Origin of the sequence: Allobranchiibius sp. CTAmp26, assembly GCF_017565405.1 — a bacterium.
Classification (GTDB): Bacteria; Actinomycetota; Actinomycetes; order Actinomycetales; family Dermatophilaceae; genus Allobranchiibius.
This window is the reverse complement of sequence record NZ_JAGEKR010000014.1, coordinates 1-57,241: the sequence shown is the minus strand read 5'-3', so window position 1 is coordinate 57,241 and position 57,241 is coordinate 1. Positions and strand designations below refer to the sequence as shown.

At 66.6% G+C, this 57,241-nt stretch carries 57 protein-coding genes and 3 tRNA genes; 43 read left to right on the top strand and 17 right to left on the bottom strand.

Features of this window, described 5'->3' with window-relative positions; genetic code table 11:
- The first annotated feature begins 117 nt into the window (after positions 1–117).
- The 3 genes from J4030_RS10475 to J4030_RS10465 all read left to right on the top strand — a co-directional run bounded on the left by J4030_RS10475 (position 118) and on the right by J4030_RS10465 (position 1,811).
- A tRNA-Gly gene (locus tag J4030_RS10475) sits at positions 118–193 on the top strand.
- A gap of 11 nt (positions 194–204) precedes the next feature.
- Positions 205–276 (top strand) — tRNA-Val (locus J4030_RS10470).
- A 476-nt stretch (positions 277–752) separates the two neighbouring features.
- Positions 753–1,811, top strand: a complete 1,059-nt coding sequence (locus tag J4030_RS10465) for a hypothetical protein (protein WP_208049173.1) — start codon at positions 753–755, stop codon at positions 1,809–1,811.
- A gap of 335 nt (positions 1,812–2,146) precedes the next feature.
- On the opposite strand, the gene J4030_RS10460 is transcribed toward J4030_RS10465, so the two are convergent.
- Positions 2,147–3,043 carry a S1C family serine protease gene (locus J4030_RS10460; RefSeq protein WP_208049172.1) on the bottom strand — a complete coding sequence of 299 codons (897 nt, stop codon included), beginning with the start codon at positions 3,041–3,043 and terminating at the stop codon, positions 2,147–2,149.
- A 693-nt stretch (positions 3,044–3,736) separates the two neighbouring features.
- On the opposite strand from J4030_RS10460, the gene J4030_RS18515 reads away from it, so the two are divergent.
- Together J4030_RS18515 and J4030_RS10450 are read left to right on the top strand one after the other, a co-directional pair.
- Entirely contained in the window at positions 3,737–4,228 is a 492-nt protein-coding gene (locus tag J4030_RS18515; RefSeq protein WP_208049171.1) for an I78 family peptidase inhibitor, read from the top strand.
- Positions 4,229–4,431: 203 nt separating this feature from the next.
- Complete coding sequence (locus tag J4030_RS10450; protein ID WP_307864653.1) at positions 4,432–5,136, top strand: nuclease-related domain-containing protein; 705 nt, start codon at positions 4,432–4,434, stop codon at positions 5,134–5,136.
- A 107-nt stretch (positions 5,137–5,243) separates the two neighbouring features.
- Here J4030_RS10450 and J4030_RS10445 read toward each other — a convergent pair whose 3' ends face one another.
- The 3 genes from J4030_RS10445 to J4030_RS10435 form a co-directional block, all read right to left on the bottom strand.
- Entirely contained in the window at positions 5,244–5,582 is a 339-nt protein-coding gene (locus tag J4030_RS10445) for an antibiotic biosynthesis monooxygenase (protein WP_208049170.1), read from the bottom strand.
- Between the two features lie 210 nt (positions 5,583–5,792).
- Positions 5,793–6,599 (bottom strand): SDR family NAD(P)-dependent oxidoreductase, encoded by an 807-nt coding sequence (locus J4030_RS10440; RefSeq protein WP_208049169.1) that lies wholly within the window; start codon positions 6,597–6,599, stop codon positions 5,793–5,795.
- Positions 6,600–6,654: 55 nt separating this feature from the next.
- Positions 6,655–7,545, bottom strand: a complete 891-nt coding sequence (locus J4030_RS10435) for a MurR/RpiR family transcriptional regulator (protein WP_208049168.1) — start codon at positions 7,543–7,545, stop codon at positions 6,655–6,657.
- A 227-nt stretch (positions 7,546–7,772) separates the two neighbouring features.
- Here J4030_RS10435 and J4030_RS10430 point away from each other — a divergent pair, with 227 nt between their 5' ends.
- The 12 genes from J4030_RS10430 (at position 7,773) to J4030_RS10375 (ending at position 19,096) form a co-directional block, all read left to right on the top strand.
- The gene (locus J4030_RS10430; protein WP_208049167.1) at positions 7,773–9,347 is read left to right on the top strand and encodes an ABC transporter substrate-binding protein; all 1,575 of its coding nucleotides are present in this window, start codon (positions 7,773–7,775) and stop codon (positions 9,345–9,347) included.
- Positions 9,348–9,387: 40 nt separating this feature from the next.
- The gene (locus tag J4030_RS10425; protein ID WP_208049166.1) at positions 9,388–10,347 is read left to right on the top strand and encodes an ABC transporter permease; all 960 of its coding nucleotides are present in this window, start codon (positions 9,388–9,390) and stop codon (positions 10,345–10,347) included.
- Positions 10,344–11,222 (top strand): ABC transporter permease, encoded by an 879-nt coding sequence (locus J4030_RS10420; protein ID WP_208049165.1) that lies wholly within the window; start codon positions 10,344–10,346, stop codon positions 11,220–11,222. Before J4030_RS10425 ends, J4030_RS10420 begins: the two co-directional genes overlap by 4 nt.
- Entirely contained in the window at positions 11,222–12,226 is a 1,005-nt protein-coding gene (locus tag J4030_RS10415) for an ABC transporter ATP-binding protein (RefSeq protein WP_208049164.1), read from the top strand. Before J4030_RS10420 ends, J4030_RS10415 begins: the two co-directional genes overlap by 1 nt.
- Entirely contained in the window at positions 12,223–13,221 is a 999-nt protein-coding gene (locus tag J4030_RS10410) for an ABC transporter ATP-binding protein (RefSeq protein WP_208049163.1), read from the top strand. Before J4030_RS10415 ends, J4030_RS10410 begins: the two co-directional genes overlap by 4 nt.
- Positions 13,218–14,051: a M55 family metallopeptidase gene (locus tag J4030_RS10405; protein WP_208049162.1), complete on the top strand. Its 834-nt coding sequence runs from the start codon at positions 13,218–13,220 to the stop codon at positions 14,049–14,051. Before J4030_RS10410 ends, J4030_RS10405 begins: the two co-directional genes overlap by 4 nt.
- 64 nt (positions 14,052–14,115) lie before the next feature.
- The gene (locus J4030_RS10400) at positions 14,116–14,997 is read left to right on the top strand and encodes an isoaspartyl peptidase/L-asparaginase family protein (RefSeq protein WP_208049161.1); all 882 of its coding nucleotides are present in this window, start codon (positions 14,116–14,118) and stop codon (positions 14,995–14,997) included.
- A 51-nt stretch (positions 14,998–15,048) separates the two neighbouring features.
- On the top strand, positions 15,049–15,747 hold the full coding sequence (locus J4030_RS10395) for an SDR family NAD(P)-dependent oxidoreductase (protein ID WP_208049160.1): 699 nt from the start codon (positions 15,049–15,051) through the stop codon (positions 15,745–15,747).
- Between the two features lie 87 nt (positions 15,748–15,834).
- Positions 15,835–16,710 carry an alpha/beta fold hydrolase gene (locus J4030_RS10390; protein WP_208049159.1) on the top strand — a complete coding sequence of 292 codons (876 nt, stop codon included), beginning with the start codon at positions 15,835–15,837 and terminating at the stop codon, positions 16,708–16,710.
- Between the two features lie 126 nt (positions 16,711–16,836).
- Positions 16,837–17,418, top strand: coding sequence for a dihydrofolate reductase family protein (locus J4030_RS10385; RefSeq protein WP_208049158.1), 582 nt, complete (start codon positions 16,837–16,839; stop codon positions 17,416–17,418).
- A gap of 153 nt (positions 17,419–17,571) precedes the next feature.
- Positions 17,572–18,267, top strand: a complete 696-nt coding sequence (locus J4030_RS10380; RefSeq protein WP_307864652.1) for an alpha/beta hydrolase — start codon at positions 17,572–17,574, stop codon at positions 18,265–18,267.
- A 115-nt stretch (positions 18,268–18,382) separates the two neighbouring features.
- On the top strand, positions 18,383–19,096 hold the full coding sequence (locus tag J4030_RS10375) for a haloacid dehalogenase type II (RefSeq protein ID WP_307864651.1): 714 nt from the start codon (positions 18,383–18,385) through the stop codon (positions 19,094–19,096).
- A gap of 26 nt (positions 19,097–19,122) precedes the next feature.
- Here the strand turns inward: J4030_RS10375 and J4030_RS10370 are convergent, their stop codons facing one another.
- Positions 19,123–19,440 carry a hypothetical protein gene (locus J4030_RS10370; RefSeq protein WP_307864650.1) on the bottom strand — a complete coding sequence of 106 codons (318 nt, stop codon included), beginning with the start codon at positions 19,438–19,440 and terminating at the stop codon, positions 19,123–19,125.
- Positions 19,441–19,672: 232 nt separating this feature from the next.
- On the bottom strand, positions 19,673–20,419 hold the full coding sequence (locus tag J4030_RS10365) for a hypothetical protein (RefSeq protein WP_208049157.1): 747 nt from the start codon (positions 20,417–20,419) through the stop codon (positions 19,673–19,675).
- A gap of 299 nt (positions 20,420–20,718) precedes the next feature.
- Between J4030_RS10365 and J4030_RS10360 the strand changes: the two genes are divergently transcribed.
- The 7 genes from J4030_RS10360 (at position 20,719) to J4030_RS10330 (ending at position 26,252) form a co-directional block, all read left to right on the top strand.
- Complete coding sequence (locus J4030_RS10360) at positions 20,719–21,003, top strand: hypothetical protein (protein ID WP_208049156.1); 285 nt, start codon at positions 20,719–20,721, stop codon at positions 21,001–21,003.
- 102 nt (positions 21,004–21,105) lie between these two features.
- Positions 21,106–22,575, top strand: a complete 1,470-nt coding sequence (locus J4030_RS10355) for a DUF4331 domain-containing protein (RefSeq protein ID WP_208049155.1) — start codon at positions 21,106–21,108, stop codon at positions 22,573–22,575.
- Between the two features lie 31 nt (positions 22,576–22,606).
- Positions 22,607–23,026, top strand: a complete 420-nt coding sequence (locus J4030_RS10350; protein ID WP_208049154.1) for a hypothetical protein — start codon at positions 22,607–22,609, stop codon at positions 23,024–23,026.
- Between the two features lie 471 nt (positions 23,027–23,497).
- Positions 23,498–23,677 (top strand): BBE domain-containing protein, encoded by a 180-nt coding sequence (locus tag J4030_RS17960; protein WP_208049153.1) that lies wholly within the window; start codon positions 23,498–23,500, stop codon positions 23,675–23,677.
- 214 nt (positions 23,678–23,891) lie between these two features.
- A complete protein-coding gene (locus J4030_RS10340) occupies positions 23,892–24,941 on the top strand; it encodes an anthranilate synthase component I family protein (RefSeq protein WP_208049152.1) in 1,050 nt (349 codons plus the stop codon).
- Positions 24,938–25,774, top strand: coding sequence for an aminotransferase class IV (locus J4030_RS10335; RefSeq protein WP_208049151.1), 837 nt, complete (start codon positions 24,938–24,940; stop codon positions 25,772–25,774). Before J4030_RS10340 ends, J4030_RS10335 begins: the two co-directional genes overlap by 4 nt.
- A gap of 31 nt (positions 25,775–25,805) precedes the next feature.
- Positions 25,806–26,252, top strand: coding sequence for a TIGR02611 family protein (locus tag J4030_RS10330; RefSeq protein WP_208049150.1), 447 nt, complete (start codon positions 25,806–25,808; stop codon positions 26,250–26,252).
- Positions 26,253–26,296: 44 nt separating this feature from the next.
- Here the strand turns inward: J4030_RS10330 and J4030_RS10325 are convergent, their stop codons facing one another.
- Complete coding sequence (locus tag J4030_RS10325) at positions 26,297–27,157, bottom strand: aldo/keto reductase (RefSeq protein ID WP_307864649.1); 861 nt, start codon at positions 27,155–27,157, stop codon at positions 26,297–26,299.
- Between the two features lie 150 nt (positions 27,158–27,307).
- Between J4030_RS10325 and J4030_RS10320 the strand changes: the two genes are divergently transcribed.
- The 7 genes from J4030_RS10320 (at position 27,308) to J4030_RS10290 (ending at position 35,081) form a co-directional block, all read left to right on the top strand.
- A tRNA-Val gene (locus tag J4030_RS10320) sits at positions 27,308–27,384 on the top strand.
- A gap of 531 nt (positions 27,385–27,915) precedes the next feature.
- Positions 27,916–29,382 (top strand): ABC transporter substrate-binding protein, encoded by a 1,467-nt coding sequence (locus tag J4030_RS10315; protein WP_243763170.1) that lies wholly within the window; start codon positions 27,916–27,918, stop codon positions 29,380–29,382.
- 9 nt (positions 29,383–29,391) lie between these two features.
- Positions 29,392–30,348 carry an ABC transporter permease gene (locus J4030_RS10310; protein WP_208049147.1) on the top strand — a complete coding sequence of 319 codons (957 nt, stop codon included), beginning with the start codon at positions 29,392–29,394 and terminating at the stop codon, positions 30,346–30,348.
- On the top strand, positions 30,345–31,229 hold the full coding sequence (locus J4030_RS10305; RefSeq protein WP_208049146.1) for an ABC transporter permease: 885 nt from the start codon (positions 30,345–30,347) through the stop codon (positions 31,227–31,229). The genes J4030_RS10310 and J4030_RS10305 overlap by 4 nt, the downstream gene beginning before the upstream one ends.
- Positions 31,226–32,269 (top strand): ABC transporter ATP-binding protein, encoded by a 1,044-nt coding sequence (locus J4030_RS10300; RefSeq protein WP_208049145.1) that lies wholly within the window; start codon positions 31,226–31,228, stop codon positions 32,267–32,269. Before J4030_RS10305 ends, J4030_RS10300 begins: the two co-directional genes overlap by 4 nt.
- 47 nt (positions 32,270–32,316) lie before the next feature.
- Complete coding sequence (locus J4030_RS10295; protein ID WP_243763169.1) at positions 32,317–33,294, top strand: ABC transporter ATP-binding protein; 978 nt, start codon at positions 32,317–32,319, stop codon at positions 33,292–33,294.
- Positions 33,294–35,081 carry a gamma-glutamyltransferase family protein gene (locus J4030_RS10290; protein WP_208049144.1) on the top strand — a complete coding sequence of 596 codons (1,788 nt, stop codon included), beginning with the start codon at positions 33,294–33,296 and terminating at the stop codon, positions 35,079–35,081. The genes J4030_RS10295 and J4030_RS10290 overlap by 1 nt, the downstream gene beginning before the upstream one ends.
- Here the strand turns inward: J4030_RS10290 and J4030_RS10285 are convergent.
- Complete coding sequence (locus tag J4030_RS10285; protein WP_208049143.1) at positions 35,063–35,758, bottom strand: GntR family transcriptional regulator; 696 nt, start codon at positions 35,756–35,758, stop codon at positions 35,063–35,065. The genes J4030_RS10290 and J4030_RS10285 overlap by 19 nt on opposite strands.
- A 118-nt stretch (positions 35,759–35,876) precedes the next feature.
- Here J4030_RS10285 and J4030_RS10280 point away from each other — a divergent pair, with 118 nt between their 5' ends.
- Positions 35,877–36,626 carry a YoaK family protein gene (locus J4030_RS10280; protein ID WP_208049142.1) on the top strand — a complete coding sequence of 250 codons (750 nt, stop codon included), beginning with the start codon at positions 35,877–35,879 and terminating at the stop codon, positions 36,624–36,626.
- A 19-nt stretch (positions 36,627–36,645) separates the two neighbouring features.
- Here the strand turns inward: J4030_RS10280 and J4030_RS18665 are convergent, their stop codons facing one another.
- Both J4030_RS18665 and J4030_RS10270 read right to left on the bottom strand, forming a co-directional pair.
- A complete protein-coding gene (locus J4030_RS18665; RefSeq protein ID WP_374221992.1) occupies positions 36,646–37,017 on the bottom strand; it encodes a helix-turn-helix domain-containing protein in 372 nt (123 codons plus the stop codon).
- Between the two features lie 436 nt (positions 37,018–37,453).
- Positions 37,454–38,083, bottom strand: coding sequence for a TetR/AcrR family transcriptional regulator (locus J4030_RS10270; protein WP_208049140.1), 630 nt, complete (start codon positions 38,081–38,083; stop codon positions 37,454–37,456).
- A 443-nt stretch (positions 38,084–38,526) separates the two neighbouring features.
- Between J4030_RS10270 and J4030_RS10265 the strand changes: the two genes are divergently transcribed.
- From J4030_RS10265 to J4030_RS10225, 9 genes are all read left to right on the top strand, one after another.
- Positions 38,527–38,742, top strand: a complete 216-nt coding sequence (locus J4030_RS10265) for a Flp family type IVb pilin (protein WP_208049139.1) — start codon at positions 38,527–38,529, stop codon at positions 38,740–38,742.
- 136 nt (positions 38,743–38,878) lie between these two features.
- On the top strand, positions 38,879–39,238 hold the full coding sequence (locus J4030_RS10260; protein WP_307864648.1) for a TadE/TadG family type IV pilus assembly protein: 360 nt from the start codon (positions 38,879–38,881) through the stop codon (positions 39,236–39,238).
- Positions 39,226–40,173 (top strand): pilus assembly protein TadG-related protein, encoded by a 948-nt coding sequence (locus tag J4030_RS10255; RefSeq protein WP_208049137.1) that lies wholly within the window; start codon positions 39,226–39,228, stop codon positions 40,171–40,173. Before J4030_RS10260 ends, J4030_RS10255 begins: the two co-directional genes overlap by 13 nt.
- Positions 40,174–40,361: 188 nt before the next feature.
- Positions 40,362–40,922: an RcpC/CpaB family pilus assembly protein gene (locus J4030_RS10250; protein ID WP_307864647.1), complete on the top strand. Its 561-nt coding sequence runs from the start codon at positions 40,362–40,364 to the stop codon at positions 40,920–40,922.
- Positions 40,919–42,394, top strand: a complete 1,476-nt coding sequence (locus J4030_RS10245) for an AAA family ATPase (protein ID WP_208049135.1) — start codon at positions 40,919–40,921, stop codon at positions 42,392–42,394. Before J4030_RS10250 ends, J4030_RS10245 begins: the two co-directional genes overlap by 4 nt.
- Entirely contained in the window at positions 42,391–43,917 is a 1,527-nt protein-coding gene (locus J4030_RS10240) for a CpaF family protein (RefSeq protein WP_208049134.1), read from the top strand. The genes J4030_RS10245 and J4030_RS10240 overlap by 4 nt, the downstream gene beginning before the upstream one ends.
- Positions 43,914–44,867, top strand: coding sequence for a type II secretion system F family protein (locus J4030_RS10235; protein ID WP_208049133.1), 954 nt, complete (start codon positions 43,914–43,916; stop codon positions 44,865–44,867). The genes J4030_RS10240 and J4030_RS10235 overlap by 4 nt, the downstream gene beginning before the upstream one ends.
- Positions 44,868–44,906: 39 nt before the next feature.
- Positions 44,907–45,806, top strand: coding sequence for a type II secretion system F family protein (locus J4030_RS10230; RefSeq protein WP_208049132.1), 900 nt, complete (start codon positions 44,907–44,909; stop codon positions 45,804–45,806).
- A gap of 29 nt (positions 45,807–45,835) precedes the next feature.
- The gene (locus J4030_RS10225; RefSeq protein ID WP_208049131.1) at positions 45,836–46,519 is read left to right on the top strand and encodes an A24 family peptidase; all 684 of its coding nucleotides are present in this window, start codon (positions 45,836–45,838) and stop codon (positions 46,517–46,519) included.
- A gap of 64 nt (positions 46,520–46,583) precedes the next feature.
- Here J4030_RS10225 and J4030_RS10220 read toward each other — a convergent pair whose 3' ends face one another.
- Both J4030_RS10220 and J4030_RS18270 read right to left on the bottom strand, forming a co-directional pair.
- On the bottom strand, positions 46,584–47,000 hold the full coding sequence (locus J4030_RS10220; RefSeq protein WP_208049130.1) for a CBS domain-containing protein: 417 nt from the start codon (positions 46,998–47,000) through the stop codon (positions 46,584–46,586).
- A complete protein-coding gene (locus tag J4030_RS18270; RefSeq protein ID WP_208049129.1) occupies positions 46,997–47,971 on the bottom strand; it encodes a sigma-70 family RNA polymerase sigma factor in 975 nt (324 codons plus the stop codon). Before J4030_RS18270 ends, J4030_RS10220 begins: the two co-directional genes overlap by 4 nt.
- Positions 47,972–48,446: 475 nt before the next feature.
- Between J4030_RS18270 and J4030_RS10210 the strand changes: the two genes are divergently transcribed.
- Entirely contained in the window at positions 48,447–49,169 is a 723-nt protein-coding gene (locus tag J4030_RS10210) for a GAF and ANTAR domain-containing protein (protein ID WP_208049128.1), read from the top strand.
- Positions 49,170–49,183: 14 nt separating this feature from the next.
- A complete protein-coding gene (locus J4030_RS10205; protein ID WP_208049127.1) occupies positions 49,184–49,906 on the top strand; it encodes a GAF and ANTAR domain-containing protein in 723 nt (240 codons plus the stop codon).
- A gap of 50 nt (positions 49,907–49,956) precedes the next feature.
- On the opposite strand, the gene J4030_RS10200 is transcribed toward J4030_RS10205, so the two are convergent.
- The 5 genes from J4030_RS10200 to fdh form a co-directional block, all read right to left on the bottom strand.
- Positions 49,957–50,325 (bottom strand): hypothetical protein, encoded by a 369-nt coding sequence (locus J4030_RS10200; protein ID WP_208049126.1) that lies wholly within the window; start codon positions 50,323–50,325, stop codon positions 49,957–49,959.
- A 124-nt stretch (positions 50,326–50,449) separates the two neighbouring features.
- Positions 50,450–51,076 carry a GAF and ANTAR domain-containing protein gene (locus tag J4030_RS10195; protein ID WP_208049125.1) on the bottom strand — a complete coding sequence of 209 codons (627 nt, stop codon included), beginning with the start codon at positions 51,074–51,076 and terminating at the stop codon, positions 50,450–50,452.
- Positions 51,077–51,586: 510 nt separating this feature from the next.
- Complete coding sequence (nrfD, locus tag J4030_RS10190; protein ID WP_208049124.1) at positions 51,587–52,510, bottom strand: NrfD/PsrC family molybdoenzyme membrane anchor subunit; 924 nt, start codon at positions 52,508–52,510, stop codon at positions 51,587–51,589.
- Positions 52,507–53,313, bottom strand: coding sequence for a 4Fe-4S dicluster domain-containing protein (locus J4030_RS10185; RefSeq protein ID WP_208049123.1), 807 nt, complete (start codon positions 53,311–53,313; stop codon positions 52,507–52,509). Before J4030_RS10185 ends, nrfD begins: the two co-directional genes overlap by 4 nt.
- Positions 53,310–56,573, bottom strand: coding sequence for a formate dehydrogenase (gene fdh, locus J4030_RS10180; protein ID WP_208049122.1), 3,264 nt, complete (start codon positions 56,571–56,573; stop codon positions 53,310–53,312). The genes J4030_RS10185 and fdh overlap by 4 nt, the downstream gene beginning before the upstream one ends.
- Between the last annotated feature and the right edge of the window lie 668 nt (positions 56,574–57,241).

Genomic DNA, 57,241 nt, shown 5'->3' with positions numbered 1-57,241 from the left:
GTCGCTCCGGAACGACCCGGGACGCGCCGCGCCCGGGAGCCGTTTTGGGTGCCGGGCACCACCTCGGCTACAGTTCCCCTCGTTGTTCACCCGGGCGAACGCCGGGGAGTGCAGCAGGCGGACATAGCTCAGTTGGTAGAGCGCAACCTTGCCAAGGTTGAGGTCGCCGGTTCGAGCCCGGTTGTCCGCTCCACCCATGATTTTGGGCGATTGGCGCAGCGGTAGCGCGCTTCCCTGACACGGAAGAGGTCACTGGTTCGATCCCAGTATCGCCCACGAGTACGGAACAGCCCCTGACCTGCGGAAACGCTAGGTCAGGGGCTGTGTCATTCGGGATTCGTGTCGGATACGTGTCGGATCGAGGCACCTGCGCACGGCACGCTGACCCGAAACTGCGGACATGAACCACGCCTCGTGGAGCCGCCCGCGACACATTCGCGGGCTCGGACTTTCGGCGCTCACGGAGCGTGGTGCTCCTGGTGGTTCCTGCGCAGGGCACTTACAGCGGTAGGACACATCGATGGGGTGTGCCGTTTCGCCTTCCTCGCGAGCCGCTGGACGTACGGTGGCGGCAACCGAGGAGAGGCAGATGCGCCTGCGGTTCCCCGGGATCAGTGGGGTAGATCGTCAAGGCAGAAGCGAGGCGACCGACACGCGCGGCATGTGGACGGTCCGCTGCGTCGTTCATGAGGTGAGCTGGCGACGAACAAACGACGCCACCGGTACCGACACCCTGAAGATCAGCGCGGGGGATGACGATGCTCGCTGTTGACGCCGAGCAGCTCACTCTGACGAAGCGGGGGGAGTACCTCGACCTGCTGGTTCGGCTTGACCATCCCGGCCGTGGTGGGCTCTCACTCGCCGATCGTGTAGCGGCAGCGTTGGCCGACGCGCGAGTGAGGTTTCCCGAGCCTTACATCGATCTGGACGGCCCCGTGCCGTGGTCAGAGGACGCGATGGTGCGGATCGCCTATCGCGGACCTCGTCGGGCGCGGCTGGCCGAGCTGTTGAGTCATTTTGCCCAGCATCCTGTGTGGGAGGGGATCGTCGGAGAGTTGGTGCGCGCCCCGACTCAACGATCGGGGATCGACAAACCTGAGATCACGGGTCTCACGGCGGGACTGCGCTTGGGCGATCGGGACGTCGTCCCTCCCGCTCAGTACCCACCGGCGGACACCCCGCCGGCGCTCATTGACGAGGTACTGGCATGGGTCGGGGTCGGCCACGCCAGCCGTGTTTTCATCTCGACCTGGAAGCGAGACCGTCGTATCGAGCCAGTACGCGTCCGGAGCGATCTTGAGAGGGCCCTACGGTGGACCTCCGACATCGCTGTCGTGACGTTCGAGAAGGGCACGTTCCGGCGGGTGGTGCTCAACCGTGATTGCGTGCTCGCCTCGGTGAGCTGCCAGGACGCTGAAGATCGAGCCCGCGAGCTGGAGCGCTTTGCAGATCTCTTCCCTCGGTGTCGCGCTTGGGTCACATTCGCTGCGGTGAATCCGAACAGGATGATCGTGCATCGGTGGCGAAACTTTTTCTCGGCCCTGACCAATCCACCGTATTCTCCTTACTGGGAGGATGTCCTGGACGCTCCGAAGACTCTGGTGCCAGACGTGTTCGCGCTGCAGATGCTCACCCCGGCGCATGGCCCGCTGCAGCTTGGGCCGGCCTGGCGGATGGAGACCACCGTCGACGGCTACCGGATCATCGAGGCGCGCGATCCGGAGCCCTGGCTGACGCGCCGATCGCCAGACCATGCGGTGCTCACGGCTGGGAGAGCAGAATTCGACAGCATCATCGTGAGAGGCAGCTAGCACCTCGGCGCGGCTGCCGCGGTCTGTGCCTCGGATACGGCCGCGCAGCCGACCATCGCCAGCAATCGCGCCTCAGGCTCGATTCGCACAATCAACGCGCTTTCGCGGCGGAAGGACTCAGGTTGGTTCGAGTCCGACCGGGGAGCCGACCGACGTAGCTTTTGAGCTGCAGAAGTGCAGGTCGGGGCCGTTGTGGGTCCCGGTGCATTGAGAAGCAGCTGAGTCAGGCGCGGGGCAGGTTGTCATCGACTCGAATGCAAGGACATGGCCAGCCGAGGCACGCAGGTCGCTGGCGGTCGACCCGCGCTGACGTGTCGTGGATGAGCTGGCGTTCGTCAGTTGGCAGGGCCTGCGGTCAGGACGACGGTGGCCGACTGTGCTTGTCCTTCCTGGTCGGTCCAGGTGAGTTGGATACGTTTGCCGGGTCGGTAGGTCGCCAGGGTGGATTGCAGGCTGGTGGGGCCGGTGATCTGGTGTGAGTCGATGGCGGTGATGACGTCGCCGGAAGCGAGACCGGCTGCAATGGCGCTTGTGTTGGGAAGTACTTGCTCCACCATGGCCCCGGTCGTGGAGTCGGTGGGATTGCTGGACAGTGAGATCCCCAGGAATGCTGGATAGCCCTGGTGGATGGTGCTGCTCGTGGTGCCGCTTTCGATCTGGGTCGCGATGCGCAGCGCGGATCCGATTGGGATGGCGTATCCCTTCGTCGTGCTTCCGACGGTAGTGACCTGGTCCGCTGTGTCGATCCCCACGACCCGCCCGGTCGTGTCGTAGAGCGGGCCCCCGGAATCACCGGGTTGGATGTCGGCGTCGATCTGGATCAGCCCGTGCAGCGTCTCTGCACTCGACCCGTCCTCATCGGAGGCGGTGATGGTCGCGTTCGTGGCCGTGATCTTGCCGGTGGAGGCGCTGGGTGTGCCACCGGCGCCACCGGCGTTGCCGACTCCCACCACCTGGTCTGTGGTGCCGACCGAGGCGGAATCGGTCTTCACTGTTGCGAGGCCGGATGCACCCTGCAGCTGCAGGACGGCCACGTCCTGGGTGGGGTCGGTGCCGACCACCGTGGCGGTGTAGCTGACCCCGGTGCTGACCACGGTCACTTTGATGCTGGTGGCGCCGTTGATGACGTGGTTGTTGGTCAGCACCTCTCCTGTTGAGGTCAGCACCATTCCGGTGCCTGCGCCGGACTCGTTCTGGTAGCCCAGCACGGTGTCGATATCGACGACGCCCACCTCTTCGGCTGCCGTGGCCCGCGGCAGCGTCGAGGAGTCAGCAGTGGCGGTTGGGCCATTGAGTTGACCGCGTGCTCCAGGTGCGAACCCGCGGCCACCTGCTGGCAGGCCACCGGACCCTGCACTGGTCGTGACTCTGGGAACCACTGCCGACGGTGCCGTGGGGCTCTGCTCAGCCCATACGGCGGCGCTCGCGCCCGCGCCGATGGCGATCCCCGCCGCGATCGCTGCCGCACTCAGTCGTCGTCCCCTGCGGTGCCCGGCCCGTCCGGGATCTCGCTCCATGCGGACCCATGAGGACCCGCTGGGGTGCGCGTGGTGTCGACCGTCATCGTGCGGGAGCTGAGTCATCGCAGCCTCCTTGGGGCTTATAGGCAGTGTCTCGACCTGCTGGCAGCGCGTCGGGACAACGACCATTAAGGGTCATCGACCAGCTTGGGGGGTGTGGAAAGTGAGTGCGTCCGCTGTGAGAAGGAATGGTGCGCAGTGCAGTCCTTCGATGCCCCCTGACCTGCGATCGCCCGGTAGCTGGGGATCTCGGTGCCCGCTTCATCCAGCAGGTGCTCGGGCAACATGTTGCGGCGGAGCCGGGCACTCGCGGCGGAAAGGCGCGCTCAGAGCCGTTGCGCCACTGCGGGCTTCGTCGTTCGCACATCGACTGTTCGGAGGAGCTTTTCGTTGCATACTCTGCTCGTGACGAACGCCCGCAAGTCCAAGTCGCGCGAACGAGTGAGCGGTGCCCGTGCCTGGATGAACGCGCCCACGGGGTACCCCGTCGTCTGGTCGGTCTCACTGCCCACCCGCTACGACTCCCGCGACACCCTCGCCGTCGAGTCCCTACAGGAAGCCATCGACGAAGCCGCCAGGTCTAACCAGAGTCTCGAGATCGACGCTCACCTCTACCAGTACATGGTCGACATGGACTTCGCACCGGCTGCTCCACCCAGCGGAGTGAGCATCGCCGAAGCAGGAAACGAGAGACTTGACGAACAACGCGAGGTCCATGAGCGCGCAGCAGGCTTAGTCGGCATGACCGCCCAGAGCGCGGACGACATAGCTACCCAGCGCGGCCTCTACGTGCGCGTGATCCGACCCGGCGACGCAGTGACCGCGGATTACTGTGCGACCCGCGTCAACCTGGGAATCGACGAGACCGACCACGTCCGAAGCGTCTACCTCGGATAACACCAAGCGGCGTGGCCGATCGATACGGTGGCGCGGTGCAGAGCGGAGCTGGGGAGACGCGGATGCGTCTGCGGTACGACGGGGTGTGTCGTGTCTGTGGGATCGATCTTCCCGCCAGGAGCGAGGCGATCTACGAGCGCACGATGAAGAGGGTCCGCTGCATCACTCATGACCAGAATGCCCTTGGTGCGGAAGCTCGGCCAGTGGGCGATGTGGTCGCCCCGGTGCTCGCTGAGCCGGTCCGCGCTGCGCCGCCTGCGTCGGCGTCGGGCGTCGCAGGGGCGTCGGCTCGTCGCGAGTTCGAGCGGCGTAGGGCCAAGCGTGAGGAGCGGGTCCGGGCGGATCACCCCAAGCTCGGCGGCTTCCTGCTCGCGGTGAGCGAGGCCCCTCAGTCGACGAGGGCGTGGGACGTCGGAGCGCGGGGAGAGGAGCGGCTCGGTAAGGGGTTGGACCGGCTGCGCTGCGACAGGTTGCTGCTGTTGCATGATCGAAGAATCCCCAGGAGCAGAGCGAACATCGACCACCTGGCTGTGACGGCGAGTGGCGTTTTCGTCATCGATGCCAAGAAGTACGGTGGGCGTCCTCAACTGAAGGTCGAGGGTGGCGTCCTGCGGCCTCGCGTTGAACGCCTGCTGGTCGGCTCTCGCGACTGCACGAAGCTGGTCGACGGAGTGCTCAAGCAGGTCGACGTGGTACGCAGCCTGTTGTCCGAGGACATCCCAGTCCTTGGAGTGCTCTGCTTCGTCGAGGCCGAATGGCCACTGTTCGGCGGCGCGTTCACCACCCGCGGCGTGCAGGCCCTCTGGCCGAAGAAGCTCTACCCCCAATTACAAGGCGATGGACTACTCACCGCCGACAAGATCACCGAGATCCACCGCACGCTCGCAGAGGCTCTGACCCCGGCCTGAGAGCCCACGATCCGGAACTCGGCGAGACCACGCACACTGGACGGCGAGCTGGAGCCCTCTGTGTCCAGGACACCTTGCGAAGGTGTTCCGCATGGTCGGCCCGGTCACTATCCGTTCGAAGTGGCCTTCGAGCCACCCGCCACCTCGTAGTTCCACACCTCGCTGTGGGTGGAAACGGGGCGCGGAGCATCGCCTCCCGCCCGCTCCACGGCTGAACGGTGACCGTCGGCGAACGCGGGGGAGCTCACCCAGGCTTGGAAGGATTCCTCGTCGCGCCAGCGGGTGATGACCAGCCACTGGTCTCTCTCATCGGTCGGGCGCAGCAGCTCGAAACCTTCGAAGCCGTCGGCGTTGTCGACCGCGCCAGCTCGAGCGGCGAACCGGTGAGCGAGCTCACCGCCCGAACCGGCTGGGACGGTGATGGCATTGATCTTGATGGTGGTCATGCGGCAAGACTGTCACCACGCACTGACGAGCAGGACAAGTGCTCCACACCCCGCTGACGGATAGCGATCTCAAGACCGAGTCGGTCGTCGCGTCGAAGTCTCGAGTCACTGGACGAGGTGCGCGGCCATCAAAGGAACGCGTCCGGTCTGTCAACACCGTGAGCGAGCCCGCGCCGGTTCCGTAGGCAGATCCGCCTCTGGCCATCTGCCTCAGTTACTGGCCTCGCCGTAGTTGAACGTCGTCGTGCAGCCGCCGTCGACGGTGACGATCGAACCGGTCATGAACGATGCCGAGTCGGAGGCCAGGAACACGGCGAGGTTCGCTACTTCGCGGGGCTGGGCCTGGCGGCCCAGCGGTTGCATGCTGGCGGCTTTCTCTCGGACTGCGGTCGCCGCGTCGAATTCCTCGGGTGACAACTGGGGGCCGCGGCGTCCGAGGCCCGTGTCGATGTATCCCGGACAGATGGCGTTGAACCGGAGGCCGTCGTGACCGTAGTCGACGGCCAGTTGACGGGTCAGATTGATGATCGCCGCCTTGGACGCGCAGTAGGCGGCCGCGTTCGGTGCACCGATGAGTCCGTAGGTCGACGCGGTGTTGACGACGCAGCCGCTGCCCTGCTCGAGGAAGTGGTGCAGCGCGTACTTGGTGCAGAGGAAGGTGCCCCGCAGATTGACGTCGATGACGCGGTCGAAGTCTGCCGGTTCGATCTCGTGAAGGCGCAGCTTGCCGCCACCGATGCCGGCATTGTTGACCAGGACGTCGATGGATCCGAAGCGCTCGACCGTGGCGAGGACCAACGCGTGCGCCTGATCCGCATCGGAGACGTCGGCGGCCGTGAAGGCGGCCTCGCCGCCGTTGTCCACGATCTCCTGCACGGTTCGTTCACCATCGTCGACCAGCACGTCCGACACCATCACCCGTGCCCCGGCGGCCCCGAGGGCGATCGCGATGGCCCGACCGATTCCGTTGCCTGATCCGGTGACGATCGCTGTCTTGTGCTGCAGGGTCTCGGTCATCGTGTCTCCTCGTTGCGGTCTGTTCGCGAACCCGGCCTCGTTGGTCGGCCGGTGGTCACTGACGCGGTGGGTTGGTGTTGTGGGCTCGGGTATGACCCACCGCCTGGGCCTCCCACTTGCGCATTCGACGGATGCCCTGTGAACCCACGCGGGACATCACGGACTCCACGATGGTCTCGACCAACGCGAGCAGCGCGACGAACGTGTCGAACGGCACGGCCTCGACTTCCGCAGTGAGTACGACGTCGGCGACGGCTGCGACCGGTGACATCCACCGGTCGGTGATCAGGATGACGTCGAGACCGGCTGCCTTGACCTGCTGGGCGAGTTCGAGGGCCGCCGGCTCGTAGCGGCGCAGGTCGAACAGCACGAGGACAGAACGCCTTCGGGCGTCCAGGATGAGTCCCGCGTCGTGGCGGAGGGGATCGTCGACGTACACGACGTCGCCGCGCACCTGGGAGAGCTGCAGGGCGAGGACCTGAGCGATCGAGCTGGAGAAGAAGCCGCCGGTGATCAGGACCTGTTTGGTGCAGCCGGTGATCAGGCCGATGGCCGAGTCGAGTTCGGACGGGGGCATCCGGCGCGCTGTGGCGGTGATGGCATCGGCGCGCCGTTGCATCGCTTCCGCGAACGGCGTCGGCCCATGCGGATCCTGGCTCTGGGCGATGGTGCGCTGCACCGGGCTGCTGGCCCCGGTGGAGACCTCGGAGCGCAGCGCCCGCTGCATGTCGCTGAACCCGGTGAAGCCCAGCCGCGTGGCGAGACGGACGACCGTGGGTGCGCTCACCCCGGCCTCCGCGGCGAGGCTGTGGCTGGTGCCGAGTCCACACGCCGGGTAGTCAGCGAGGAGCTGTCGGGCGACGCGTCGTTCGGCGTCGCTCAGTCCGTCCATCATCTGGTGCACCCGTGCGTCGACCGTGGACGACGCGGGGGTATCGACGGGCATCCAAGAGCCTCCAACTGACGATCCAGGACGGGACGGGTCGCGACTGCGCGTAACAGATGTAACCAGACCACACCGAATCAGAGTGCAAGACACATCTGTAATAACGTTTGCATAACGACCTGTCCACCCTCCTGGTCCCGGACCAGCGGCGTCCCTACGTTCGACACAACGACCCGCGGAGCGCTGGCACCGCGGGTCCCAGGTCGTCCGACATCGAGGAGTAGGCCATGAAACGCAAAGTTCTGAGTCTGACCACAGTGGGTGCGCTCGCGGTCGGCAGCGTTGCGCTGAGTGCATGTTCGGGCGGCGCCGCGGGCGGTGCCTCCGGGGCCCAGACCGACGGAGGCACTCCCGTCAAGGGCGGGAACCTGGTCGTCGCGCGTGCCCAGGACGCCAAGTCCATGAACAACATCCTGACCTTCGACAACACCTCGATCTTCACCTTCGAGCAGATGCTGCAGCCGCTCTTCACCGTCACCGCCGACGGGAAGGGGACGACTCCTCTGCTGGCGAAGGGCTACACGATCTCCGCCGACAAGATGACCTACACGATCAATCTCAAGCCGGGCATCAAGTTCTCCTCCGGCACCGAGATGACATCGGCCGACGTGAAGTTCTCCATCGACCAGGACACCAAGTACGCGTCCACCGGTTGGGGTTACATCAACGGCGCCATCAAGCAGGTGTCGGCACCCAGCAAGTACGTCGTCGTCGTCAAGCTGAAGCACCCCTGGGCGCCCCTGATCGCCGACCTCGCGCTGTTCTCCAACGCGGTCGTGCCGAACAACTACGGCGGCAAGACGATGGACGCGTTCTACCAGGCACCCGTCGGAACAGGACCGTTCAAGTGGGGGGAGTGGAAGCGCGGGCAGTACCTGAAGCTCGTCGCGAACCCCAACTACTGGCAGACCGGATACCCCCACCTGCAGTCGGTGACGTTCAACGTGGTGCCGGACTCCAACACCCGCAAGCTCCAGGTGCAGGGTGGGCAGGCCGATATCGATGAGTACCCGGACTGGTCGACCTTCCAGTCGGTGGGGTCGTCTGCGGTCAACGCCAAGACGTTCCCCTCGACCGAGCTGGACTACGTCGCGTTCAACGAGGCGAAGAAGCCGTTCCAGGACGTCCACGTACGCCGCGCCATCTCCGCGATGATCGATCGCCAGTCCATCGTGAAGGCGGTCCTGTTCAATCACGGGACGGCCGCGAACTCGCTGTTGATGCCCGGCGTGCCGTTCTATCAGAAGAGCACGCCCGGAATCACCAAGGATGCGGCTTTGGCGAAGAAGGAGATGTCGCTGTCCTCGGTCCCCAACGGCTTCAGTACGTCGCTGCTGATCCCGTCCGGCGACGCGTCGAAGTTGACCACCGCGCAGATCATCCAGAGCGACCTGAAGCCGTACAACATCAACGTCACCATCAAACAGCTGGATCCCACCGCGAACCACAACGCTCAGCAGAACATGCAGTACGAGATGGGTCTGTCGGCGTGGACGATGGATATCCCCGACCCTGACGAATGGACGAGCTTCGCGGTGGACCCCGCCGGCGGTGCGAAGTCGGCGTACACCAACTATTCGAGTGCGACCGCCATCAAGCTCAACCGCGAGGCGGAGCAGACGGTGGACCCGACCAAACGAGCCGCCCTCTACAACCAACTGCAGAACGTGACGGCACACGACGCCCCATTGGCGTTCCTGTACTACGCACCGTTCGCGTACGGGGTCTCCTCGAACGTCCACAAGTTCCAGGTCACCCCGCTCGGCAACTACCCGCTCGCCGACGTGTGGAAGAGCAAGTAATCCACCGCAGCGGCCGTCCGATGACAGAAGAGCTGATCTCATGTTAGGACGACTCAAATTCGTTCCCATGCGAATCCTGCAGGCGGTGCCGGTGGCGTTCGGAGTGACCGTCGTGGTCTTCCTGCTGGTGCACCTCATTCCGGGAAATCCGGCTGAATCCATTCTCGGCGCGCAGGCGACCCCGGCCAGGGTGGCGGCGCTGAGTAAGCAGATGGGTCTCGATGAGTCACTGCCGCAGCAGTATCTGCACTTCTTGAGCAACCTCGCTCACGGCAATCTCGGGCAGAGCTACACCTACCAGACCTCGGTCCTGAGTCTGGTCCTGCAGCGTGTGCCGGTGACCTTGACGCTGGTCCTGTATTCGGTGGTGCTGATGCTCATCATCAGCGTGCCGCTCTCGGCGTGGGCCGCCAGTCGCCCCGGTGGAGCCCGGGATCACGCAGTGCGGGTGGTGCCGCTGGTGGGGCTGGGCATGCCCCAGTTCTGGGTGGGGGTGATGCTCCTGCTGGTCTTCGCGGTCGGGTTCAAGTGGTTCCCCGTAGGTGGTTACGGGCAGACGTTCTCCCAACACCTCTGGTACCTGTTCCTGCCCGCGTTGACACTGGCTATCTCCGTGTCACCGGTCATCATCCGCAGCCTGCGGTCCTCGATGTTGAACGTCCTGGAAAGCGACTATGTGGCGACGGCGCGGTCGAAAGGCGCGGGCGGTTGGTCCCTCTTCTCCGGTCACGTCCTGCGGAACGCGGTGATCCCCGCCGTCAGCATCGTCGGGGTGAACGTCGGGTATCTGGTGGGCGGCACGCTCGTCATCGAGCAGGTCTTCGCCATTCCCGGACTGGGTTCGCTGCTCATCGGGTCCATCCAGGCACGCGACTTCCCGTCCGTGCAGGCTGTGGCTCTGTTCGTCGCCGTCTTCGTCGTGGTGGTGGGCGTCCTCACGGACATCGTCTACACACTCTTGGATCCACGCGTCGATCTCACGCGACGGATTGAGGTGTGAGCGCCGTCGCCACGCTGCGGCGATCGCGTCGCGGCGGGCAACCGGCCTCTCGCCGGTTGCGTCCCTGGTACAAGAACGGTTCCCTCGTCGCCGGTCTGATCATCGTCGGGATCATGGTGCTGCTGGCCGTTCTGGCCCCGCTCATCTCCCCGGACAACCCGCTTCACCAGAACCTGGACCAGGCACTGCAGGGCCCTAGCGGCACGCATTGGCTCGGGACCGACAAATTGGGTCGTGATGTGCTGTCCCGTCTTCTGTACGGCGCCCGGGTCGACCTCAAGATCGGTTTCCTCGCGGTTCTCATCCCGTTCGTGGTCGGGTCCATCCTCGGTGCCATCGCGGGCTATTACGGGGGGTGGATAGACATCATCATCATGCGGGTGGTCGATGTCTTCTACGCCTTCCCGTTGTACCTGCTCGTGATCGCCCTGGTATTCGTCTTGGGTTCTGGTGAACGCAGCATCTATCTGGCGATCGCCCTGGTGTCCTGGGTCTCCTATTGCAAGATCGTGCGCGGTGAGGTGATCGTCGCCCGCCGGCAGGAATACGTGCAGGCGGCGCGTCTCGGCGGGCTGAAGAACATGCGTGTGCTGGCTCGGCACGTCGGGCCGAACGTCGTGAGCCAGGCCATCACGTACGCCATGTCCGACATCATCATGGACATCATGGTCATCGTGACCCTGGGGTATCTCGGTCTGGGAATCACCCCGCCGACGGCTGAATGGGGATCGATGATCTCCGATGCGCAGGAATTCATCACCACCTTGTGGTGGATGGCAGTGCTGCCTGGCATAGCCGTCGTGATCACGGGTCTTGGACTGTCCCTTATCGGCGACGGCCTGGGTGACCTGTTGTCCCCGGAGCGGAGAAGGTAGTGCCAACTGACACACAGCTGAAACCGGTGCTGAGCGTGCAGCACGTCAGCCTCGGAATCCGCCGCAGTGAGGGCCACTGGGATCCGCTCGTGCGCGACGTCTCCTTCGACGTCGGTGCCGGCATGCGGTACGGCCTGGTGGGGGAGTCGGGGTCGGGCAAGTCGATGACCCTGAAGGCCATCGCCGGCTTGCTGCCGCGAGGCGTGGAGGTGATCGAGGGGCAGGCCTGGTTCGGCGACGAGGACCTGCTGACGATGTCCGCGGGTCGACGTCGGCAGATCATGGGCCCGAAACTGTCGATGATCTTCCAGGAGCCCATGACCGCTCTGAACCCGACCATGCGGGTGGGCGCGCAGATCGCCGAGGGACCGCGACGTCACCTGGGGTTGTCGAAGAAGGCGGCGATGGATCTGGCCGTGGAGATGATCGCGCGTACCGGCATCCCCGACCCCGTCCGGCGGGCCAGGGCCTACCCGCACGAGCTGTCCGGCGGCCTGCGGCAACGGGTCATGATCGCGATGGCGCTGTCGTGTCAGCCCGCGTTGGTGCTCTGCGACGAGCCCACCACCGCGCTGGACGTCACCGTCCAGGACCAGGTGCTGCGGTTGCTGACGCAGCTGTGCGAGGACATGGGCAGCGCCCTGGTGTTCGTCACCCACGACCTGGCCGTCATCAGCCAGACGTGCAGCCGGTTGAGCGTGATGTACGCCGGGCAGATCATGGAGCAGGGGAGCGTCCGCGACGTGTATCGCGCGCCCCTGCATCCCTACACCGAGGCCCTCTTCGAATCCGCCCCGGACTTCGACGATCCGGAGCGGATGCTCAAGCCCATCCCGGGACTGCCGCCGTCCTTGACCCACCCGCTCCCAGGGTGCGCTTTCGCTCCGCGCTGTCGCCACGTCGTCGAGGCGTGTACGACGAGTGCCAAGCAACTCGCCCCGGTGGCGGACAGCAGGCTCACGGCCTGCGACCGCGTCCACGAGATCTTCGAGGTCAACGCATGAGCACCATCTCGGGCGTGAACGAGGCGCTGAGCGTCGAGGACGTCACCAAGCAGTACGGCAGCCGAAGGAACATCCTGCGGGCCCTCGACGGGGTGTCCCTGGAGCTGCAGCGCGGGGAGATCGTGGGGCTGGTCGGGGAGTCCGGATCCGGTAAGTCGACGCTGGCGAAGATCATCGCGGGAGGGACAGGTCAGACCTCCGGGCGGGTGTTGTCCGACGGGCAGGAGATCGGCATACGGCGCAACGCCGGCGAGCACCGACGCATCCAGATGGTGTTCCAGGATCCCTACTCCTCCCTCAACCCTCGACTGACCGTCCGGTCGACGCTGGCGGAGGTGCTCCGGGTCCACAAGATCGTGGAGCGGGACCAGATCGACAAGGAAGTCTCCCGGCTGATGGGCCTGGTGGGTCTGGACGACAGTGCACTCGATGCGTATCCCGGCCAGTTCTCCGGTGGTCAGCGGCAGCGCATCGCGATCGCCCGGGCCCTGGCGGTGCGACCGGAGGTGCTGGTCGCCGACGAACCCGTCTCCGCTCTCGACGTGTCGGTCCAGGCCACGATCCTCGATCTGTTCCGGTCGTTGCGCTCGGAGCTCGGACTGTCCGTCCTGTTCATCGCGCACAACCTCGCGGTCGTCCAGCACCTGGTGGACCGCATCGCGGTGATGTACCTGGGCCGCATCGTCGAGGTCGCGCCGGTGCAGGCCCTGTTCGCCGCGCCGCAACACCCCTACACCCAGGCGCTGATCGCGTCCGTCCCACGGATGCGGCCTGCCGATCTGGAGCGCGCGCCGGCCATCGAGGGCGAACCGCCCAGCCCGATCCACCTGCCGCCGGGGTGCAGGTTCAACCCGCGGTGCGCCCACGCGCAGTCGTCGTGTCGGGACACCGACCCGACATTGGAGCCGGCAGGTGCGCCCGATCATCTGGCCGCATGCCTGTTCGCCGGCGCGCTGCAACCACGGTCCATCGCAGCAACGAAGGAGTCAGCATGAAGGTGTACATCTCGTTCGACTTCGAGGGCGTCGCCGGGATCGTGGACTGGGAACAGTGCCGCGAGGGCGGGGCGGCGTACGCGCTGGGCTGCGAGCTGATGCTCGGTGAGGTCAATGCGGCGATCGAGGGCGCCGTCGAGGGCGGCGCGGACGAGATCCTGGTGAACGACTCGCACTCGACCATGCGCAACCTGGATCCGAGCGCGCTCGCCCACGAGGTGATGTACGTCTCCGGTAGGCACAAGCAGCACTACATGATGCAGCAGCTGGACGACTCCTTCGACGTCATCTTCTTCGTCGGCTATCACGGGTCGATCTCCGGTGCGGCCTCGACGCTCTCGCACACCTACAACCCCGAGGTCTTCTCCGCCGCACGCGTGAACGGCATGGAAGTGGGCGAGAGCGGCATCAACGCACTGGTCGCCGACCACTACTCGGTACCGATCGGGTTGGTCACCGGTGACGACGCGACCCAGCTGCAGACGGCACCGTTCGCACGTAACGCCGTGCAGGTCGTCACGAAGTACTCCGACTCCCGGTTCAGTGCGAAGAACGTCCACCCGACCGTCTCCCGGAGGATGATCCGCGCCGGCGCCCTGGAGGCGGTGCAGCGTGCCACGTCGAGGAGTCTGGCGCGCGTGGATCTGACCCATCCCGTGCAGCTCGACCTGGACGTCCAGACCGGCGACATGGCCGAGGTCGGCAGTTGGGTCAAGGGCGCTGAGCGCATCGGCACCCGGACGATCCGCATCGAGTCGGACAACTCGTTGGCGGCCTTCGAATCGTTCGTGGCCGTCAACTACATCACTCGCCAAGCCGGCGGGCGCTGAAGGGGCGGATGGTGTGAACATCCTCTATTCACGTCAGCCTCCGGAACACGGCGAAGTTCACCCGGTGCTGCTCATCCACGGTGGGGCGGGGCCGCGCACCACCGAGCTGGCGCTGGAGGCATCCCAGGACTATCGACGTGGACTGCAAGAAGCCCTGGACGCGGGGCGCTCCGCCCTGCTGGGAGGTCGGTGCGCCCTGGATGCGGTGTGTGCAGCCGTCATGGTGTTGGAGGACAACCCACTCTTCAACGCCGGGCGGGGGGCATCGCTGACCCGGGAGGGAACGGCGGAACTGGATGCTGCCGTCATGGACGGGGAAGGGCGCGCCGGAGCCGTCGCCGTGAGCCGGTATGTCCGCAACCCGGTGCTGGCCGCCCGCGCGGTGCTCGAACGCACCGACCATGTGCTCATCGTGAGTCCTACGGCGGAGCTCGCCGCCGGATGGGATCTGCCGACGGTGGAGCCGGACTACTTCGTCACGGCACATCGGCAGCAGCAGTTGCAAGCAGTCCTGCAGCGGGAGATCGCGCCCTCGAGGTCCGGCACCGTCGGGGCCGTCGCGATCGACGCTGCGGGGGGCGTCGCGTGCGCGACCTCGACCGGCGGAATGGTCGCTCAGGCCATCGGGCGTGTCGGCGACACCGCGCTCATCGGTGCGGGTTCCTTCGCGAGTTCGAAGTCGATCGCGATCTCCTGCACCGGTGAGGGGGAGGCCTTCATCCAGGGTGTCGTCGGGCACGACATCGCCGCACGCGTCCGCTACGCAGGGGCGACCCTGGAGGAGTCCACGCGCGCCACGTACGACGAGGAGTTAGCGGCCCGCGGCGCGACGGGCGGCACCATCGCCCTGACCCCCCAAGGAGACGCGTTGATCGCCCACAACAGCAACGCGATGTTCGCCGGTCACTGGGACGCGGACGGCGACCACAGCGCGGTCTACGCCTAGAGACGTCGGACCGAATCCGCAACTGCTCGAACCACTTCGAAGGAGAGTCCCGTGGGGTCGTTCGTCGCACGCTCAGCCGTGGTGACCGGGACGGGGCAGGGGATCGGGCGAGCGATCGCCGACGCTCTGGCCGCGGCCGGTGCGCAGGTGTTCCGGGTGGACCGCGAACAGGTCGACTTGGCCGACGCATCCGCCGCGACTAAATATCTGCGCGGACTGGGCGACGTCGACGTCGTCGTGCATTCCGCCGGCGGGGTCTGCGGCCAGACCCACACTCCGATCGAGGAGGTGACCGACGAAGCGTGGGACGCCGTCGTCGACGCCAACCTGCGTACGGCGTTCAACGTCGTCCGCGCCCTGACACCCGGGATGAAACGGCGGTCCTTCGGGCGCATCGTCACGATCTCGTCCGGCGCCGGGCGCAGCGTGAGCCTGACGGGGGTCCAGGCCTACACCTCCGCCAAGGCGGGGCTGATCGGCCTCACCCGGCAGCTCGCGTGGGAACTGGGCCCCCACGGCATCACGGCCAACTGCATCGCGCCGGGCTTCGTGCTGTCGAACCCCACAACCCAGAAGCAGTGGGACAGCTATGGATCCGACGGGCAGGCTGCGCTGCTGGGCAGGATCGCGACCCGCAGGACGGGGCGGGCCGAGGACATCGCCCGTGGCGTCCTGTTCTTCGCCGATCCAGACGCCGGATGGGTCAGCGGACAGACCCTGTCGATCGACGGCGGCCACTCTCTCTTCTGACCGGCCTCGTTCCCGTCGTGAGGTCGGTCAGACCCGGACCGCAGCGAACGGGATTCCACTCATCACGACCTGATTCGAGGAGAACGAATGGACCTGCTCATCAACGGGTGTCGCCTCAACGTCGAGGATCTGGGTCCGAGGGACGCACCCGTCCTCATCGCCCATCACGGCGGGGGAGGGATCGGCTCCCTCGGCGAACCAAGGGACACCTTCGGTCCGCTGGCTGACGAATACCGTGTCATCGTCTTCGACGCACGCGGCTGCGGCGTCAGCGAGGGCGTACCGCCGTACTCTCACGCGCAGTGGGCCGCCGACGTCGACGGGCTGCGTCAGTGGGCCGGTGTCGAGAAGATCGCCGTCGCCGGCGGTTCGTACGGCGGTTTCATCTGTCTGGAGTACGCGCTGGCCTACCCCGAGCACGTCGCGGCCGTCATGTTGCGCGACACCTCTGCGGACGGATCGAATCTGCGGCTCGCGTTCGAGAACGCCCGCAACCAGGACCGCATCGAGATCGATTGGGACAACTTCAACCGGTACTGGAGCGGTCGCATCCGGGACGACGCGGACCTCAAGCAGTGCTGGAGCGAGATGATCGGGCTCTACGACCACGACTACGACCCGGCCCGATCAGCCGAGGCGGTCGAGAACGGTCACTACCGGCACGAAGCCCACAACTGGTGCTTCCAGCACAACTGGGGAAGCTACGACCTGAAGGATCGGCTCGGCACCATCGAGGTGCCCGTGCCCGTGCTCGTGGCCGTCGGTCGGCACGACTGGGTGACCCCGGTGAGCTCCTCTGAGACCATCGCCGCCCTGGTTCCGCGTGCGGAGCTCGTCATCTTCGAACGATCGGGTCACTCGCCGCAGAACGAGGAGCGCGCGCACTTCCAAGAGGTCATCCGCGACTTCATGCACCGCCATCTCCCCACCGCACCCGCCCCTTCGAACCTCCGGACGGTGTGAAGCCCGGGGTGTCGATCCGAGTCGTCGTCAGGCATCGGGCTGACTGAGCACCGCGCTGTGCCGAGTGGCCACCGGTCACCTCGGATGTACGTGGTCGAGCCCCTTCTACGGAGAACGCCGGAGCACATGACGCGAATCGTGATCTTCACCCTGTCGACCCTGGACGGCGCGGTCGATGACCCAGGTCGATACTTTCCGAACGCCGATGCCGACGGCCCCTCGGCACCTGGGTACGACGAGGTGATGTGCCATCTCGAGCACCGTCTCATCGGAAGCCAGAAGGCCGTCCTGCTCGGACGCGGAATGTACGAGGAGTGGTCCCGTTACTGGCCGACCTCCGATGAGCAGCCGTTCGCGGATTTCATCAACACGGTGCCGAAATACGTTCTCAGTTCGACGGATCTGACCTCGCGGGGCTGGCCGGACTGTCACCGTGTGAGCGGCGCCCTCGTCGATGTGGTCGATCGGTTGAGACGACTTCCCGGCGACGGTGATGTGGGTGTGCACGGCAGCGTCACCCTGGTGCAGTCGCTGCTCGCGGAAGGTCTTGCCGACGAACTGCAGCTGGCTGTGGCGCCGGTGGTCGATCCGCAGGGGCGGCGGCTCTTCGGGCGCGCAGAAGGAATCGATCGCTGGGAGCTCGCCGGCTGCACCCCGACGGAGACCGGGGCGCTGTGGCTGACCTACCGTCCGCGGGGCACATCGTAGGAGCGCGTCGTCGGGTCCGACACGTAGGCACGCTCAGGCGCGCCGTACGCGGCCGACCCCGGTCCACTCTGTTCGCCGTCGAGCATCGAGACGGGTAGGGCGGGTGGAAACGCGCAGGAGCTCGAGCGCGGTCGGCGCGAGTCAAGATGAGGGGTGTCCTACGAACGTGACCTCGGCGCCAACGGCATCTCGCTCTCGATCCGCACCTGGCCGGGCGAACACACCCGTCGCGTTCCGGTAGTCCTGCTTGCGGGCACGGGTGGCACCACGCGGGACTGGGAGACGGTCGCCACGGAGCTCTGCCGCGACCGGATCGTGCACGCCGTCGATCTGCGTGGTCATGGCGCCAGCACCTGGTCAGAGCGGTACAGCATCGACGTGATGGCTGCCGATGTCATCGAGCTTCTTCCGCAGCTGGGGTCCGAGCTCGATGTGGTCGGCCACTCGCTGGGAGGACTCGTGGCCTGCAAGGCAGCGGGCGCGACTCGCACCCCTGTACGGCGGCTGGTCCTCGAGGATGTCGGGGTGCTGCATCCGCGCCGCCCCGCAATGCCGACCCGACCCGCTGGGGAACTCGACTACGACTGGGAGATGGTGCAGCAGATCCGCGCTGAGATCGACGCGCCGGACGCCTCCTGGCCGAACATCCTGCGAGCGATCACCGTGCCCACCTTGGCCATCAGTGGCGGGGAGACCAGCTTCGTGCGCCCAGCGCAGGTCCGTGAGTTGGCCGACGCTGTCGCCACCGGCACGTTCACCACCATCGACGTCGGGCATCTGATCCACGAGAACGCACCCGAGCGATTCCTACGCGCGGTCCGCGCGCACCTCGATCAGCCCACCCTGTGACCGAACCCGACCTGGGCGCTCCGGGGGAGGCGGCTCGAAGGTGCCCCCGCGTCAAGGGTCGCCGAGCATCACACCGTCGAAGCGGTCCGTGCGAGAGCCGGGTTACGGTGACGCGGTGACCGATCGCCAGCCGAGCAATGCCCGTCCTCATCACGCGAGCGACCACCCGAGTCTGCTCGTCTTCGACGTCAACGAGACGCTCTCGGACATGTCGCCGATGGCCGACCGCTTCGCGGAGGTGGGTGCGCCGGCCCCGCTCGCGAGGTCGTGGTTCGCCGGAGTGCTGCGGGACGGGTTCGCTCTCACCTCGATCGGCGTCAACGAACGATTCGCCACCATCGCGCAGGAGTCGCTCCGTGTGCTGCTCGACGGCGAGGCGTTGGACCGAAGCACCGGGGACGCCGTGCAGCACGTGATGGAGGGCTTCACCGGGTTGTCCGTACACCCGGATGTGGCGGACGGCATCCGTACGTTGGCCGACGCGGGGGTGCGGATGGTCACCCTCGGCAACGGGTCGGCGTCCCTGGCCGAAGGGCTGCTCGATCGCGCGGGTGTTCGCGACCACTTCGAGGCCCTTCTGTCGGTGGAGGACGCGCCGTTGTGGAAGCCGGCCGCAGCGGCGTACACCCATGCGCTGCAACGGTGCGCGGTGGATGCAGCAGACGCGATGCTGGTCGCGGTGCATCCCTGGGACATCGACGGCGCTTCGCGTGCCGGCATGCGTACGGCGTGGATCAACCGGGATCACGCGCCCTACCCGACATACTTCACGTCGCCCGACCTGAACGTGGCATCCGTGATCGCTCTGAGCGCTGCCGTCACCGGTTGAGCGATCCTGTCCCGTCGGGATTCGGCTCAGGTCGTACCGACGTGTCTGAGCGCGCTGCGTAGCTCGGTGAGGGTCGGGACGCCTCGAAGTCCGGCCGGCGTGGCGTAGAGCCGGCAACTCAGACCGACCGCCTGCCTCGGCGTAGCGAACGGATCGACCCCGTCGAGCAGGATCGTGGGCGAACCGGTGAACCCGCGTTCGCGTGCGTGCTGCTCAGTGGCGATCACGCTGCACGTGACATTCGCGCAGACTCCCGTGTCGCGCAGGGCGATCTGGATCAGCTCGGTGGCGGCGATCTCGTTCGGGCACTCAGGCACGACGAGGACCTCGATCTGCACGGTCACGGGAGGTACTTTCCAAGCCACCGCAGCGTGCGACCGACGAACCTGTTGCGGTGCCACTCGCGGCGCATGACCTCGGCGCGCAGGTCGCGGAACCTGTCGCGGGCGCTCATCTCTTCAGTGTGCTCTCGGCGGTCACGAGTGCGGGTGTGCCCACCGAACACGACGAGAGCCCCTGGCCGCCGATTCGGGGCCAAGGGCTCTCGCATGTCAGGGCCGGATGGCCGTGGTGCGCCTACTTCCAGGCGACCATGTGGTGGGAGCTCACCCGGTTGTACGTCGGCGCGCCGGGGTACTTGTAGCCGAGCACGTCCAGGATCGGCTGCAGTCGCGTGGCAGTCGTGGAGACGTGGTCATATGGCAACCCGCTCGGCCCCGTCGAGGCGTAGTCGGCTTCGTAGCTGACCTGGCCGTTCGCCACGGTGCACACCTTGTCGGCACCGATCAGCCGCAGGCTGAGACTCTTCTTGATCTCGTTGACGATGTAGTTGCGCTGCGCATTGCAGGTCGACGTCTTGGTGGTCGCCGCGTTGTGGGTGACCACGTGCGCGAACGGCCACACGTCCTGGGTGTCGATGCTCGTGCCCGCCTCGACCTGCGACTGCCGGTTGGTGGTGTCCAGGTAGAGATCCGCGGACTGGATCGGCTTCCCGGTCTTGGATGTGTACGCCGTGAGGTAGCTCCACTGACCGTCCCGCACCGGATAGCAGGCGAATCGATACTCCGGGCCCTCTTCGTTGGCGCGCTGCACCCCGGGCAGCAGCGTCTGGGTCGCGGACGCCTTCGTGACCAACCCGACCTCGTACTTGGCGTGGGCCTCGCAATCGGTACGACTCCAGAAGTGGGCCAGGTGGGTCGTGCCGTGCAGGTACACCGAGCCCGCAGGATGGGCTGCTGCCGCATGAGCCGGCGGGCTCGCGAGTGCGAGCCCGGTGCCGGCGAGCGCGGTGGCACCTACCGCGACGGCGAGTTTCTTCAGCATGCTGACGTCCTTTGCGAGAGCAGGGCGTGAGCGACCGCCCACCTTTGGCAGCATACGAGCGCAGAGGTGATTTTCACTGCGGAATAGGGACGAGAGGCGGGGCGATCTACGCCTTGAGAACGTGGCAACACAACGAAAATATATTGTCAATAGTTCGCACGAGCCAGTCGAGTAAGAGAGCTGACTAGATTGTTGGTTTGCCCCGGAAACCTCAATCTCGGATGTTAGATTCAACGGGCGCTACGTGCCGTGGTGCAGGTCCCCCTGCGAGGACTGAGAATTCTGCGATCGGAGATCGTATGGACAAGTCAACCCGACGGAATTTCGTCACCATCGCCGGCCTGGGCAGTGCCGCGGGCCTCGCAGCGATGGCCGTGCCGTCCGCCGCGAACGCGGCCACCGCGCGGGACGTGTCTGACCACGTGCAGGTGCCGCACGGCGCCGCGTCGTCGATGGCCGCCTTCGTCAGCGACGTCCACCGGGGCGAGGTGACCTTGATGGTGGACGGCGATGAGGTGACGGTGACCGACAAGCAGCTCGCCGCCCGGCTGGCCCACGCGTTCCATCAGGCTGCCCGAGTCTGAGACCGGGCTTTCTCGCTGATTTCCCAGACATTTCTGACTGATTTCCCAGATTGGGAATCCCTTCGTCGTTCACCTCGTCTTTGCCTGCCCGAAAGGTTGTCCATGTCCTCGCATCGCGAAGCGCCCGAAATCTCCAAGGATCCCTCCGCCGACAATACGGATGTCTACGCATTCGTCAGCCCGGACAAACCGGACACCGTCACGCTGATCGCCAACTTCATGCCGTTCGAATTGCCTTACGGTGGGCCCAATTTCAACGAATTCTCCGACGATGTGTTGTACGAGATCAAGGTGTCCAACGGCGGACACGCCCTCGCGGACATCACCTACCAGTTCAGGTTCACCACCAGGGTGCGCAACCCTGACACCTTCCTGTACAACGTGGGCCCCATCTCCTCGGTGACCGACCCCAACTGGAACCGCCCGCAGGTCTACACCGTGACGCGAGTGGACAGGGTTCCCCCGCCCAAGTACTTCCCCCGTCACCTGAGTGGGGTCCTCGGCAGGAACCTGACCTGCCCCCCGGTCAACGTCGGCATCCGCAGCACGCCGAACTACCCCACGCTGGCGGCGCAGGCGTACCACACCCTCAGCGGCGGCCGACGGGTGTTCGCCGGCCAGCGCGCGGACGGCTTCCACGTCGACCTGGGCAGCATCTTCGACCTGGGCGATCTGCGACCGTTCCAGGGCGCGTACAACAAGGGCATCCCGCCGATCCTGGCCAACATGCCCGGCGTCAACGGGTTGCTGGACCTCAACGTGCACACCATCGCCCTGCAGGTGCCGCTCTCGGACCTCACCGTCGACGGCAAGGTCCCGACCGACGTGATGTCGGCGAACTCGGTGATCGGTGTGTGGGCAACGGCGAGTCGCACCACGAGCCGGGTGCTGGAGAAGGGCACCGGCAAGTACAAGAACTACGGTGCGTTCTCCCAGATCTCCCGCCTCGGCAACCCCCTCGTCAACGAGGTCATCAACCCGATGGGCGCGAAGGACCGTTGGAACTCCCAGGAGCCCGCTGGCGACAAGCAGTTCGCCAAGTACGTGCTGCAGCCCGAGTTGGCGAACCTCATCGCCAACGTCCTCTACCCGACGGCCTTCCCTCACCTCGCGGCATACGTCAAGGCCAAGAAGCCGCGTGCGGACCTGGCGGCGATCCTGCTGACCGGTATCCCGAAGGGTGTGGTCCCCGGGTTCCAGAACTACACCGGTTCGACCCAGGCCGACATGCTGCGGCTCAACCTGGCGGTCCCGCCCACCCCCGCGAACAAGGTCAACAAGATCGGCCTGATCGCCGGAGACGCTGCCGGCTTCCCGAACGGGCGACGACCCATCGACGATGTCACCGCGATCGAACTGCGGGCCGTGGCGGGCGCCACCATCCCGCTGGTCGACAAGAGCTACAAGCCGGACGACGCGGCGACCGTGCTCAACGACGGGACGACCGAAGGCTCGGCCAACAACAACGCGCCGTACGGCGTGGAGTACCTGTCGTCGTTCCCCTACCTGTCCAACCCGAACAGCGGCTTCACCTCCAAGCCGGGCACGCCGGGCGGACAGGCCGTCCATTGATAGGGCCCGCTCCGCTCGAGCGGGGCCCACGTTGACCCATGTCGAGAACCCCCATGCCGGGCAGGGCATGGTGGTTCTCGACATCGGCGGTGACGTCGGCGCGCTCGTCGTCTCCACGCCGGCCGCGATGGTCGGCGTGGAGATCGAGATCTGCCCGAGCGGGTCTCGCGGCCACGAGCCCGACGAAGGCCTGAACTGGTGGGACGGCGAATGGCGGTCGCACGACCACTCGTCGCCGGACGAGTCAGCCGGTCACGGCCATCACCATCACGAGGGGGCTTGGCCGCACGTCGCCGTCATCGCCCGCCCCTCACCGGCGGGGATACAGCACACCGCGGTCTATCCCGGATTGGTGCAGGGGACCTACGACCTGTGGGTCCGGCCCGACGGGCCGACCGCCTTGACCGTCACGATCACCGGAGCGCAGGTCACCACCGCTGACTGGCCCTGAATCCAGCGGCGTGGGCGCCCGGGCACGACCCGCGTACGCGGCGTGCTCAGGCGCTCAAGAACGCCCGCGCCCGAAGGATGTCCTGCTCCGCAGTGGCGAGATCGGCGGCCAGTAGCGAGCCGATCTCGCCCTGGAGCAGCCCGACGTCCTTGAGGAGGAGGTCGTACGACGGCCGACGTACGCACCCATTGAGATCCGGTTGAGGTCTTGTTGAGTCGCTGTCCCTAGCGTTGGTTCCTCCAGTGAAACCCAACGAGGAGGGAACCATGAGTACGACGCAGACCGCACCCGGGCCCATCGGCGAGGCGACACTCGCCGAGTTCGCCGCCGGGCTGCGCGGGACGGCGGTGATGGCGGCCGACGCCGACTAGGAGCAGGCTCGCAGCGTCTGGAACGGAGCACACGACCGCCGTCCGGTGGTGATCGCCCAGTGTGCCGGGGTGGCTGACGTGATCAGGCTGGGCCTGTGGGGTGACTGCCGCACTGGGACCGGATGCCGGTGTCTACGTGAACTTCACCGGCGAGGCGGACCCGTCCCTGGTCCGGGCGTCCTACCCGCCCGCGACCTACCGCAGGCTGGTCGATCTGAAGAACCGGTACGACTCGACGAACCTGTTCCGACTGAACCAGAACATCGTGCCGACGGTGTGACCTGGTGGGAGGGCGCGGCGCGCAGGGGTGCACCCTGCGCGCCGCTTCGTTCCGCACCGACAAGGGCGCTTGCGGGCGGTCGGTGACCGCCTGCGGGGCTCTTCGAACGGTACGCCGGAGTGGCCGCCGCCGGGGTTCAGGGTCGCGGCGCGCCGTATGGAGCGCGCAGCGACGTCGCAGGTGACGTCACGTCGGTCGGCATACTGGGGCCGCGATGGGTGACGACGACGGGCGGGCCGAGTTCGCGGGCGTGACGGCCACCGGGGTGGTGGAGGTGCGGCACGACGTCGCCGCGCTCGACGAGCCGGGTTTCTGGGTCGTCGTCGACACCTTCGAGGGTGAGCTGACGGTGGTCCGGATGCGCTCGGTCCAACGCACGGAGCATGCCGAGGTGACCGGTGTCGTCGCACCACTGGTGGCCGACCCCGATCTGTCGGCGTGGTCGTCGTCGCTGGACCGGTCGGCGTACGAACGGGGCGTGCGGGCGATCCGGGACCGCGTCGCGGCCGGGGACGTCTACCAGGTCAACCTCTGCCGCGTGCTGAGTCGGGCGGTCCCTGCCGGTTTCGCGATGGCCGAGCTGGATCACCCGGTGCGACAGGGCAATCCGGCACCGCGTCACGCGTACATCGACATCCCCGAGGCACGGCTCGAGGTCGTCTGCGCGTCACCCGAGCTCTACCTGCAGCGCAGCGGCGACCGGGTGCGGTCCGCGCCGATCAAGGGCACCGCGCCCACGGTCCACGAGATGCTGCCCAAGGACCGCACCGAGAACGTGATGATCACCGACCTGGTCCGCAACGACCTGTCCGCCGTATGTCGGCCGGGCACCGTGGCCGTCGATGCGCTGCTCGCGCCGCAGCACAACCCGGGCCTGGTGCACCTGGAGTCGACGGTGTCGGGGGTGCTGCAGGAGGGCGTGCGCTGGGCGGACATCCTCGGTGCGACGTTCCCGCCCGGCTCGGTCTCCGGCGCCCCGAAGTCGAGTGCTCTTAGGGCGATTCGCGATCTGGAACCGGTCGAGCGCGGACCGTACTGCGGCGCGATCGGCTACGTCGACAACGACACGGGCACCGCGACGCTCGCCGTCGGAATCCGCACCTTCTGGCTGGAACACGACCGCGGCGGCACACGTTGGTTGCGGTACGGGACGGGCGCGGGCATCACCTGGGGATCGGATCCGGAGGGGGAGTGGTGGGAAACTGCTCTCAAGGCGCGGCGCCTCCTGGCGCTCGCGGAAACGGTGATCGCGAGGTCGGAATGAGCATCCGTGTGTGGGTCGACGGCGAACGGGTCGACGATAAACCCAGCCTGAGCGCATTGGACCACGGAGTGACCGTCGGCGACGGCGGCTTCGAGACCTGCAAGGTCGTCGACGGGCAGGTGTTCGCGCGCGCGATGCACCACATGCGCTTCGACCGGACCCTCGCCGGCCTGGGGTTGCCGACCGCCGATCGCGACCGGATCGACGAGGGCATTGACGCGGTGCTGCGGGAGCCGATGCCGCTCGGACGGTTGCGCTACATGGTCACCGGGGGAGCGGGGCCGCTCGGTTCGGGTCGGCTCGACTCCTCGATGACCTACATCGTGACCGCGGGACCGGCCGACCCGCCGCCGGTCACCTCGAAGATCGTGGTCGTGCCGTGGGTGCGCAACGAGCGCGGCGCGCTCGCGGGACTGAAGACCATCTCGTACGCCGAGAACGTCGTCGCGCTCGCTTACGCCAAGGAGCGAGGAGCGGACGAGGGGATCTTCGCGAACACGCGCGACGAGTTGTGCGAGGGCACCGGCTCCAACATCTTCGTCGTCGTCGACGGCGAGATCCTGACGCCGCCGCTGTCGGCCGGCCCGCTGGCGGGGATCGCGCGGGCGCTCGTGCTGCGCTGGTGCGAGGCCGCCGGATTGCCGGTCCGGGAGACCCCGCTACCGCTGGACATCCTGGACCGCGCCGACGAGATCTTCTTGACCTCCTCGCTGCGCGAGGTGCAAAGCGTGCATGCGGTGGGCTCCCGGTCGCTCGCCCCCGGACCGATGACCGCTCGCGCAGCGCAGATCTTCGCCGACGCCGCTGCCTTGGACGGCGACCCTGCACCGTGAGGCAGTCCGACCGGTTCGAGGCGACCGCACAGTGAGCACCTCGACCCAGGACGACGAGAAGTCCCCGGCGCGCGCAGCCGCGCCCGCGCGTTGGGAGTGGCAACGCAGAATCCGCGCTAACCCCACCACCCACCTGATCTACCGCGTCTTCATCGGGATCCTGGGCTTCGCGATCATCGCCGTCGGCATCCTGCTCCTGCCGCTCCCCGGCCCCGGGTGGGTGATCATCTTCGTCGGCTTGGGAGTCTGGGCCTCCGAATTCGTCTGGGCCGCAAGATTATTGGCCTGGACCAGGCAGCAGGTCAGGGTATGGACGACCTGGCTGGCGCGCCAAAACCCTGCCGTACGCGGCCTCGCCGGCCTCGGGGTCGCGGCGATCGTCGCCGCGTGTCTCTACGGCTATCTGCTCTGGAAGGGCGTGCCGACGTGGCTGCCCGATTTCGTCGAGACTCCGCTGGGGAGACTGCCCGGCCTGTGACGGCCGGCCCCGCCCGGTGCTCGCGGCGGGACCGGGTCACCGGCTCAGGCGGCTGCGCCGAGCGCCTCGAACTCCTCGTCAGTGAGCTCGATGGCCGCTGCCGCGGTGTTGCCGTCGAGGTGGTCGACACTCGAGGTCCCCGGAATCGGCAGCATCACCGGGGAGCGCTTCAGCAGCCACGCGAGAGCGAGCTGCGAGGGAGTCGCACCGTGGTCCTTGGCAGCGGCCGCCAGAGGGCCGTCCTCCTTGGACAGGGCACCAGTGGCGAGCGGGAACCACGGGATGAAGGCGATCTGCTCTGTCGTGCAGTGATCCAGCAGGTCCTCGGCATCGCGCTTGGCGAGGTTGTAGAGGTTCTGCACCGACACGATCGTGGCGGTCTTCTGAGCCTCCTCGAGCTCGGCGACCCCGACCTCGGAGAGCCCGATGTGGCGGATCTTGCCCTCGTCCTGCAGCTGCTTCAGCTCCCCGACCTGGTCGGCGACGGGGTAATCCGGGTCGATGCGGTGCAACTGGAAGAGATCGATCCGCTCCTGACCCAGTCGGCGCAAGCTCATCTCGACCTGCTGGCGCAGGTAGGCCGGCTGCCCCAGCGGGGTCCACACCCCGGGGCCCTGGCGGGTCAGCCCGGCCTTGGTCGCGATGACGATGTCGTCGGCGTACGGGTGCAGTGCCTCGCGCAGCAGGTCCTCAGCCACATACGGACCGTAGGAGTCGGCGGTGTCGAAGAAGGTGATGCCGAGCTCGACGGCCCGACGCAGTACGGCGATGGCAGCGTCGCGGTCCTTCGGCGGGCCCCAGACCCCCTCACCGGGCAGCTGCATGGTCCCGTAGCCGAGGCGTACGACGGGCAGGTCGCCGCCGAGTTGGAAAGTGCCGGACTGGGAAGCCTGGGGGTGGGACACGAAACATCTCCTCGATGGTGCGGCGAACGATGACCTTCGGTGCAAGTCCGCTCGGTGGTCGAGCATTCCCCTGCTCGTGCCGATTGGCGGTCCAGGACGCGTCCGGGCTATCCTTCCCGTCGCCGCGCCACGCCTGCCTGGTGGCGCCGCGGACGTGTAGCTCAGCTGGTTAGAGCGCTCGCCTCACACGCGAGAGGTCAGGGGTTCGAGTCCCTTCACGTCCACCAGAACGCAGGCCTCTGACCCGCGCGGACGCAGCCTCACTGACTCTATGGACAAGACTCCGGCGGCCGCACCCGGACGCGCACGGACGACGTCATGGACGAACGATGCGCCACCGAGCCGACACGAGACCTCAACTCTCAGTAACGCCCGGCGGACTCTCACCTCTCGCATGGATGCGGTTGTCGATGGCCTCGACCATGTCTTCCTGACCCATCCCGCGGTGCTCCGACTGCGCTCGAAAAGTCTCACTATGTGGACAATCGCTATTTTTGAGTACTGCATACAATGTACGTTCGCGGCACACCTCATTAGGAGACACCATGACGCGACGCCCTTCCGCTTCGTTCCCCAGCCGGCGGTCCGGTAAAGGGGGAGCAGCCGCTGTCGCAGTCGGCCTGCTGGCTGCGGTCACGGGATGCTCATCGGTGGGACCTCAAGCAGCACAGTCATCGAGCTCCGGGGGCGCCAGCGGAGCGGCCTCGGATTCCTACGGAACCTCCGCGACTTCCAGCCAGGTCAAGAGCGGTGGCACTTTGACGTTCGCGCTGTCATCGGACCTCGACATGCTCGATCCGACGCTGTCGCGAAGTCTTTACTCGCGCTACGTGTTCGACTCGATGTGTCAGAAGTTGTACGACGTCAACGCCAAGACCAACGTCGTTCCTCAACTGGCGACCGCGATGCCGAAGATCAGCGACGGCGGCAAGACAGTGACGATCACGATCCGGTCAGGTGTGAAGTTCTCCGATGGGACTGCGTTCAACGCTTCGGCGGTGAAGGCAACCATCGAACGGAACTTGAATCTTGTCGGTACGGCGCGCAAGACCGAGCTCGGCCCCATCTCGTCGGTCGACGCCCCGAACGCCACGACAGTAGTCGTGCATTTGAAGCAGCCGTTCGCTCCACTGACCGCGGCGCTGGCCGACCGCGCGGGCATGATCATGAGTCCTGCCGCGATCCAGAAGTACGGCAAGAACTTCGCACAGCACCCATCGTGCGTCGGGCCGTTCAAGTTGCAGCAGCGCGTTCCCGGCAGCTCCATCACCTTGGTGCGAGACCCGAATTTCTACGACTCGTCGAAGGTGCACTTCGACAAGATCGTCTATCGGATCATCACCGACCCCAACGTCCGGTCGGCCAACCTTCTGTCCGGTGACGCAGAGGTAGCCGACACGTTGTCCACGGACAGCGTCGTCAGCCTGCAGTCGAACCCGAAGATCACGGTGCTGCGGTCTCAGTCCCTCGGGTACCAGGGCGTGACTTTCAACATCGGGAACGCCAACGGGGTCGGGAACCCGCCCAAGGCGCTGACCACCCCGGCAGCGTCCAAGGCTGCTGTCCGTGAAGCCCTCGAGTACTCCATCAACCGACCGCTCTTGATCAAGTCGGTGTTCAACAACCTGTACTCGCCCGCATGCTCACCCATTCCCACCAAGAGCCCCTTCTCACAGCCTGTGGATCAACAGTGCGCGCCGTACGACCCGGCGAAATCGAAGAAGCTCCTCGCCCAAGCTGGAGTGAAGACCCCGTTCCGCCTCGACATGCTGGTGTCGAACACTCCCGACACCCTCAGGATGGTGCAGGCGCTTCAGTCGATGGTCAAGGCGGGTGGTTTCGACTTGAACATCCAGCCCGTCGAGTACACAACGCTGCTCAACCTCGAGGATCAAGGCAAGTTCACGGCCCTGCAGCTCGGCTGGTCCGGACGCGTCGATCCGGATGCGAACCTCACCAACTTCGTTGGGACACAAGGTAGTCAGAACGTGTCCGGGTACAGCAACCCGAAGGTCGACACGTTGCTTAACCGGGCGCAGACAACGAACGACCTGTCCACGCGCAAGTCGCTCTATGGTCAGGTGGTCCAGATCACTAGATCGGATGCACCCATCGTGTACCTGTACCGCCAGAGCAACTTGACGGGGATCGCCAGCACCATCAAGGGTGTCCAGACCTTCCCCGACGGTGTGGTGCGGGTCGCCTTCGCAGGTTTCTCCAAGTAGGGCCCGCGCATGGGTCGCTACCTTCTCAGCCGGGCCTGGCAGTCGCTCCTGACGCTCTTCGCCGTGGTTGTGCTGGTGTTCCTCGGTATTCGCGCGTTACCGGGGGACCCGGCTCGGGCCCTAGCGGGGGAGGACAGTTCACCGTCCGCGTTGAAGGCCATCCGACACGAGTACGGGTTGGACAGGCCCCTGCCCGTCCAGTTCTGGAAGTACATTGAACAGCTGCTGCACGGCAACCTCGGGGTTTCGATCAACACCGGCTCCAGCGTCGATTCCATGTTGGCCACTGCCCTGCCTGTGACGTTCGAGCTGACGGCGCTGGCCATGCTGATCGCCTCGCTGATCGGTATCGGGACCGGTGTGCTGGCGGCAGTACGCCGTGGCAAGCCCGTGGAGTGGTTCGCCAACGGGTTCGCGCTGATCGGGCTCTCGGTGCCCCATTTCTGGTTGGGGCTCCTCGCCATCCTCTATCTCTCGGTGGGGGCCGGCCTGTTCCCGGCCTCGGGGTTCGTCTCCATCTGGAGTAGTCCGTTAGACAACCTGCACCACATCATTCTTCCCGCGGTGATCCTGGGGACCGGACTGTCGGCGGTACTCATGCGCCAGACCCGCTCGGCCATGGTGGACGCACTCTCCGCCGATTACGTTCGCACTGCGAAGGCCAAGGGGCTGCCCTGGCGCACGGTGATCACCCGACACGCACTGCGTAACAGTCTGATCGTCGTTGTCACAGTTGCCGGGCTTCAACTGGGCGAGCTGATCTCGGGGGCTGTGGTGACCGAGCAGATCTTCAGCCTTCCCGGATTCGGCAAGCTGACGATCGACTCGGTGTTCCGTCGGGACTACCCGGTCATCCAGGCTGTGGTGCTGGTGACCGCGACGGCGTACATCGTGATCAATTTCCTCGTCGATCTGCTCTATTCAGTCATCGACCCGCGGGTCCGTGTGGCAGGGAAGGATTCATGACCACCGCAATTCCGGTCGCAGCGGCCACGACGCTGCGGACCCGGGGCCGCCGGGCCAGAATCATCCGTCGCCTGGGACGAAATCCCTTGGCACTGATCAGCATCACGGTCCTGCTCATCGCTGTGCTGGTGGCCGTGTCCGCAAACTGGGTCGCTCCCGACTCGGCAAGTGCGACGGACCTCGCCCACACGTTCTCGCCCCCCGGCACAGCGGGGCATCTGCTCGGCACGGATGACCTCGGCCGCGACATCCTGTCCCGCATCATGTTCGGAGTGCGCGCCTCTCTCGAGGTGGCATTCCTGGCAGTGCTGACATCCCTCGTGATCGGTGTGCCCCTCGGGCTGATCGCCGGGTACTACCGCGGCGCTGATTCCGTCATCTCCAGGATTGCCGACGTGCTGCTCTCCTTCCCGTTCCTGATTCTGGCGGTCGGCCTGGCGGCGATCCGTGGAGCGAGCCTGAGCAATGCCGCGGTGGCCATCGGCATAGCTCAGATTCCCGGCGTGCTCCGCCTGGTCCGTTCAGACACGCTGCGGTTGAAGTCGCTGGACTACGTTGCGGCCGCCTTGGTGGACGGTGCCAGCGATAGATGGGTCCTGCTTCGCCACATCCTGCCCAACGCCACCTCCGTGATCCTGGTCCAGGCGACCGTTGCATTGCCTGCAGCGATCCTCGGCGAAGCGGTGCTGTCGTTCCTGGGCCTGGGGATTCAACCACCTCAGCCGAGCCTGGGCACCATGCTGTCCGCCGCACAGGAGTTCGCGGCGCGCGCGCCCTGGGCCGCCGTCTTCCCGGGCGTGGCCATCATGTTGCTCGCCCTGGCGTTCAACATCTTCGGCGACAGCCTGCGTGATGCACTCGACCCCAAGGGGAGCCGATGACCACCACGACGAGCCCTCCCGTGACCGATACCTCCCACGTGCTGGAGGTCGCAGATCTGTCGGTCTCGTTCCGCACCGAGGGCGGCACCGTGAGCGCAGTCGACAAGGTCGACCTGCGGCTGGACGCAGGTGAGATCGTCGGCATCGTCGGCGAATCAGGATGCGGCAAGAGCGTGATGGCGATGGCTCTGGCCGGTCTGCTACCGGCGTCTGCCCACGTCACCGGATCAGCCCGACTTGACGGGTCTGAGCTCCTCGGCGCCAAAGAGTCGACCTTGCGTCGGATCCGCGGGCGTGACATCGCGTACATCTTCCAGGAGCCGATGACCTCGCTGAACCCGGTCCTCACCGTGGGGCGACAGATCGGCGAGGTACTCCAGGCACACGAGCAACTCTCGCGTGCCCGCGCCCGTACCCGTGCCATCGAACTCATGAACCTGGTGGGCATTCCGTCGGCACACGAGCGCGTCGACACCTACCCGCATCAGATGTCTGGCGGACTCCGGCAACGAGTGGTGATCGCCATGGCGGTCGCGTGCGGCCCGAAGGTCCTGGTCGCCGACGAGCCCACGACGGCTCTCGACGTGACCGTCCAAGCAGGGATCCTCAACGTGCTACGCGACCTGCGCAACGGGTTGGGAACATCGATCCTCTTCATCACGCATGACCTGGGGGTCATCGCCGACATCGCGGATCGCGTCGTGGTGATGTACGCCGGTCGCGTCGTCGAGTCCGCTCCAGTGCAGGACCTGTTCGACGACCCCCGACACCGCTACACCGCTGGGCTGTTGCAGGCGAGCCCCAAGCCGGACCGGTACGCGGGGTCTGATCGGCTTCAGGAGATCCCGGGTCTGGTCCCGGTGTTGTCGACCCACCCGGACGCGTGCACGTTCGCCGATCGTTGCGCGAACGCCAGTGCGCAGTGCCGCACGTCGGAGCCGCCATTGGTGGGCTATGCCGGCGAGCCCCAGGGAGATCACCTCGCAGCGTGCTGGCACCCCAATATCTCCGGTCATGAAGAGAATGCGGAGGAGCGTTGATGACAGCCGTGCGGAGTACACAAGGGTCGTCCGGGGACGTTCCCGCGTTGGAGGTCGAGGATCTCAAAATGCATTTCGGGCCCGTCCGGGCCGTCGACGGGTTCTCGCTCACGCTGCCTCAGGGCCAACTCACCGCGCTGGTGGGCGAGAGCGGATCCGGCAAGACGACGGTCGGACGCTGCGTGGTCCGCCTTCTCGAACCGACCTCGGGGTCGGTCAAGGTCGGCGGAGTCGACATGACGCATCTCTCCCGCAGACAGGTCCGGCACCACGATGCCCGGGTATCGATGGTGTTCCAGGATCCCGCGGGATCGCTAAACCCCCGCATGCTGGTGGGCGACATCATCGCGGAGCCGTTGCGCATGGGTCGGGAGCGATTGTCCGCAAGCCGGCGATCAGCCCGGGTGACCGCCGAGTTGGGCCGTGTCGGGCTGGGGGCCGAAGTCGCCTACCGTTATGCGCACGAGCTCTCCGGAGGACAGCGTCAGCGGGTGAGCATCGCGCGCGCGCTCATTTCGTCACCCAGCCTGCTCATCGCCGACGAACCGACCAGTGCACTCGACGTGTCCGTGCAGGCGTCGGTACTGAACCTGTTGGCCGATCTCCAACGCGACATCGGGTTCGCCTGTCTCTTCATCACACACGATCTGTCGGCAGTGGAATATCTCGCCGATGAGGTCGCGGTGATGTATCTCGGACAGATCGTCGAGATGAGACCTCGCGAGCAGATCTTCGCCGCTCCGGCGCACCCGTACACCCAGGCACTCCTCGCGGCGGCGCCCGTTGCGGACCCCGCGGTGCAGAAGCGCCGTGATCCGGTGATCCTCGGTGACGATCTCCCTTCCCCCTCGGATCCCCCCTCTGGCTGCCGCTTTCACACTCGATGCCCGCTCGCGTTCGATCTGTGCACCACGCAGATACCCGAGCTGCGCACCGTCCCAGGCGGAGTCGCCGCGTGCCACCTGGTCCAACCCGACGGGACCGGAAGCGAGCTGCTCGGCGGCTCTGAACGGAGACATATCTGATGTTCACGACTCGTCCGACGCTCGAAGGCACGTTCGGGGCAGTGTCCTCGACACACTGGATCGCCTCACAGGTTGCGATGCGCATCCTGGAACAGGACGGCAACGCCTTCGACGCGGCAGCCGCGGCAGGGTTCGTCCTGCATGTCGCGGAACCGCATCTCAACGGACCGGGGGGAGAGAGCCCGGCCATCATCTCCACCGCCTCCGATCCCGTGCCCCGGGTACTGGCCGGGCAGGGGCCCGCGCCGGCCGGGGCCACGATCAAGCACTACACGTCACTCGGCTTCGATCTCATTCCGGGCTCCGGCCTGCTGGCCGCAACAGTTCCCGGGGCTGTCGATGCGTGGCTGCTTCTGCTGCGTGACCATGGGACGAAATCGCTGAAGGACATTCTCGAACCGGCAATCTCCTACGCGGCCAGAGGCATTCCCGTACTCGAGCGTGTCACCGCCACCGTGGAGAGCGTTCGCGACCTCTTCGAGCAGGACTGGACGACCTCCGCTGCGCTGTGGCTTCCCGGAGGACAGGCGCCACAACCGGGCACTCTCCATTCCAACCCGGCATACGCACGCACTCTCCAGCGCCTCGTGGAGGAGGGCCGTTCCGCCGGCGCTGACAGGGAGGCTCAGATCGATGGCGCGCGACGAGCGTGGAGTTCCGGCTTCGTCGCTGAGGCTGTCGATGCCTTCGTACGCGAGCCGCAGCTCGACTCCAGCGGCCGGCGGAACACCGGAGTCCTGACCGGCAGCGACATGTCTGCGTACGAAGCGCAGTGGGAATCCCCGGTGACCGCGGATTGGCAGGGCGTCACCGTCGCCAAGGTCGGGGCCTGGTCGCAGGGCCCCCTGATGCTGCAGACCCTTCGGCTGCTCGACGCACTCGGAGACCCCAGTGCGTTGGATCCCGGCACCACGCACGGCATTCACTCCATCGCTGAATCGATGAAGCTCGCCTTCGCCGACCGCGAGGCCTGGTACGGGGACGTCGACGATGTCCCCATCGACACTCTGCTCTCACCCTTCTACGCCGCTGAGCGCGCGGGCCTCATTGGCGATCGAGCCTCCGAGGAGCTGCGCCCGGGTAGCCCCGACGGCCGCGCCCCGAAGCTGGCTGCCTACCTCAGCAGCCATGCCCGGATGGCGGCCGACGCCAGGGATGCCACGCTGGGCGAACCGACCGTCGACGCAAAGGGCGTCACCCGGGGTGATACGTGCCATGTGGACGTCGTGGACCGCTGGGGCAACATGATCTCCGCGACCCCGAGCGGCGGATGGTTGCAAAGCTCGCCCACCATCCCGCAGCTCGGCTTCGCGCTCGGCAGCAGGCTCCAGATGCTCTGGCTGGAAGAGGGACTACCCACGTCGCTGCACCCCGGACGCCGACCACGAACCACCTTGACACCGACCCTGGTGTTGCGTGAGGGGCGGCCGGTTCTTGCCTGCGGCTCCCCGGGTGGAGACCAGCAGGAGCAATGGCAGCTGCTCTTCCTACTACGGCATCTCGTCGGCGGACAGACGCTGCAGGAAGCTATCGACGCACCCGCGTGGCACACGGAGAGCTTCCCCGGATCCTTTTTCCCCCGCGAGATGGCGCCGGCGTCGCTCGTCGTCGAGGATCGTCTGCCCGGCGACGTGAAGGATGCGCTGTCGTCCATGGGACACCGCGTGCGTGAAGCGGGACCCTGGGCGCTCGGCCGGATGTGCGCGGTAAGCCGCGACACCGCGAGCGGCATCGTTCGTGCCGCCGCCAACCCGCGAGGGATGCAGGGTTATGCCTGCGGCCGTTGAGGATTCGCCTCGGCGTCGTTCAGCAGATCAACGGCAGCCTCCGAAGCGGCCAGCACATGCACGAGCGCCGCTTTCTCTGCTCGATCGGCATCCCGTGACTCCAGCGCATCCACGAACTCCGCATGCTCAGACCACGAGTGGGGCGCTCGGCTCGCTGCGCCCTGCCGGTACACCCACTGCACGTGCCAGTACAACGAGCTGACCATCGACACCAGCCATCGGTTGCCGCTGATCTTGATCACCCGCAGATGGAATGCACTGTTGAGCTCGGCAAGATGGGCGTAGTCCTCATGCGCAGATGCCCTGCGGGCCTCCTCGACCATGGCTCGAAGCTCGCTGATGTCCTCAGCACTGATGCGTGTGGCCGCAAGCCGAGCGGCGAGGGGCTCGAGCCGTTCTCGGACGGCGAACAGATCTTCGATCGCCGACGCATCCGGCGACTCCACATACGCGCCGTGCCGGGCGACGAGGCGGACGAAGCCCTCGGACGCGGCGACTCGGAGGGCCTCGCGGACGGGGTTTCGCGAGACGCCGAAGTCTTCGGCGAGTCTCTCCTCGGTCAGTCGCTCACCAGGGGAGTAGTAACCCCCGATGATCAAGCGGCGAAGCTCGGCAAGCACCTGCTCCTGAAGCGACTGGTGCCGCCCGCCAACGGTTCGCCCGCCGCTATCACCCATGACTCCCCCACAGATTTAAGTCGAACTGGCCCCTATCGGTTGGTCGGCGAAAAGTGTATACGAAGAACATTGAGAGGGAGCACCTGAAATGGCGCGGAAATTCAGGTCTTGCGGCGGTGTGGTCGATCTCGACGAGCACGCTCGACTCGGCCGGCGACGACACGCGCTCGTGGTCGGCCTGACGTTCGTCACGGGTGCTGCCGACGCGATGGGCTTCCTCATGCTCGGTGGAGCGTTTTCCAGCGTCATGACGGGAAATATGGTCCTCCTGGGGTTGTCGATCGGAGATCAGCGCCCAGCTCTCGCCGTGACGTCCGGAACAGCGATCATCAGCTATGTCGTCGGGGTGATCCTCGGAGCCCGGGTTGCCGGCGCAGCGAAGCCTGAAGACAAAGTGTGGCCGTCGTCGGTCACCTGCGCCCTCTGTCTTGAATTGTCGATCGTCGGGGTATTCCTCATCATGTGGGAGGCAACCCTCGGGGATCGATCGAACGACGTGAAGCTGGTGATGCTCGGTGTCGCAGCGACAGCACTGGGCATTCAGGGAAGCGCCGTTCAGCGCTTCGGTGTACCCGGCCTCTCCTCGACGTATTTGACAGGGACGCTCACGACCGTGATCGGTTCCCTGGCCGCACGACGGCCGGTGCGTTCGGTGCTACCCAGCTCCGAGGTGCTGATCGCTCTCATCACCGGGTCCGGAGTCGGGGCCGCATGTACCGCTCACGCCGAACCCCTCGCGCCCGTGCTCCTCGGCGCACCCCTGTTCATCGTCATACTTGCAGGCGCCAGGATCACCAAACGGCAAACCGGGGGTGTCGGTGAAGTAAATCGCCGCACGACGACGGCAGCGACGGGTCCCGGCAACTGAATGCCGATCGCTCCACAGTTCAGCGCAACAACAAACCGACGAATGCAAGGGCACTCTGCTCGCACCCACACCATGTGGGACAGGGACCTCCCTTCTCCCGGGCATCGATGTGCCGGTCGCGCCGATGATCGGGACCATTGGGCCGGTGCCTGCGGAGCCTGGTCCGCATTCGATGGTGCCCCGCACAACCACGGCGGCAACATGGACATCCGTCACGTCGCGGTGGGCTCCACGCTCTTGCTGCCCGCCGCCGTGCCCGGATTGAGTACCCCCGGCGACGCAGCTGCCGCGAGATGGTGTCCGGGTTGCGACCAAGCCGCGTGCCAATCTCACGCAAGCTGGCCCCGTCGTTGTAGAGCCGCTGGGCAGTGCTGACCTCATCTGCTGTCATGGCTACTTGGCGAACTGTGCCGCCTCGTGACCGCACCAGTGCCAGGACGGTATTGCGAGAGATGCCGTAGCGGGGTCCAAGTTCGGTCGCGGCTGTTCCGGCGACGTAGGACTGCACCAGCTCCTCAATGGCTGTCTCGGTGAGTCGATCTGTGACCTGGTGCAGCATGGGTCGCGTTGGCTGCGTCGTGGTGCGGCCGTCTGTGGCCACCACGTCACTAGCAAGCTGCATCAGGGGCCGGAGGACACTTGGGTCGACGTCTGCATACCGCCGCAGTAGCTCCACCACATCGCACGTCTCTGACCTGCGCAAATGCGCTGCCGATGGACGTCCGGCGGGTTCGTCCGATGAGTCGCTCGGACCAGGCAGCGATCTCAGCCGCGGCGGTACCGAGTACGTGGTCCGCGCGGGCGCGGCTACCCGTCCCGATCGGACGTCAGCCGGTCGCCACGCTGTTTGGTGGTGTCGGGAGTCCTGCGCTGAACTGGTCGAAGGCTTCTTCGATGAGTTCCCGCAGGCCGTGAGTGGAGGTCGCTGCGGTCGCCCACAGCTGCATGGCGGACTTCACAGCGGCGATGGCGGCGGCCGCGGCGAGCCACGGGTACAGGTCCGTGGTGACGCTGGTTCCAGTTCGGGTCGCAATCGCTTCCCGTAGGGATTCCTCGAGCTCATCGAACCTGGCCGTCTCGAAGGGCCGCAACGAGGGGTACTGCAGGCTGAGGTCCATCTTGCGCAGGCTGAGCTCGAGCTCCTCGGGGCTGTGCCCCACGACGAAATCGCTCAACAGAGCACGCAGGGAGCACAGAGGGTGCTCACCCGCGGGCCGATCCTCGAACTCGCCCAGCAGTGTCCGTGACGGCTGGGTGCCCGCTGCCACGATGGCTTCTTCCTTGCACAGGAAGTAGTTGGAGACCGTGCGGGGAGAGACGAACGCAACTTTCGCGATCTCCTCGATGGTGACGTTCTCCAAGCCCTTCTCGAGCGTCAGGTCGAGTGCAGCGTCTGCGATCGATTCGCGAGTTTGCTGTTTCTTTAACTCGCGCAGACCAGGAGTTTCCGTACCCATGACGGTCACTATAGATCTCCTCTCTGGGGGGCGTGCAGATATTGCAACGTTACTCGTTGCGCATATTTGCTTCTAGGGGGGTCTGCTAACCCCTAGAAGCAAGGCGAAGAGTGATGCCAGGACCCTCTGCCCGGTGCACTGCAACGGCTGTTTCGCTCATCTCGCGTCGACCCTCGGTCATGCGTAGTGCGCGAGTATCATGACTGAAAGTAGTTGTGAGACAGTCTTTTTCGATGAATTGAGTACTGCGTCGACTTGGACGGTTCATCTTTTACAATCTATCTCGTACCGTCAGATGTGCACGGTTACCGCAAAGATGCCTGAACGTGAACCTTGCGCAAGCCGCAAACTTATGGTTCGCTTCCGCCAACGCGGATTCTCTCGAGTCGGCGCCCACACGAAAGATCCGGCGACGACCGGTTCACAACTTAGGGAGACCCGAAATGAACGCTGTTGCCGCGTACTTCTTCACCACCCTGGTCGGTCTTCAGGACCGCCTGCAGACCCGCAAGGAGCGCGGTGCGACGGCGGTGGAGTACGGCCTGCTGGTCGGCCTCATCGCGGTCGTCATCATCGTGGCGGTCACGGCTCTGGGCAGCCAGCTCAAGGTCCTGTTCAACGACATCGTCAAGAGTCTCGGTGGAACCCCCGCTCCCTGACGCGTTGGAGCGGTCAGCAGTCAATGGGTGACTCAGGCGCCGCGGTCCTTCGGGGCCGCGGCGCCTGGCGCGTAACCGAGGAGGGGTGCAGATGAGTGGACGAGGCCGCCGATGGCGCGACCGCGGCGCTGCAGCGGTGGAGTTCGCTCTGGTCGCGCCCCTTCTGATCCTGCTGGTGATGGGGATCGTCGAGTTCGGCCGCGCCTACGGGGCGCAGACCACGTTGTCCGGCGCAGCTCGGGAAAGCGTGCGCGTGATGGCGCTGAGCAATGATCCGGTGGCTGCCCGCACCACCGCGAAGAACGTGGCGTCGTCATCGTCGATCACTCTGTCGGACGCGCAGATCGTGATCTCACCGGCGAGTTGCGCGACCAGCGGTACCGCGTCGCCGGTGACGGCCACGGTCACTATCACCTACCCGATCCAGTTCCTGACGAGCCTGTTCGGGACCGGGGTCACGCTGACCGGCAAGGGGAGTATGCGATGCAACGGCTGAAGCAGGAGCGGGGAGCGGTCTCGGTCATCGTGGCGCTGCTCATGGTTCCTCTGCTGGGATTCGCGGCGTTCTCCGTCGACATCGCATCCTTGTGGTCCGAGCAGCAGCAGCTGCAGACCGGCGCGGACGCTGCCGCCCTGGCCGTTGCCCAGGACTGCGCGCGCAACAACTGTCAGACGCCCTCGCAGACGGTGCAGACGATGGCTGCGGCCAATGTCAACGATGGCCTCGCGACGGCCACGGTGACGCCCGGGCTCACCCCGGCCACCGGTCAAGTGACGGTGTCGAATGTCGGCGTCCGTCACCATCACTTCGCCGAGGTGCTCGGGCTGTCGCAGACCACGATCACCGCGGCAGCCACGGCGGCTTGGGGGTCTCCCACCGGCGGGACGGCGGTACTGCCGCTCGCTTTCTCGATCTGCGAGTGGAACGCCCAGACCGGAGGCGGCATGCCGTCCGGCACCACGGACAGGTTGATCTTCTTCACGAAGTCCTCCGGCACCAGCTGCACGGGCCCGTCGCACAACGCCGTCCCAGGCGGGTTCGCCTGGGTCAATCCGGACTCCGGGACCTGCAACGCCACCAGTGCCATCAACGCGACGCTGTGGTCCTCGACGGGAGCGTCGGTGCCGAGCGGATGCAGCGCAACGAGCATGTCGTTGCAGCAGAACCAGGTGGTGCTGCTACCGATCTTCGATCAGACGGCAGACTCCGGTGCCAACTCCTCGTACCACATCTACGGCTACGCCGCCTTCCGCCTGACCGGGTACAACTTCCCCTCTAAGGCGTTCACCTTCAACGCCAGCGGCTGCACCAAACCGAGCGTCAACTGCATCAAGGGTTACTTCCTGCAGTTCGTGGACATGAACTCCGTCTTCCACTACGGCAGCGGGGCGCCGAATCTCGGCGCCGCCGTCGTCAAACTGACCAAGTAGGAAGAGGACACCTCCTCGTGAGACGTCGCGTCGTCGCTGCTGTAGCGGCCGTCCTGCTGGCCCTGGTGGGGGCCGTTCTGCTGTTGTCATACGTCTCCGGCGCCGACCGAAGAGCCGCCGCAGGCACGCAGACCACACCGGTCCTCGTCGCCACCGCGGCGATCCCCAAGGGCACGTCCGCTGCGAAGGTGCGCGACCTGACGGCCCTGAGGTCACTTCAGCGGACGGCGGTACCCACCGGCACGCTGTCCAGCCTCGCCCAGGTGAGCGGTCAGGTCACCACGGCCGACATTCAACCGGGTGAGCAACTGTTCGCGGGTAACTTCACGGATCCGAAATCGCTCCTCGCCCCCGGCCAGGTCGCGGTCCCCAACGGGATGCAGCAGGTCTCGGTGATGCTGGAGTCACAGCGGGTGCTCGGTGGCCACCTCAGCGCGGGCGGCACGGTGGGGTTGTTCATCTCGGTGAAGCAGCCGACGGAGCAGACCCACCTCACCTTGCAGAAGGTGCTCGTCACCGCTGTCCAAGGCGCGGCGCCCACCGCCACGCCCACGACCGGCGGTTCGTCCACGGCGCCGGCTCAACCGGTGTTCACGGGCAACGTCATGGTGACACTCGCCCTCACGGCCCCGGACGCGGAAAAGGTCGTATTCGCAGCCGAATACGGCACCATCTGGCTCTCGCTCGAACCTGCGAGCGCGAAGGAAGGCGGCACTCGCATCGTGAACCCGGGGAATGTGTACAAATGAGCGACATCGTGCTGGCTACCGCCTCAGCCGACTTCGAAGAGCGGGTGCGCCGGGCCACTGGAGGCATGGCCCGCTGCCTGCCACCGGGCCCGCTCCCGGTCGATCCGGCCCACCTGTTCCTGCAACTCGGCGACGGCCCGCGACCGGAGGTCGTCGTGCTCGACGACGCGGCCGGCGCTCCCGGCCAGGCATTGGCACTGGCGGATCTGTTCCAGCGACAGTGCCCCGACATCGCCGTCGTGGTGGTCAGCGACGCAGGCGATGCGATCGCTCTGCCGGCCATGCGCGCCGGCGTGCGCGACGTCCTCGATCCCGCCGCGGAGGAGCCGCACATCCGCTGGGTGCTCGAACGTGCCGGCCAGTTGGCGCGTCATACCCAGGCGTTCGCTGCCGCCGGTCCCTCTGCGCCGGGTGCCGAGGAGGGCCGTCGTGGCGGACGGGTGATCGGCGTCGTGTCCCCGAAGGGCGGTGTCGGCAAGACGACAGTCGCGACGAACCTCGCGATCGGGCTGGCGCAGAAGACGTCGCTGCCGACCGTCCTGGTGGATCTGGACGTCCAGTTCGGGGACGTGGCCAGCGCGTTGAACCTGGACCCGGAGCACTCCCTGATCGAGACCGTCCATGGGCCCGCCACCCGCGACACGATGGTGCTGAAGACCTTCCTGACGCAGCATGCGAGTGGCCTGTACGTGATCTGCGGGCCGCCGACGCCGGCTGCCGCCGATAACGTCACCGGTCAGGACGTGAGCCGGCTGTTGGAGATGCTGGCTTCGGAGTTCGCCTGGGTGGTGGTGGACACTGCTCCCGGCTTGTCCGAGCACACCCTGGCAGCACTGGACCGCAGCACCGACCTCGTCCTGATGACCGGCATGGACGTGCCCGGCGTCCGAGGCCTGCGCAAGGAATTGGACATTCTCGGGGAGCTCGGGATGATCCCTGACCGCCATCAGGTGGTGCTCAACTTCGCCGATCGTCACAGCGGCCTGTCGACCGCCGATGTCGAAGCCACGATCGGCACCGGCGTGGATCTGGTCCTCCCCCGATCCAAAGCGGTCCCGACCTCTGTGAACCAGGGCATCCCGTTGCTGCAGAGCGGCGTACGGGATCCGATGACGAAGCAGTTGCGGCGACTGGTCGAGCAGTTCACCGCCTCGGCTGCCCCGACCGCGGACCGCGGCCGGGTGCCGATCAAGGCTCCGGCGGCACCTCGACCCGAGCCGGTTCTGGCTGTACCTCGATCCGAGCCGGTTCTGGCTGTACCTCGATCCGAGCCGGTTCTCGTGACACCTCGACCCGAGCCGGTTCTCGCAGCACCTCGACCCGAGGCAGCCCTGGCGGTACCTCGACCCGAGCCGGTTCTCGCGGCACCTCGATCCGAGGCGGCTTTGTCCACGCCGAAGAGACGCGCGCCGAGGATCACGTCAGAAAGCGGCCGCCACCGGGCCAGGGCACGGCCGCGGTGGGCGCGATGAGCCTGTCCGAACGGCTCGACGCTGCCCGCGCGCAGAACGCCGTCCCGGGTGGTCGACCGGCGCCCGAGGGCAACCGGCAGGTTCCGGCTGCCACCGCACCGTCGGCGTCCCCGGCGGCCGTGACACAGGTCGAGGGGGCGGGCCCCCTCGAGCGAAGCATGGCGCAGTCGCGCACGCCGAACCTCAAGGTGAAGTCGACACTCGCACCCGCGCAAGCCGGTGCGCTACCGGCGATCGACGCGCTGGCGCAGCTGAAGGACCGCGCGAACACCACCCTGTTCGAACGGATGGGGGCGCGGCTCAACGACCCCAACCTCACCCAGGACCAGCTCCACGCGCTCGTCCACTCGGAACTCAACCGGGTGGTGGATGAGGAGAAGGTCCCGCTCACCAAGGACGAGCGGCGTCGACTCGTCGACGAGCTGCAGAACGACGCCACCGGACACGGCCCGTTGCAGCGACTACTGGACGACCCGACGATCACCGAGATCATGGTGAACGGTCCGGACAATGTGTACGTCGAGCAGGCTGGGAAACTGACGCGCAGCAGCGCGCACTTCGCCTCTGAGGAGCAGCTGCGCAGGATCATCGAGCGGATCGTCTCCCGGGTCGGGCGCCGCATCGACGAGTCGTCGCCGTTGGTGGACGCCCGGCTTGCCGACGGCTCTCGGGTGAATGCGGTGATCCCGCCCTTGGCGTTCAGCGGCTCGTCGCTGACGATCCGAAAGTTCTCCAAGGACCCTTTCAAGGTCGCCGACCTCGTCGGCTTCGGGACGCTGTCGCCGGAGATGGCCGAGTTGCTGCATGCCTGCGTCGAGGCGAAGCTGAACATCATCGTCTCGGGCGGTACCGGCACCGGTAAGACCACGTTGCTGAACGTGCTCTCGTCCTTCATCCCCGAGGGCGATCGAATCGTCACCATCGAGGACGCGGTCGAGCTGCAGTTGCAGCAGGAGCACGTGGTCCGGCTGGAGAGCCGTCCGCCCAACATCGAGGGCAAGGGCGAGATCAGTATCCGTGACCTGGTGCGCAACTCCCTGCGTATGAGGCCCGACCGGATCGTGGTCGGCGAGGTGCGTGGCGGGGAGAGTCTGGACATGTTGCAGGCGATGAACACCGGCCACGACGGGTCGCTGTCCACCGTGCACGCCAACTCGCCGCGCGACGCGATCGCGCGCCTGGAGACCCTGGTGCTCATGGCCGGCATGGACCTCCCGCTGCGGGCGATCCGTGAGCAGATCGCCTCCGCCGTCGACGTCATCGTCCAGTTGACCCGCCTGCGGGACGGGACCCGTCGGGTCACCGCGGTCACGGAGGTGCAGGGCATGGAGGGTCAGACCGTCACCCTGCAGGACGCCTTCCTGTTCGACTACGCCGCAGGCGTCGACGCGAGCGGTCGTTTCCTCGGCAAGCCTGTGCCGACCGGGGTCCGGCCGCGCTTCACCGACCGCTTCACCGAGCTGGGTATCACGATCTCCCCGCGCGTATTCGGTGTCCCAATCACGACGCAGCGCGCGCGATGAGTTCACCTCTGGCGTCGGGCACGGTCACCTTCGGTGTGGCGGCGTGCACCGTCGCCCTGCTGATCGGGCTGTACCTCGTGTTGGCGCCGTGGCCCGTACGCCTGCCGCGGGAGCGCCGACGTCCCGGCGCGGATGCCGGTCCCAGCGCCCTGACCAGCGCCACCGAGGTCGCCACGGGGCTCATCGATAACGTCCTGCGTCGGCGTGGCGGCGGCAATGCCGTCGCGGCGGCTCTGGAACGCGCAGGGCTGAGAGTCGGCGTCCAGGACTTCATCCTGCTGGTATGTGCCGCGGCGTTGGCCGCGGCTGCTGCCGGGTTCCTGCTGCTCGGACCGCTGCTCGGGATCGGCATGGCTTTGTTGGTGGCGTTGATGGCGAAGGTCGGGCTGGCGGTCCTCGCCGGACGCCGGCAGAGCAAGTTCGCTGACCAGCTCGACGACTCCCTTCAACTGCTGGCCAGCAGCCTGCGCGCAGGGCACAGTCTGCTGCAGGCGCTGGATTCTGTGTCGCGCGAGGCGGACGAGCCGACGGCGGGGGAGTTCTCCCGCATTATCAACGAGACACGCATGGGCCGTGACCTGGGCCTCGCACTGGACGAAACCGGTGCTCGTCTGCAGAGCGAGGACTTCCTCTGGGTGACGCAGGCGATCGCGATCAACCGGGAGGTGGGCGGCAACCTCGCCGAGGTGCTCGACGGCGTCGGTCACACCATCCGTGAGCGCAACCAGATCCGCCGGCAGGTCAAGGCGCTCAGCGCCGAGGGCAAATTGTCCGCGATCGTGCTCATGGCTCTGCCGTTCGGGATTCTGGCGTTTCTCGCTTTGTCGAATCCCGCGTACATCGCCAAATTCACCCAGAGCCCGATCGGCTACGGCCTCATGGGCGTCGCTGGAGTGCTGTTGATCGTCGGAGCCTTGTGGCTGCGCAAGGTGGTCAGCTTCAAGTTCTGAGTTGACGCACCCCCGCCCGCTCCACGAAAGGAATATCCCGTGTCGCCCACGGTCATCGTCGGCATCGCTGCCTGCAGTCTGTCACTCGGGTTGCTGTGCTGGGTTCTGCTTGCTCGTCCCGACCCCGCGCGCCAACGCGCCGTGTCCAACCTGGCGCGAGGCTTCACTGACGCTGAGGGCGGCGTTGCTGAAGGATTCGCCACTTCAGCGGCTCCTCTCCAGGCAAGTGACCTTCTCCGACGTTTGACGCCCCCCGGTTCGATCCGTCGGCTCGAACGGCTGCTGGCCCGGGCCGGCCGACCGCCCGCGTGGCCCATGGAGCGACTGCTGGGCGCGAAGCTCCTCCTCGGACCCATCACTGCGACCCTGGCTGTCCTCTACACGAGTTCGAACTCGGGCACGCTGCCGGTGATGATCGCAATAGCGTGCACGGTCGTGGCGTACTTCCTCCCCGAACTCCTGCTGCACAGCAAAGGGGAGGAGCGGTCCAAGACGATCGCCCTCGAACTGGCCGACACCCTCGACCAGATGACCATCGCCGTCGAAGCCGGTCTCGGCTTCGACTCGGCCATGGCCAGGGCGGCGGGCAATGGCAAGGGACCGCTCGGGCAGGAGCTGGTCCGCACCCTGCAGGACATTCAGGTGGGCATGTCCCGCATGGAAGCCTACGAAGCACTGGCCGAGCGTGCCGCCGTGCCGGATCTCCGCAAATTCATCCGCGCCATCATCCAGGCCGACAAGTACGGCGTCGCCATCGCCGACGTGCTGCGGACCCAGGCCGCCGAGATGCGCATGAAACGACGACAGCGCGCCGAGGAGAAGGCGATGCAGATCCCTGTCAAAGTGATCTTCCCGCTGATGCTGTGCATCCTGCCCGTGCTGTTCATCGTGCTGCTCGGCCCTGCGGTCATGGACATCATGAAAGCCTTCAGCCACTGATCCTGGATGAACCGCTCGAAGAGAGAGTGATGTCGGGTTTGTCGTTGGTCACGTGGTCAAGTACTGCTGTCGTCTTCGTCTTCGTTGTGGGGGTAGCGGTGGGTGCGGTGCTGCGCGCATGGTTGCGGCCCGGCGCGTACCGCTTGCCGACCGAACGTGACCTGCCCGCCCGCCGTACCTGGTGGATCATTCCCGCGACCGGCGCGGTGGGCGCGCTGCTGTGGGCAGCCGTATCGCCTCACCAGCCGGTGCTGATCAGCGCTGTCTTCGTCATTGCCGGCTGGGTCATGATCGTGCTGGGTTTCATCGACCTCGACGTGCACCGCCTGCCGGACGCCATTCAGCTGCCCAGCTATCCCATCCTGTTGCTGCTGCTCGCGGTTGGCGCGACCACGGGCGGGAATTGGGGTGCGTTCACGCGCGCGATCGTCGCCGCAGTGGTCCTCTTCATCTTCTACTTCGTCCTGCTGCTGTTGCCCTCGGGATACGGCTTCGGCGACGTGAAACTCGCCGGCCTGCTGGGCATGCTGCTCGGCTGGTTGGGGTGGTCGCCAGTCATCCACGCAGCGTTCGCTGCCTTCCTCATCGGTGGCCTCGTGGCGGCGGCGTTGATGTTGACCCGACAGAAGGATCGACGAGCCGAATTCGCCTACGGCCCAAGCATGTTGGCGGGCGCGGTTCTTGCTATTGCATGGTCCGCGCTGTCGAGCTAGGCACGCCGGACGGTACGGCGGCCCGGCGTGCCGTGCGCACTGTGAGCCCCGTCCGACCGTTGCGTCAGTCGGTGGACAGCGCCTCGACGAGGTCGCCCGTTTGCGGGTGGGGGAGTGCCCGCGCGAGATCGGCGTACGAGACGATCCCGATGACCATGCCCCCCTCGACCACCGGCAGACGTCGCACTCGGCAGGTGATCATGGTGAACATCGCGTCGCTGACGTCGTCGTCCGCCGCAATGGCCACCACAGGTCCGTCCATGAGGGCGTCCACCCTGGTGGTCGCCGGGGGGCGCCCAGCACCCAGAATCTTCACGACGATGTCCCGGTCGGTGATGAAACCCCGCAGCCGGCCCTGGTTGTCGCAGATGGGCAGCGCGCCGACGCCCGATCGGGTCATGGCCTCTGCCGCTTGGGTGACCGTGTCGTGCGGTCGCAGCCACTCGACGTTGACGGTCATGGCGTCTCGAGCTGTGGTCACTGCGTGCCTCCGGCAGTTGTTGGGTTGTGGTCGAAAGGAATTGGACCGCTGTGCGCCGGATCCGCGCCGGCTCCGCGAGTGAGCGGGACATCATCGAGATCGCGGGCATCGACGGTCAGGGACACCCGCAGTCGGGCGAAGATCGACGTCAACACTCTGGAGACCTGCATCTGGCTGATCCCCAGACGGTCGCCGATCTGACGCTGTGACAGGTCTTCGTCGAAGCGAAGATGCAGCATCAGGCGGTCACGGGGTGTGAGCAGTCGGAAGCTCTGCTGCAGGGCGACGCGAGTGAGCACCCTGTCAGCAGGGTTGGGCAATTCGTCGTCGTGGTCGCGGTCGACCGGTGGGTCGCCGTGGTCGTTCAGCAGGGCGTCGAGCGAGGCGGCGGCATACGACAAACCCGCCTTCTGCGCTTCGCACACCTGCTCCGGGGTGATCCCGAGCGATTGCGAGATGTCGTGCACGGTGGGGCTGTTGTGCTGGGACTGGGTGAGGTCCGCGGTCGCCTGACCCACTTGGAGGTAGGTGTCGTGCACGGTCCGCGGCGGTCGGACCCCCCATCCGTGATCACGCAGGTGCCGTTTGAGCTCTCCGCTGATGGTGATGACGGCGTACGCGGTGAACGGGCGCCCTCTGTGCGGGTCGTACCGATTCGCGGCGAGCACCAATGCGAGACCTGCGACCTGCTGCAGGTCGTCCAGGTCGATCCCGCGACCGGTGTAGCGGTGAGCCATCCCGTGGGCGAGAGCCAGATTCAGCTCGACCGCGCGATCACGAAGCTGCGAGGCGGCAGTGGGATCGACCGCCAGAGATGCTCGCCGCAGGAGAGCGGAGGTGGTGGATTCACGGCCCTGCGGGCCCGAGTCGGCGTCGGCGTGACCGATCAGGGTGTCGTTCCCTGTCGCCCAGCATTCCGCACCCGGCCGTGGGTGCGACCGTCGCACCACGCTGATTGCGTCAGTCGACACAGGAACGCGGGTGGCTGGGCCGGGTCGGCACGTCGGCGGAGCCCGGTTCCGATCGGTGTAGGGGCACCGTCGATCGGTGCCTGACCGGTGCCGGGAACAAGCCGCCAGCGGGCGGCGACTGGGTGGAATGCGCCATCTCAGAGCACCTCCTGATTCCGGGTCCGCAAGTGCCGTCGCCGACGATGCGACGGAAGCGAGCGGGGACCACAACATGTGTTGAGAAGTGGCCGGGAAACAGGAAACCCCGGTTCGAAGCACTTCCCTGAGGGACGTACCACCGGGGTCTGAGGTGGGGCGCCAGCCATGAGCAGCGCTACGTACATTTTGCAACGTTCGGGGCCGGTGTCAAGGGATGACCGGGAGTCGGTCGCAGGGCCGTGCGGTGTAGGTTTGGAGTGTCCCAAAAGCGACTGCCCCCAGACCCCGGCGTCGGATTCACCTGATGGATGATTCCTTCCCCGAGCGAGGTGCAGGCATGAACACCGCACAAGAGATCCTGCGCGAACTCGAGTCAGCGGATCTGGGCAACAGATCGCTCCTGCAAGCACTGTGCGATATGTGCCACGAGGCTCTGCCGGTCACCGGCGTCGGTATCGGGCTGATGAGCTTTCGGGGATCCGAAGGGCTCGTCGCCGCGACCGACGAGGTCGCCGCGCTGCTGGAGGAACTTCAGTTCAGCCTGGGCGAGGGCCCCTGCCAGGAAGCGTCGGCCCTCAACAGACCCGTCTTGCACCCCCGGTTCCGGGAGTCAGGCCCACGTCGCTGGCCGGGTCTCGCGACCCCTGCTCTGCAGGCCGGCATCGAAGCTGTCTTCGCTTTCCCGTTCAACGACGGGGAGCCCGTGGGAGTCATGGACCTCTACCGCGACACCCCGGGGGATCTCACACCAGACGACGTAGCGCACGCAATGGAATTCGCTACTGCAGCCTGCCGCATCCTGCTGCTCCTGCAAGACGAGGTCCAAGTCGAGGGCGTCCTGCATCCCGACCTGCTCGACCCGCACCACGATCGTGCTCAGGTGCACCAAGCGACCGGAATGATCTCCGTACAGGCGGCCGTAGGTCTCCCTGAAGCCCTGCTGCTGCTCCGTGCGCATGCATTCGCCGATGAGCGTTCTGTCGCGGCGATCGCGGCAGATGTGGTCGGGCGGAAGCTCACCTTCGCACCAGAATCCGACAGCTCGGACAACCATCGGTGAGGAATGAGTCGCCTATGCCCACTCAACGACGCCTCGTCGAGGTGTTCATCGAACTGGCTGACACGTTGGTCGACGCATTCGACCCCATCGATCTCATGCACACTCTGGCACGTCGCACCGTCGAGTTGCTCGACGCCGATGCAGCCGGTCTGATGCTCGTTGACCGGGACGGACAGCTCCAGCTGCTCGCGGCGTCCTCGGAAGAGACTCGCGTCCTGGAGTTGTTCGAGTTGCAACAGGATGAGGGCCCGTGCCTTGATGCATTCCGGCTGGGGGAGCCCGTCATCAACGTCGACCAAGCAGCCGCCGAGCGCCGGTGGCCCACGTTCGCCGCCGCCGTGCGAGCAGGCAACTACACCACCGTCCATGCCGTCCCCATGCGCCTGCGAGATCGCGTGATCGGCGCGATGAACCTGTTCCAGACCGGCCCGGGGGGATTGTCCGAGGACAATGCGCACCTGGCCCAGGGTTTGGCCGACATCGCGACCATCGCATTACTGCAGGAACGCATTATCCAGCACCATCAAGGCCTCAGCGGACAACTTCAGCGGGCTCTCGAAAGCCGCGTCGTGATCGAGCAGGCCAAGGGGATCCTGGCCGAGCGCCACGGCGTTTCCCTCACTCAAGCGTTCGACGCCGTCCGCGCCCACGCCCGACGGACCCGGCAGCCCCTGGCCAAGGTCGCAGCCGAGGCCATCGACGGCACCCTCGAGGACATCGCGTGGGGCACACCCTGACGCGGTATCGATGACGACGCGGCGCCGTCGTACCGGGCAGGTGCGACCGGTCAGCGACCGGCACCTCGCGGTCCGCGCAGCGCGGCCACCAAAGCCGCCTCGCGCAGCACCAAGGCACGAAACCGCGGATTCAACTCACCGTCGTCGGTGGTGATGCTGGCGCTCGGCACCTGGCGAATCTCACGTTCCACCTGAGCCAATCGCAGCATCAACTCCGGCACGTCGAGTTGAGCCAGATCGACTGCGGGCGCATCGACGGGCGATGGCACGCCGACGACGCGATGCGGGCCCGCTTCGAGGGGAATGTTCATACCTGGACCTCCGTGCAGCAGCAAACCGGACAACGCCAGTTGTGTCCCGCCAAGGTCCAGGGCGGCATATTCGTTGCAGTGAACAATAGCCGAGCCCTGGCGTTTCACCAGTGTGTGTTGTGCTGAACGGATTATTGGGAACGGCGGGGCAAAGGGCAGGATTATTGCTCGCCGTCACGAGGTCCGCACCAAATGGCCGCTTCGCTCACCCGCCTGTGGCGACGACGTGCCCTCAGTGGTGAGCCGTGCCGGCCAGGGGGGTGGTGCCCGGCAGCTCACGGGTCTGCACGAGATCCTGCGCCACCTGGACGAGCTTGCGATTGGCATCTTGGGAAGACCGGCGCAAGAACGCGAACGCCTCCTCGGCCCCGATTCCGTAACGCTCCATCAGAATGCCCTCGGCCTGACCGATGATCGTGCGGCTGACCATCCCCCTGCCACGGTTCTCGATCTCCAGCCCGTCGGCGACCGCGACGGATAAGTGTGCGGCGAGCGTCTCGGCCACAGCGAAGTCGTCCGAAGTGAACTCATTACCCCGAGTGGCATAGAGGTTCAACGCGCCGGACGAACCGTGATGGCTGAAAAGCAACAGCGACAACAAGCTGCTGACCTGCAGCTCATCAGTGACTTTCTTCGCCCATCGGGGCCACCGTTCGTCCCGGGCCAGGTCCGGCACGAAGACGGTGCGACTCTCCAAGTGGGCGACGGCCACGCAGGGCCCTTCGCGCAGCTCATGCTGAATGGCGTCCGCCCGGGCGCCGACGTGATCGCTGCTCGCACCGGACGTGATCTTCTCACCATCGACCAGGGTCAGCCCGGCGTGGTCGCACCCTTCCAGCAGAGACACCGCCAGATTCACCCCCGCCTGCATCCGTCGACCCGGATCCAGGGACTGACGCAGGCCCTGCGGCAGGTCCGACACCAGCTCGTAGCGCTGCCGTTCGTGAGAACTGCTTTCAGACATCTCGTGACCAGCTTCTGTAGTAACTCAGGGGCCCGTGCGTGCGGCAACTTGCCGGATGTAACACGGATCTTGATGAGACGCTACGAGCGGGCTGTTCATCGCGCGCTCACATCGGCCGTCGGCGCACCGGACCGGACCGGTACGCCGTCACCGCTGACGATGCGTCGCGCAAGGGAAACGCCCATGTCATGACCTCTCGGCAGCGGTTGCTGAATACGTCAGCTCCGGCCACCGAGGTCTGGGGCAGCAGATCCAATGCAAGCAGCCTAACCGGTCCGCGCTTCGACAAACCGGTCGGCGGAGGATGGCCCGGCTTTGAGGGCCATGATCTGAGGCGACGACCTACGCGGACGTCGCAGCTCAGGTGCTCACTCGTCGTTCGACGTCGACGCCGCGGGCTGCGCGCTAGGCGACAGGTGCCTGCGAGCGCATGGCTTCACGCTGTGGCTGCACGACGTACTTGGGATCGATGGTCGACTCCCGTCCCGCCTCGAAGATGCCGAACCGCAGGCAGACCGATCCAGCGGCGAGCGCCAGCCCGCCGACCGCGGCGGCCGCCCGGTACCGGCCCCCCAACGCACCCAGCACCAGCGCGCCGCCGCCGGTGAGGCCCTTGGCCGACGTCATCAGCGTGCGCGCCCGACCCTCGTGCAGTGTCTCCATGGACAGGTGCCCGCTGCGTTCCATCGCCGTGGTCGCCACGAGCTCCGCCGCGGCGGCGGCCACGGCCAGCCGACGGGCCGGCGCGGACTGGGCAAGCGGCGTGAGTGCGCTCGCCACCCCGCCCGCGCTGGCCGCCGCGGACCCTGCGAAGACGAAGGGCAGGTGACGGTGCGCGTCATGCCAGGTCGGCACCGCGGTGTCGCCGATGAGCACGGCGGTGTAGGTCGCGACGCCCGCGCCCAGCACCGCAGCGCCACGGCCGGCGGTCGGCGCGACTCGCCGCAGCACCGGGAGAGGCACCAGCTCGGCGCCGGCTGCCAGCCCGACGAGCGGCGCGTACGCCGACAGCAGCCACGAGCCCATGCTCATCGGCGACGTCGGTTTGGCGACGCGCAACATGTTCACGAAACGGGCCGGACGCCCCAGGTCGTGGACCAGCGCGACGAACGACACCCCGATGGCGCCGAGAGCCGTCAGCCTGGTCGCTCGGGCCAGCGCGGAACGGCCGGTCAGCTCGGCACCTGCCGCGAGCGCGGACGAAGCACCGGCGAGTCCTCCGGCGAAGAGGTAGCCGGCGATATCCAACGGTGCCCAGGTGGGTGGCTTGAGGATCGGCCTGCCGTAGTAGGACGTGAACTCCTCCTGCGGGCCGCGCCGGGGACTCATCCGCGGTCCGTGAGGTACGCCGCCGCCACGCCGGCCAGCAGGGTCGCCGCGGCCGCACCGGCTCGGCGCCACATGGCGCCCACGTCGCGGGTGGTGACCACCGGGTCCGGCGGCAAGCCGTAGACCTCCGGCTCGTCGAGCAGCAGGAAGAACGCGCCGGCACCGCCGACTCCGTCGTCCGGGCTCTCGCCGTACAGCCGGGCCTTGTCCTGCCCGGCGGCGTGCAGTTCCTCGACCCGGGCCTGCGCACGACCCCGCAACTCGTCGAGGTCGCCGAACTGGATGGACTGGGTCGGGCACGCCTGGGCGCACGCCGGTTCCGATCCGACCTTCAGCCGGTCGTAGCACATCGTGCACTTGAAGACGCGCCCGTCATCCTCGCGCTGGGCGATGACGCCGTACGGGCACGCGGACACGCAGTACCCGCAGCCGTTGCAGATGTCCTGTTGGACGACGACCGTGCCGAACTCGGTGCGGAAGAGCGACCCGGTCGGGCACACGTCGAGGCACGCGGAGTGCGTGCAGTGCTTGCACACGTCGGAGGACATCAGCCACCGCACGCCCTCGGCCGACCCGGTCTCCGTGGGGGTCTGCACCTGCTGCTCGATGAACGCGACGTGCCGCCAGGAGTCGGCCGACAGCTCCGAGGTGTTGTCGAACGACTCACCCGTCAGATCCAGCGCGCCCTTGGCGGGGACGACGTTCCACTCCTTGCACGCGACCTCGCAGGCCTTGCAGCCGATACACACGCTGGTGTCGGTGAAGAAGCCGACGCGCGGCATCCCGAGCTCGACGGCGCTCATGACATCACCCCGTGCTCGACACCGGTGTGCTCGTCGATGCCGGCACGACGGCGGTACTCCTGTACGAACTTCGGCAGGTCCGCGCCGCGTGGCCGGCGTCCGGGCCGGATGTCCACGGTCAGCGCCTTCACCTCCTGGATGTGCGCGTTGGGGTCCATCGCGATCGAGCTCAGGTTGTTCATCGCATCTCCGGTCGTGAGGCCGTTGCCACCCCAGTGGTAAGGCATGCCGATCTGGTGCAGTTGGGTGCCGGCCACCGTCAGTGGGCGCATCCGGTGGGTCACGAGCACCCGCACCTCGATCGCGCTGCGGGCCGAGACGACGGTCGCCCAGCCGCCGTTGTGCAGCCCGCGCTTCTCCGCGAGCTGAGGTGACACCTCGGCGAACATCGCCGGCTGCAGCTCGGCCAGCCGGGACAGCCACCGGGTCATTCCGCCGGCGGTGAAGTGCTCGGTGAGGCGGTAGGTCGTGAGCACGAACGGGAACACGTCGGCGCCCGGGTCCTTGCCGCTCGGGTGGTAGCGGTTGCCCTTACGGATCACCAGCATCCGCACCGGACTCTGACGCTGGTCCGGGTAGATGGCGTTCTCGAACGGCGACTCCTGCGGTTCGTAGTGCGTCGGCAGCGGCCCGTCGACCAGCCCCGCGGGCGCGTACAGCCACCCCTTGCCGTCCGACTGCATGATGAACGGATCGATCCCGGACAACGCGTCGACGCCCGTCGCGTCCTCGTCCGGCCGGTACGACGGCGGCTTGTCCGGCTGCATGTCGGGGACGTCGTCACCGACCCAGCGTCCCTTCTCCTCGTCCCACCAGACGAGCTTCTTGCGCTCGCTCCACGGCCGTCCCTCGGGATCGGCCGAGGCCCGGTTGTAGAGGGCGCGCCGGTTCGCCGGCCAGGCCCAGCCCCACTCCAGGCCCGCCGGTCCCTGCTCGGTGTGCGGGCGGCGGCGGGCCGTCTGGTTGACCCCGTCGGCGCGGCACCCGGCGTAGATCCAGCACCCGCACGAGGTCGACCCGTCGGGCTTCAGCTCGGTGTACGCCGACAGCGGCTTGCCGTCCGCGTCCGTCCCGTTGATCTCGGCGAGGACCGCCTCGGCGCTCGGCTCGCGCTGCGGGCCCTCCAGCGGGTAGTCCCAGGTCAGGTCGAGCACCGGCCGGTCCCGCTCGTCGGTGGAGCCCGCGAGCTGCTCGCGGATCATTTGTCCGAGGTGCCACGCGAACCACAGGTCGCTGCGCCGGTCGTCCGCGGGCTCGATCGCCGCCTGGTGCCACTGCAGCAGCCGGTTGGTGTTGGTGAAGGTGCCGCTCTTCTCGGTGTGAGCGGCTGCCGGGAAGAAGAAGACCTCGGTGCCGATCTGCTCGGTGCTCATCTCACCGGTGGCGATCTCCGGCCCGTCCTTCCACCAGGTGGCACTCTCGATGAGGGAGAAGTCGCGCACTACCAGCCAGTCCAGCTTGGCCATCCCCTGCCGCTGCAGGCCGGCGTTCGCTGACCCGACCGCGGGGTTCTCTCCCATCAGGAAGTAGCCCTTGCACCGCCCGGCCAGCTGCTCCTGCACGGTGTCGTACGTGCTGTGGCTGCCGGTGATCCGCGGCAGGTAGTCGAAGCAGAAGTCGTTCGCGTCGGTGGCGGCATCGCCCCACCAGGCCTTGAGCAGACTGACCATGTAGGAGCGCATGTTCGACCAAAAACCGACCTCGCCCTCATCGGCCGTGATGAAGTCCTCGAGGGTCTCGTGGCGGTGCGCGTGCGGGGTCGGGATGTAGCCCGGCAGCAGGTCGAAGAGCGTCGGGATGTCGCTGGAACCTTGGATGCTGGCGTGCCCGCGCAACGCCATCACCCCGCCACCCGGGCGGCCGATGTTGCCGAGCAGCAGCTGCAGGATGCTGGCGGTGCGGATGTACTGGGTCCCCACGGTGTGCTGGGTCCACCCCACGGCGTACGCGAACGCGGACGTGCGCTCGCGGCCGGAGTTGGCAATCAACGCGTCGGCCACCTGGTGGAAGAGCTCAGGCGGGACACCGCACACCTCGTGGACCATCTCCGGGGTGTAGCGCGCGTAGTGCCGTCGCAGCACCTGGAAGACGCATCGCGGGTCCTGCAGGGTCTCGTCCCGGTGCCACTTGCCGCGCAGCGACGGCCCTCCGGAGCCGAACGAGTGCGAGTGCCCCGACTCGTCGGTGCTGGAGCCCTCCTGCACCTTCTCGCTGTACCCGCTGTCCCGGGCGCCGGACGCCGCCGCGACCTGCACCCCGTCGTACTGCCAGGAGGACGGGTCGTAGATGCTGCCGTCGCGGTCGAGACCGGAGAAGACCCCGTCGAGGTCCTCGGTGTCCTGGAAGTCCTCGGTGAGGATCGTCGCGGCGTTGGTGTAGTTGAGGACGTACTCGTGGAAGTAGGAGTCGGTGCTCAGCACATGGTTGATCAGGCCGCCCAGCCATGCGATGTCGGTGCCTGCCCGGATGGGTACGTAGAGGTCGGCCAGCGCGCTGGTGCGCGAGAACCGCGGGTCGATGTGGATGATCTTGGCGCCGCGCGCCTTCGCCTCCATCACCCATTGGAATCCCACCGGGTGGGCCTCGGCGAAGTTGGAGCCCTCGATCACGATGCAGTCGGAGTTCGCCAAATCCTGCAGGTATGTCGTGGAGCCACCGCGCCCGAACGACGTACCCAGCGCAGCCACGGTCGAGCTGTGGCAGACCCGCGCCTGGTTCTCGACCTGCACCACCCCGAGGGAGGTGAGCAGCTTCTTGATGAGGTAGTTCTCCTCGTTGTCCAAGGTGGCACCGCCCAGGCTGGCGAGCCCCATCGTGCGTCGCGTCTTGCGGCCCTCGTCGTCCTCGTCCTGCCAGCCGTCGGACCGTGCGCTCAGGACCCGCTCGACGACCATCCGCATCGCCTCGTCCAGGTCGAGACGCTCCCAGTCGGTGGCGTACGGGCGCCGGTAGAGCACGTGCCGTTCGCGCGCGTCACCCGTCGTGAGCTCCAGGGTCGCGGAACCCTTGGGACACAACCGCCCCCGGCTGATGGGGGAGTCCTTGTCGCCCTCGATCTGGACGACCTCGTCGTCCTTGACGTAGACCTTCTGGGCGCACCCCACCGCGCAGAACGGGCAGATCGACCCCACCACCTTGTCGGCGGTCGCAGTCCGCGCGGTCAGCTCCTCGGTGGCCTTCGACGTGGCCGCGTGGTGCCTGCCGCTCGGGTCACCGGAGGTGATCTGGCGCAGGACGGGCCAACGCAGCGGTGTCACCATGGGTTTGCTCTCCGATCACCTGGGCCACCGCCGTGTCGGCGTCGAAACTCCGGCCGCCGACATCGTCGCACCCGGGTGCCCTTCACCGCAGGAGTGCGATCCCCGGCGGGGGTCTCTGCGTGCTTCTCGATCGTGCGGGTTCCTCGTTTCGGGCGTCGCTGGGTCGTCCACGCAACCGCACACGGCGTCGATCGGTCACGAGTTCGCCAAGGATCTGCCCGGGTTTGCCTAGGTTCGGCTGGGTTTCTCCGGGTCTGCTCTGGCTTGCATAGAGCGAGCCCGGAACGGGTAGCTCCCGCGCGTTCGGACACACGATCTCGGAACTTCCAATCCTGGACGGCGTTGTTTCCGAATCCATTCACGTGGCCCGCAACGACTGTCGAAAGGAATCGCGCATGCATGACTCGTTCGCGCGATGGGTCGTCGACACGTCCGGCGTGGTCACGGCGAATGCCGGGTTGCGTCATCAGGCGCGTCCGGCTTCTGGAATTTCGGCTTCGTCGTCATCTGCTGTTTGGGGTGGGTGAGGGCGGGGGTCGAAGTAAGCGGTGATCGTGCCGCGACCCTGTTGAAAGCTCCCTGGGGGTTTCGACGGCTTTGGGAAAGACCGAATGGTTCCACAGTGAATGCCTCGAATGGGCGATGTCATCCCGGCATCGATCGAGCAT

Coding starts and splice junctions, on each gene's coding strand:
- J4030_RS10240 (WP_208049134.1), top strand. CDS start 42,391: ATGAGCCTGTCCGAACGGCTCGACGCTGCCCGCGCGCAGAACGCCGTC.
- J4030_RS10355 (WP_208049155.1), top strand. CDS start 21,106: ATGTCCTCGCATCGCGAAGCGCCCGAAATCTCCAAGGATCCCTCCGCC.
- J4030_RS10285 (WP_208049143.1), bottom strand. CDS start 35,758: ATGGGTGATAGCGGCGGGCGAACCGTTGGCGGGCGGCACCAGTCGCTT.
- J4030_RS10440 (WP_208049169.1), bottom strand. CDS start 6,599: ATGACCGAGACCCTGCAGCACAAGACAGCGATCGTCACCGGATCAGGC.
- J4030_RS10335 (WP_208049151.1), top strand. CDS start 24,938: ATGAGCATCCGTGTGTGGGTCGACGGCGAACGGGTCGACGATAAACCC.
- J4030_RS10205 (WP_208049127.1), top strand. CDS start 49,184: ATGCCCACTCAACGACGCCTCGTCGAGGTGTTCATCGAACTGGCTGAC.
- J4030_RS10310 (WP_208049147.1), top strand. CDS start 29,392: ATGGGTCGCTACCTTCTCAGCCGGGCCTGGCAGTCGCTCCTGACGCTC.
- J4030_RS10235 (WP_208049133.1), top strand. CDS start 43,914: ATGAGTTCACCTCTGGCGTCGGGCACGGTCACCTTCGGTGTGGCGGCG.
- J4030_RS10340 (WP_208049152.1), top strand. CDS start 23,892: ATGGGTGACGACGACGGGCGGGCCGAGTTCGCGGGCGTGACGGCCACC.
- J4030_RS10185 (WP_208049123.1), bottom strand. CDS start 53,313: ATGAGCGCCGTCGAGCTCGGGATGCCGCGCGTCGGCTTCTTCACCGAC.
- J4030_RS10435 (WP_208049168.1), bottom strand. CDS start 7,545: ATGCCCGTCGATACCCCCGCGTCGTCCACGGTCGACGCACGGGTGCAC.
- J4030_RS10430 (WP_208049167.1), top strand. CDS start 7,773: ATGAAACGCAAAGTTCTGAGTCTGACCACAGTGGGTGCGCTCGCGGTC.
- J4030_RS10445 (WP_208049170.1), bottom strand. CDS start 5,582: ATGACCACCATCAAGATCAATGCCATCACCGTCCCAGCCGGTTCGGGC.
- nrfD (WP_208049124.1), bottom strand. CDS start 52,510: ATGAGTCCCCGGCGCGGCCCGCAGGAGGAGTTCACGTCCTACTACGGC.
- J4030_RS10300 (WP_208049145.1), top strand. CDS start 31,226: ATGACCACCACGACGAGCCCTCCCGTGACCGATACCTCCCACGTGCTG.
- J4030_RS10290 (WP_208049144.1), top strand. CDS start 33,294: ATGTTCACGACTCGTCCGACGCTCGAAGGCACGTTCGGGGCAGTGTCC.
- J4030_RS10255 (WP_208049137.1), top strand. CDS start 39,226: ATGCAACGGCTGAAGCAGGAGCGGGGAGCGGTCTCGGTCATCGTGGCG.
- J4030_RS10410 (WP_208049163.1), top strand. CDS start 12,223: ATGAGCACCATCTCGGGCGTGAACGAGGCGCTGAGCGTCGAGGACGTC.
- J4030_RS10270 (WP_208049140.1), bottom strand. CDS start 38,083: ATGGGTACGGAAACTCCTGGTCTGCGCGAGTTAAAGAAACAGCAAACT.
- J4030_RS10210 (WP_208049128.1), top strand. CDS start 48,447: ATGAACACCGCACAAGAGATCCTGCGCGAACTCGAGTCAGCGGATCTG.
- J4030_RS10465 (WP_208049173.1), top strand. CDS start 753: ATGACGATGCTCGCTGTTGACGCCGAGCAGCTCACTCTGACGAAGCGG.
- J4030_RS10225 (WP_208049131.1), top strand. CDS start 45,836: ATGTCGGGTTTGTCGTTGGTCACGTGGTCAAGTACTGCTGTCGTCTTC.
- J4030_RS10245 (WP_208049135.1), top strand. CDS start 40,919: ATGAGCGACATCGTGCTGGCTACCGCCTCAGCCGACTTCGAAGAGCGG.
- J4030_RS10390 (WP_208049159.1), top strand. CDS start 15,835: ATGGACCTGCTCATCAACGGGTGTCGCCTCAACGTCGAGGATCTGGGT.
- J4030_RS10425 (WP_208049166.1), top strand. CDS start 9,388: ATGTTAGGACGACTCAAATTCGTTCCCATGCGAATCCTGCAGGCGGTG.
- J4030_RS10365 (WP_208049157.1), bottom strand. CDS start 20,419: ATGCTGAAGAAACTCGCCGTCGCGGTAGGTGCCACCGCGCTCGCCGGC.
- J4030_RS10405 (WP_208049162.1), top strand. CDS start 13,218: ATGAAGGTGTACATCTCGTTCGACTTCGAGGGCGTCGCCGGGATCGTG.
- J4030_RS10305 (WP_208049146.1), top strand. CDS start 30,345: ATGACCACCGCAATTCCGGTCGCAGCGGCCACGACGCTGCGGACCCGG.
- J4030_RS10360 (WP_208049156.1), top strand. CDS start 20,719: ATGGACAAGTCAACCCGACGGAATTTCGTCACCATCGCCGGCCTGGGC.
- J4030_RS10265 (WP_208049139.1), top strand. CDS start 38,527: ATGAACGCTGTTGCCGCGTACTTCTTCACCACCCTGGTCGGTCTTCAG.
- J4030_RS18665 (WP_374221992.1), bottom strand. CDS start 37,017: ATGACAGCAGATGAGGTCAGCACTGCCCAGCGGCTCTACAACGACGGG.
- J4030_RS10385 (WP_208049158.1), top strand. CDS start 16,837: ATGACGCGAATCGTGATCTTCACCCTGTCGACCCTGGACGGCGCGGTC.
- fdh (WP_208049122.1), bottom strand. CDS start 56,573: ATGGTGACACCGCTGCGTTGGCCCGTCCTGCGCCAGATCACCTCCGGT.